This window comes from Brachyspira hyodysenteriae ATCC 27164 (assembly GCF_001676785.2).
GTDB classification, from domain to species: Bacteria; Spirochaetota; Brachyspiria; order Brachyspirales; family Brachyspiraceae; genus Brachyspira; species Brachyspira hyodysenteriae.
In genome coordinates, this window is the sequence record NZ_CP015910.2 from 2,710,563 (window position 1) to 2,768,233 (window position 57,671).

Annotated in this window: 52 protein-coding genes (2 of these 52 cut by a window edge); 25 read left to right on the plus strand and 27 right to left on the minus strand. The window is 27.7% G+C overall.

The features are described 5' to 3' along the window. A protein-coding gene (locus BHYOB78_RS11825) for an NADP-dependent oxidoreductase (RefSeq protein ID WP_020064843.1) crosses the window boundary here: on the minus strand, window positions 1–197 show its 5' end (the start). 805 nt of this gene lie to the left of the window's left edge; 197 of the gene's 1,002 nt are visible here — the first part of the coding sequence; its start codon is at window positions 195–197; its stop codon lies off the left edge, out of view. A gap of 365 nt (window positions 198–562) precedes the next feature. Between BHYOB78_RS11825 and BHYOB78_RS11830 the strand changes: the two genes are divergently transcribed. From BHYOB78_RS11830 to BHYOB78_RS11840, 3 genes are all read left to right on the plus strand, one after another. Beyond that, window positions 563–1,138, plus strand: a complete 576-nt coding sequence (locus tag BHYOB78_RS11830; protein ID WP_020064844.1) for a hypothetical protein — start codon at window positions 563–565, stop codon at window positions 1,136–1,138. 509 nt (window positions 1,139–1,647) lie between these two features. After that, window positions 1,648–2,202, plus strand: coding sequence for a hypothetical protein (locus BHYOB78_RS11835; protein WP_012671017.1), 555 nt, complete (start codon window positions 1,648–1,650; stop codon window positions 2,200–2,202). A gap of 821 nt (window positions 2,203–3,023) precedes the next feature. Beyond that, complete coding sequence (locus BHYOB78_RS11840; RefSeq protein ID WP_012671018.1) at window positions 3,024–3,656, plus strand: hypothetical protein; 633 nt, start codon at window positions 3,024–3,026, stop codon at window positions 3,654–3,656. Between the two features lie 135 nt (window positions 3,657–3,791). Here BHYOB78_RS11840 and BHYOB78_RS11845 read toward each other — a convergent pair whose 3' ends face one another. After that, window positions 3,792–4,376: a hypothetical protein gene (locus BHYOB78_RS11845; protein WP_020064961.1), complete on the minus strand. Its 585-nt coding sequence runs from the start codon at window positions 4,374–4,376 to the stop codon at window positions 3,792–3,794. A gap of 506 nt (window positions 4,377–4,882) precedes the next feature. Then, a complete protein-coding gene (locus BHYOB78_RS11850; protein WP_020064959.1) occupies window positions 4,883–5,362 on the minus strand; it encodes a hypothetical protein in 480 nt (159 codons plus the stop codon). Window positions 5,363–5,709: 347 nt separating this feature from the next. Between BHYOB78_RS11850 and BHYOB78_RS11855 the strand changes: the two genes are divergently transcribed. Further along, window positions 5,710–9,438, plus strand: coding sequence for a DUF2723 domain-containing protein (locus BHYOB78_RS11855; RefSeq protein WP_020665324.1), 3,729 nt, complete (start codon window positions 5,710–5,712; stop codon window positions 9,436–9,438). A 68-nt stretch (window positions 9,439–9,506) separates the two neighbouring features. Here the strand turns inward: BHYOB78_RS11855 and metX are convergent, their stop codons facing one another. From metX to BHYOB78_RS11885, 6 genes are all read right to left on the minus strand, one after another. Then, the gene (metX, locus tag BHYOB78_RS11860; RefSeq protein ID WP_012671022.1) at window positions 9,507–10,607 is read right to left on the minus strand and encodes a homoserine O-acetyltransferase MetX; all 1,101 of its coding nucleotides are present in this window, start codon (window positions 10,605–10,607) and stop codon (window positions 9,507–9,509) included. A 62-nt stretch (window positions 10,608–10,669) separates the two neighbouring features. Next, window positions 10,670–11,965 carry an O-acetylhomoserine aminocarboxypropyltransferase/cysteine synthase family protein gene (locus tag BHYOB78_RS11865; protein WP_012671023.1) on the minus strand — a complete coding sequence of 432 codons (1,296 nt, stop codon included), beginning with the start codon at window positions 11,963–11,965 and terminating at the stop codon, window positions 10,670–10,672. A 725-nt stretch (window positions 11,966–12,690) separates the two neighbouring features. Further along, on the minus strand, window positions 12,691–13,623 hold the full coding sequence (locus BHYOB78_RS11870; RefSeq protein ID WP_020064958.1) for a thermonuclease family protein: 933 nt from the start codon (window positions 13,621–13,623) through the stop codon (window positions 12,691–12,693). After that, window positions 13,587–14,288 carry a thiamine phosphate synthase gene (thiE, locus tag BHYOB78_RS11875; protein WP_020064957.1) on the minus strand — a complete coding sequence of 234 codons (702 nt, stop codon included), beginning with the start codon at window positions 14,286–14,288 and terminating at the stop codon, window positions 13,587–13,589. The genes BHYOB78_RS11870 and thiE overlap by 37 nt, the downstream gene beginning before the upstream one ends. 567 nt (window positions 14,289–14,855) lie before the next feature. After that, window positions 14,856–15,794 (minus strand): prolipoprotein diacylglyceryl transferase, encoded by a 939-nt coding sequence (lgt, locus tag BHYOB78_RS11880; protein ID WP_020064956.1) that lies wholly within the window; start codon window positions 15,792–15,794, stop codon window positions 14,856–14,858. Window positions 15,795–15,921: 127 nt separating this feature from the next. Continuing rightward, window positions 15,922–16,653: a hypothetical protein gene (locus BHYOB78_RS11885; RefSeq protein ID WP_020064955.1), complete on the minus strand. Its 732-nt coding sequence runs from the start codon at window positions 16,651–16,653 to the stop codon at window positions 15,922–15,924. A 125-nt stretch (window positions 16,654–16,778) separates the two neighbouring features. Here BHYOB78_RS11885 and BHYOB78_RS11890 point away from each other — a divergent pair, with 125 nt between their 5' ends. The 3 genes from BHYOB78_RS11890 (at window position 16,779) to BHYOB78_RS11900 (ending at window position 19,997) form a co-directional block, all read left to right on the plus strand. Beyond that, complete coding sequence (locus tag BHYOB78_RS11890) at window positions 16,779–17,354, plus strand: hypothetical protein (protein ID WP_020064954.1); 576 nt, start codon at window positions 16,779–16,781, stop codon at window positions 17,352–17,354. A gap of 339 nt (window positions 17,355–17,693) precedes the next feature. Further along, a complete protein-coding gene (gene cysS, locus BHYOB78_RS11895; RefSeq protein WP_020064952.1) occupies window positions 17,694–19,118 on the plus strand; it encodes a cysteine--tRNA ligase in 1,425 nt (474 codons plus the stop codon). A gap of 15 nt (window positions 19,119–19,133) precedes the next feature. After that, on the plus strand, window positions 19,134–19,997 hold the full coding sequence (locus BHYOB78_RS11900) for a ribonuclease H-like domain-containing protein (protein ID WP_012671030.1): 864 nt from the start codon (window positions 19,134–19,136) through the stop codon (window positions 19,995–19,997). On the opposite strand, the gene BHYOB78_RS11905 is transcribed toward BHYOB78_RS11900, so the two are convergent. Beyond that, complete coding sequence (locus tag BHYOB78_RS11905; protein ID WP_012671031.1) at window positions 19,994–21,145, minus strand: iron-containing alcohol dehydrogenase; 1,152 nt, start codon at window positions 21,143–21,145, stop codon at window positions 19,994–19,996. The genes BHYOB78_RS11900 and BHYOB78_RS11905 overlap by 4 nt on opposite strands. Before the next feature lie 266 nt (window positions 21,146–21,411). Here BHYOB78_RS11905 and BHYOB78_RS11910 point away from each other — a divergent pair, with 266 nt between their 5' ends. Next, window positions 21,412–22,008 carry a hypothetical protein gene (locus BHYOB78_RS11910; RefSeq protein WP_065203231.1) on the plus strand — a complete coding sequence of 199 codons (597 nt, stop codon included), beginning with the start codon at window positions 21,412–21,414 and terminating at the stop codon, window positions 22,006–22,008. A gap of 183 nt (window positions 22,009–22,191) precedes the next feature. Here the strand turns inward: BHYOB78_RS11910 and BHYOB78_RS11915 are convergent, their stop codons facing one another. Next, on the minus strand, window positions 22,192–23,427 hold the full coding sequence (locus BHYOB78_RS11915) for an RsiV family protein (protein ID WP_020064747.1): 1,236 nt from the start codon (window positions 23,425–23,427) through the stop codon (window positions 22,192–22,194). 165 nt (window positions 23,428–23,592) lie between these two features. On the opposite strand from BHYOB78_RS11915, the gene BHYOB78_RS11920 reads away from it, so the two are divergent. The 3 genes from BHYOB78_RS11920 (at window position 23,593) to BHYOB78_RS11930 (ending at window position 28,636) form a co-directional block, all read left to right on the plus strand. Beyond that, entirely contained in the window at window positions 23,593–25,200 is a 1,608-nt protein-coding gene (locus tag BHYOB78_RS11920; protein WP_020064746.1) for a peptide ABC transporter substrate-binding protein, read from the plus strand. Between the two features lie 20 nt (window positions 25,201–25,220). Beyond that, window positions 25,221–26,819 carry a peptide ABC transporter substrate-binding protein gene (locus BHYOB78_RS11925; RefSeq protein WP_020064745.1) on the plus strand — a complete coding sequence of 533 codons (1,599 nt, stop codon included), beginning with the start codon at window positions 25,221–25,223 and terminating at the stop codon, window positions 26,817–26,819. A 227-nt stretch (window positions 26,820–27,046) separates the two neighbouring features. Beyond that, window positions 27,047–28,636, plus strand: coding sequence for a peptide ABC transporter substrate-binding protein (locus tag BHYOB78_RS11930; RefSeq protein WP_020064744.1), 1,590 nt, complete (start codon window positions 27,047–27,049; stop codon window positions 28,634–28,636). A 117-nt stretch (window positions 28,637–28,753) separates the two neighbouring features. On the opposite strand, the gene BHYOB78_RS11935 is transcribed toward BHYOB78_RS11930, so the two are convergent. The 8 genes from BHYOB78_RS11935 to BHYOB78_RS11970 all read right to left on the minus strand — a co-directional run bounded on the left by BHYOB78_RS11935 (window position 28,754) and on the right by BHYOB78_RS11970 (window position 36,533). Next, entirely contained in the window at window positions 28,754–29,071 is a 318-nt protein-coding gene (locus BHYOB78_RS11935; RefSeq protein ID WP_012671037.1) for a rhodanese-like domain-containing protein, read from the minus strand. A gap of 83 nt (window positions 29,072–29,154) precedes the next feature. Then, complete coding sequence (locus BHYOB78_RS11940; protein ID WP_020064743.1) at window positions 29,155–31,035, minus strand: GerMN domain-containing protein; 1,881 nt, start codon at window positions 31,033–31,035, stop codon at window positions 29,155–29,157. 168 nt (window positions 31,036–31,203) lie between these two features. Beyond that, window positions 31,204–32,499: a tetratricopeptide repeat protein gene (locus BHYOB78_RS11945; RefSeq protein ID WP_020064742.1), complete on the minus strand. Its 1,296-nt coding sequence runs from the start codon at window positions 32,497–32,499 to the stop codon at window positions 31,204–31,206. Between the two features lie 24 nt (window positions 32,500–32,523). Beyond that, entirely contained in the window at window positions 32,524–32,808 is a 285-nt protein-coding gene (locus tag BHYOB78_RS11950; RefSeq protein ID WP_012671040.1) for a hypothetical protein, read from the minus strand. 164 nt (window positions 32,809–32,972) lie between these two features. Then, the gene (locus tag BHYOB78_RS11955) at window positions 32,973–33,947 is read right to left on the minus strand and encodes an alpha/beta hydrolase (protein WP_020064741.1); all 975 of its coding nucleotides are present in this window, start codon (window positions 33,945–33,947) and stop codon (window positions 32,973–32,975) included. Between the two features lie 29 nt (window positions 33,948–33,976). Next, window positions 33,977–34,645 (minus strand): DUF6320 domain-containing protein, encoded by a 669-nt coding sequence (locus BHYOB78_RS11960; protein ID WP_020064740.1) that lies wholly within the window; start codon window positions 34,643–34,645, stop codon window positions 33,977–33,979. Between the two features lie 5 nt (window positions 34,646–34,650). Further along, a complete protein-coding gene (locus tag BHYOB78_RS11965) occupies window positions 34,651–35,916 on the minus strand; it encodes an alcohol acetyltransferase (protein ID WP_020064739.1) in 1,266 nt (421 codons plus the stop codon). 164 nt (window positions 35,917–36,080) lie between these two features. Further along, entirely contained in the window at window positions 36,081–36,533 is a 453-nt protein-coding gene (locus tag BHYOB78_RS11970; RefSeq protein ID WP_012671044.1) for a VOC family protein, read from the minus strand. A gap of 300 nt (window positions 36,534–36,833) precedes the next feature. On the opposite strand from BHYOB78_RS11970, the gene BHYOB78_RS11975 reads away from it, so the two are divergent. Both BHYOB78_RS11975 and ruvC read left to right on the plus strand, forming a co-directional pair. Further along, complete coding sequence (locus tag BHYOB78_RS11975) at window positions 36,834–37,577, plus strand: YebC/PmpR family DNA-binding transcriptional regulator (RefSeq protein WP_012671045.1); 744 nt, start codon at window positions 36,834–36,836, stop codon at window positions 37,575–37,577. 42 nt (window positions 37,578–37,619) lie between these two features. Continuing rightward, entirely contained in the window at window positions 37,620–38,102 is a 483-nt protein-coding gene (gene ruvC, locus BHYOB78_RS11980) for a crossover junction endodeoxyribonuclease RuvC (RefSeq protein ID WP_020064738.1), read from the plus strand. Here ruvC and BHYOB78_RS11985 read toward each other — a convergent pair. Next, window positions 38,095–38,823 (minus strand): hypothetical protein, encoded by a 729-nt coding sequence (locus BHYOB78_RS11985; protein ID WP_012671047.1) that lies wholly within the window; start codon window positions 38,821–38,823, stop codon window positions 38,095–38,097. The two genes, ruvC and BHYOB78_RS11985, sit on opposite strands and share 8 nt — an antisense overlap. A gap of 181 nt (window positions 38,824–39,004) precedes the next feature. Next, window positions 39,005–39,931, minus strand: a complete 927-nt coding sequence (gene pfkB, locus BHYOB78_RS11990) for a 1-phosphofructokinase (RefSeq protein ID WP_020064737.1) — start codon at window positions 39,929–39,931, stop codon at window positions 39,005–39,007. A 207-nt stretch (window positions 39,932–40,138) separates the two neighbouring features. Here pfkB and galE point away from each other — a divergent pair, with 207 nt between their 5' ends. Further along, window positions 40,139–41,131 carry a UDP-glucose 4-epimerase GalE gene (galE, locus tag BHYOB78_RS11995; protein WP_012671049.1) on the plus strand — a complete coding sequence of 331 codons (993 nt, stop codon included), beginning with the start codon at window positions 40,139–40,141 and terminating at the stop codon, window positions 41,129–41,131. Window positions 41,132–41,584: 453 nt separating this feature from the next. Here galE and jag read toward each other — a convergent pair whose 3' ends face one another. The 5 genes from jag to rpmH form a co-directional block, all read right to left on the minus strand. Next, entirely contained in the window at window positions 41,585–42,289 is a 705-nt protein-coding gene (gene jag / locus BHYOB78_RS12000) for an RNA-binding cell elongation regulator Jag/EloR (protein WP_012671050.1), read from the minus strand. Window positions 42,290–42,353: 64 nt separating this feature from the next. Next, window positions 42,354–44,234: a membrane protein insertase YidC gene (gene yidC / locus BHYOB78_RS12005; RefSeq protein WP_020064736.1), complete on the minus strand. Its 1,881-nt coding sequence runs from the start codon at window positions 44,232–44,234 to the stop codon at window positions 42,354–42,356. Window positions 44,235–44,323: 89 nt separating this feature from the next. Continuing rightward, window positions 44,324–44,533, minus strand: coding sequence for a membrane protein insertion efficiency factor YidD (gene yidD, locus BHYOB78_RS12010; protein WP_020064735.1), 210 nt, complete (start codon window positions 44,531–44,533; stop codon window positions 44,324–44,326). Beyond that, on the minus strand, window positions 44,530–44,910 hold the full coding sequence (gene rnpA / locus BHYOB78_RS12015; protein WP_020064734.1) for a ribonuclease P protein component: 381 nt from the start codon (window positions 44,908–44,910) through the stop codon (window positions 44,530–44,532). The genes yidD and rnpA overlap by 4 nt, the downstream gene beginning before the upstream one ends. Before the next feature lie 28 nt (window positions 44,911–44,938). After that, a complete protein-coding gene (gene rpmH, locus BHYOB78_RS12020) occupies window positions 44,939–45,082 on the minus strand; it encodes a 50S ribosomal protein L34 (protein ID WP_008723263.1) in 144 nt (47 codons plus the stop codon). A 207-nt stretch (window positions 45,083–45,289) separates the two neighbouring features. On the opposite strand from rpmH, the gene BHYOB78_RS12025 reads away from it, so the two are divergent. Both BHYOB78_RS12025 and BHYOB78_RS12030 read left to right on the plus strand, forming a co-directional pair. After that, window positions 45,290–45,769: an ATP-binding protein gene (locus BHYOB78_RS12025; protein WP_012671054.1), complete on the plus strand. Its 480-nt coding sequence runs from the start codon at window positions 45,290–45,292 to the stop codon at window positions 45,767–45,769. Between the two features lie 106 nt (window positions 45,770–45,875). Beyond that, window positions 45,876–47,426 (plus strand): ATP-binding protein, encoded by a 1,551-nt coding sequence (locus tag BHYOB78_RS12030; RefSeq protein WP_020064733.1) that lies wholly within the window; start codon window positions 45,876–45,878, stop codon window positions 47,424–47,426. Window positions 47,427–47,958: 532 nt separating this feature from the next. Here the strand turns inward: BHYOB78_RS12030 and BHYOB78_RS12035 are convergent. Next, entirely contained in the window at window positions 47,959–48,390 is a 432-nt protein-coding gene (locus BHYOB78_RS12035) for an ATP-binding protein (protein ID WP_020064732.1), read from the minus strand. 177 nt (window positions 48,391–48,567) lie between these two features. Here BHYOB78_RS12035 and BHYOB78_RS12040 point away from each other — a divergent pair, with 177 nt between their 5' ends. From BHYOB78_RS12040 to BHYOB78_RS12080, 9 genes are all read left to right on the plus strand, one after another. Next, complete coding sequence (locus BHYOB78_RS12040) at window positions 48,568–49,683, plus strand: DegT/DnrJ/EryC1/StrS family aminotransferase (protein WP_020064731.1); 1,116 nt, start codon at window positions 48,568–48,570, stop codon at window positions 49,681–49,683. Between the two features lie 213 nt (window positions 49,684–49,896). Next, entirely contained in the window at window positions 49,897–50,550 is a 654-nt protein-coding gene (gene deoC, locus BHYOB78_RS12045; RefSeq protein ID WP_020064730.1) for a deoxyribose-phosphate aldolase, read from the plus strand. Between the two features lie 13 nt (window positions 50,551–50,563). Beyond that, window positions 50,564–51,373 carry a nucleoside phosphorylase gene (locus BHYOB78_RS12050; RefSeq protein WP_028331351.1) on the plus strand — a complete coding sequence of 270 codons (810 nt, stop codon included), beginning with the start codon at window positions 50,564–50,566 and terminating at the stop codon, window positions 51,371–51,373. Between the two features lie 27 nt (window positions 51,374–51,400). After that, window positions 51,401–52,186 carry a nucleoside phosphorylase gene (locus BHYOB78_RS12055; protein WP_020064729.1) on the plus strand — a complete coding sequence of 262 codons (786 nt, stop codon included), beginning with the start codon at window positions 51,401–51,403 and terminating at the stop codon, window positions 52,184–52,186. 30 nt (window positions 52,187–52,216) lie between these two features. Next, complete coding sequence (locus BHYOB78_RS12060; RefSeq protein WP_020064728.1) at window positions 52,217–53,299, plus strand: BMP family lipoprotein; 1,083 nt, start codon at window positions 52,217–52,219, stop codon at window positions 53,297–53,299. A gap of 46 nt (window positions 53,300–53,345) precedes the next feature. Then, a complete protein-coding gene (locus BHYOB78_RS12065; protein WP_012671062.1) occupies window positions 53,346–54,419 on the plus strand; it encodes a BMP family lipoprotein in 1,074 nt (357 codons plus the stop codon). Between the two features lie 13 nt (window positions 54,420–54,432). Continuing rightward, a complete protein-coding gene (locus BHYOB78_RS12070; RefSeq protein ID WP_020064727.1) occupies window positions 54,433–55,506 on the plus strand; it encodes a BMP family lipoprotein in 1,074 nt (357 codons plus the stop codon). Window positions 55,507–55,565: 59 nt separating this feature from the next. Continuing rightward, a complete protein-coding gene (locus BHYOB78_RS12075; RefSeq protein ID WP_020064726.1) occupies window positions 55,566–56,642 on the plus strand; it encodes a BMP family lipoprotein in 1,077 nt (358 codons plus the stop codon). A 160-nt stretch (window positions 56,643–56,802) separates the two neighbouring features. Continuing rightward, window positions 56,803–57,671, plus strand: the 5' portion of a protein-coding gene (locus BHYOB78_RS12080; RefSeq protein ID WP_012671065.1) for an ABC transporter ATP-binding protein. It continues 661 nt past the right edge of the window; only the first 869 of its 1,530 coding nucleotides appear in the window; its start codon is at window positions 56,803–56,805; the stop codon falls past the right edge of the window.

The following is a 57,671-nucleotide window of genomic DNA, read 5'->3' on the forward strand; positions in this document are numbered from 1 at the left end:
TCATTACCTAATGTTAAAGGCATTTTATAATCCTGTATAAGTCTTACGGCACCTGTTAATATTAATATTTCAAGAGGATTTACTGCCGCAGCCTTTACTTTAATTAATACATCGTTATCAAAAATTTCAGGCATCGGAATATCTGCAATATTGGTATCTATTTCTTTTGAATATTTTTTTATTTGTATAGCTTTCATAATATCTCCATTTTTTATTTTTTATAAAAATATATTTATGTGAGATATAAATCAATATAAAAATGTTGCTCATTTGCAATTTTTGTTGTAATAACGATAGTATTTCTATATATAGAAATGTAATGATGATACATACAACACATATATTGCCTATATTAGAGATTAATAAAAAATTAATGAATAAGTTTTATTTTAGAATTAAAGTTATTTTGCTATGTTATTTTAAAGCTATTATATATTTATTAAATTAAAAAAATCTGCACACCATAGTTAATTTAATAAACATATATACCGTATTGACAAAAAAACTATATACATTAGAATTGAAAAACTATATATGATAATTAAAGAGTAGTTAAATAAAAATGAAAATTAAAAAGAAAAAAAATGAAAGCAATCATAATGTAATAGGTTTAATAATATATCTCTTCTTATCTTTAATTATACCGTCTACTGCAATATCATTTTTTGCTATGGCTGATAAAAATATAAAAGAAAAAAAAGAAATAATATATAATGATAAAGAAATAATATATAATAATAAACAAACTAATGCAGCAAATTTTGACAAAGAAGAAATACTTCAAAAAATAATAACATCATTATTATTAAAAGGAAGTTCATCATCTAAATATAGCAGCTCAAAAGTGGATTTGAAAATTCTTGGTATAAGAGTATTAATTGTATATGGACTGACTTATATATTATCGCTTGCAATTACCGCAATAATAGCCCAAAAATATTATCATGAAGATATAAAAATAAAAGAAGATATTAAAGAGACTATAGAAACAATATTAGTAGGGTTAGCTACTCTGGCATTAATGGCATTCGTTTTAATAGTAACAGTAATAAATATGGAAAGTAATAGAGAATATTTAGCTTTCAGCGGAGTGATTTTTGGTTTTATAGCCTGTATTATCATTAGAAAAATAACATAAATTTATTAGTATTCTAAAAATTTTTAAGTTTGTCAATTTTTTATTCAACTTTTTCCCGCCGCAAAAAGTTGCTGCCGCAGGCACGCTTCGCGAAAGTGCAAGTATAAAACTAGTACTAAATCATACTAAAATCATCTTAAATGTAATGTAATTCATAAAATTAAAGCCAAAATGTAGCCTTTTTGCTTCTTTGTGGCAACAAAAGAAGTGGGGGTGTTACGAAGTACGCAGAGCGGTAGGGCTAGTCCCCACAAATAATAAAAATAATAAAATAATTTTGACAAAATATAGTTGTTTAGGTATATACTAAATTTTTTATTTTAACAATTATAGTTTTTTATATATCAAATTAATTCTATTGCTTTTTTATATTTACTGCAATTTTTTGTTTAATACTTTTATTTTAGGCTTACAATAAACTAACTCCAATAAACATCTATACCGTATTGACAAAAAAACTATATACATTAAAATTGAAAAACTTTATATGATAATTAAAGAGTAGTTAAATGAAAATTAAGAAGAAGAAAAAAAATGACAGCAAAGTTAATGTAATAGCTTTAATAATATATGTCTTCTTATCTATGATTATACCGCCTACTTCAATATCATTTTTTGCTAAGGCTGATAAAAATATACAAGAAAAAAAAGAAATAATAGATAATAATAAACAAACTAATGCATCAAATTTTGACAAAGAAGAAGTACTTCAAGGAATAATAACAATATTATTAAAAGGAACTTTATCATCTAAATATAGCAGCTCAAAAGTGGATTTGAAAATTATTGGTGTGAGAGTATTAATTGTATATACACTGACTTATGTATTATCGCTTGCGGCTACCGCAATTATAGCCCAAAAATATTATCATGAAGATATAAAAATAAAAGAAGATATTAAAGAGACTATAGGAACAATATTAGTAGTGTTTATTACTCTGGCATTAATAGCATTCGTTTTAATAGTAATAGCAATATATATGGAAAGTAATAGAGAATATTTAGCTTTCAGCGGAGTGATTTTCGGTTTTATAGCCTGTATTATCATTAGAAAAATAACATAAATTTATTAGTATTCTAAAAATTTTTAAGTTTGTCAATTTTTTTATTCAACTTTTTCCCGCCGCAAAAAGTTGCTGCCGCAGGCACGCTTCGCGAAAGTGCAAGTATAAAATTAATACTAAATCATACTAAAATTATCTTAAATGTAATGTAATTCATAAAATTAAAGCCAAAATGTAGCCTTTTTACTTCTTTGTGGCAACAAAAGAAATGTGGGTGTTACGAAGTACGCAGAGCGGTGGGGCTAGTCCCCACAAATAATAAAAATAATAAAATAATTTTTGACAAAATATAGTTGTTTAGGTATATACTAAATTTTTTATTTTAACAATTATAGTTTTTTATATATCAAATTAATTCTATTGCTTTTTATATTTACTGCAATTTTTTCTTTAATACTTTAATTTTACGCTTACAGTAAACTAATTCCAATAAACATCTATACCGTATTGACAAAAAAAGCATATATAATAAAATATATTTAGGATTATGAAAAATAAAATGCTATTTAATTAGACATTTATTAATTTACACAATACAGTTTTATTTTCTATATAAAAGTCTATATTACAATAAAAAGTATTGTCTTCATATTTTTCTAATCATAATATATATATATTGGTATTTTAGCCATTCATAAAAATAAAAAAAAGGAGTAAATAATTAATTTTCTTCCATTACTATGGATTGCAATTACTATATTTGCTTTCATTATGTTAAAAGATAATATTATAACCGCCAAAGAATATTTTAGTATAGCAGCAGGAATTACCGTAGGTTTACTACTCTCAAAATTTAAGTATTAAGGATATATAAAATATTTATGAAAGATTTTATTTTTAATTTAATATACAAAATCAATATACCAGAAAATGATTTATTTAGAATGTCGGCATTATTTTTATGCTCTTTTATAATAGTGTTTTTAATATTAGTACTGATTAAAGGAGATTTTAGATTTGATGAGTTCATTGGGGATAGTAATGGTATAGGTTTGGGTATAATTATAATATTAGTAATAGCATTTTTTGGAGTATCAGGATTTTTTATAATAAAATACATTGAAAATACTTATGAATATATATTTATAGCCATTGGTATTATAACGGCATTATTCAATATAAATGAAAATAATATAAAAAAGACATTAATTGTTGCTTTGATATTTTTTCTTATACTTTTATATGCAGCATTTTTTAATACCTCATCAACTATAAATGATACAGCTATCAATAATCAAAACATTACAAATAATTATACTAATGATTTGAAATCAACTTTATCTACTCAAAGAAATATTTCTGACTTATTACTAGGATATAACAATCTTTTTCCTTCAGTTTTATTCGGTGATATTACATTAAAAGATTATATCATTATAGGATTAATTTTCATTTTATCTGCAACTGTAATTATTTATATAATTAAAAGAATTGAAAAGAAAAAATCAAAATAAATATCAGTACAAAAAAATATAATTTATTAATTTTGTATAGCTAATCAATTTTATTAACTTCTATATTTTTATAATTTTTATGCACACACAAAAATAAATCTCATAAAAGTTTATGATTTAGTAATACAAGCATAATTATTCATTATTTTTTTTATTATCCTTATCCCTAAGATATTTACTAATTAACAATCCTATAAATGATATTATACCACCGCAAAAGAAAGCTGATAATTCTAATATGCTTTCTGTACTTCCAGGCATATTAAAAATAGCTAAGTTTTCATGTATTTTATAAATAATAACTGCACTTATTACAAGAATTATTGCAAGTAGAATAATATAAAATTTATAAGAGGTGTTTTTAAAAAATAGTATCTCCATCAAAATGCCTATAATAGCACATCCCATCATAAATATTATTATTAATCTCACACATAAATCTTTTGAATCCTCTTCAAAATCTACGTTAGGATGCTCTTTATCTCTCCATCTGAGGTAGTTACGGCGAATTTCTTTAATTTCTATATTATTATTAAAATCATAACTATTTTCTAAAATAATATTATTATCACTTACTATATAGTTACCATTATAAATGTTGTTTTCTTCAATTTCTTCTATTATATTTACATTATATACATTATAATTATGTTTTGTCATTTCAGTATAAAATATAAAAGAAACAATAATCACTACAACCGCTAATATACTAATCTTCATATAAACCTCTTTTAAAAATGCTTACTGCAAATTAATAAATATTTATCATAAATTGATTTTTATTTCAAGTTATTTGTTAGTACCTAGACAATGTATTAATAAAAAAATAATTAACGCACGGTAAATAAAGCCTTAAAATAAGTTTTAAATTTAATTACATTTGCCCACCCTTTAGGCTTTCTAAACTCACAGTCATTTTTATATTATCTTTCTTTTTAATATTACCTGTTATTTTAGCTGCCCACCCAAGATTTTTTTTAATTTGTAGAGTATTTTTACGCACACAGAATAAAACTAAAAATATAAATTTAATTATAATTCAAATCTTATTAACTATAAAATTTTATTCACCGTGCGGTTAGTAAATCTATAATTTTAAATAAACCTTGGGCGGGTGCTAAAAAGATAATCTGAACTTTTAAATCTAAATAAAGTTTGATAGAAAAAGAGATTAACAATTCTAAAGGGCGGGGAATTAGAATAAAATTTAAACAAATATATTATTTTTATTTAAATAATAATCTTCCCAATACAAAGCCTATTATAAAGCCTATAGGTAAAGATAAATACTCCAATATGTTTTTTATATTCTCATAATTTATAAAAATAATTAGCCCTGTAATTATAACAGATACAATGAGTATTATTTTTGCAGCGATTAATTCTTTTTTAGGTAAGCTATTTTTTAATAATAATATAAAACTAAGTAAAAGACCTATAATAAGAGAGCCTGTGAACATAATAAACACTCTGTCTTCTTCAAGGTCAAGATCAACATCTCTGTATCTTCTTATGTTTTGATATTCAATATCAGAGTCTGTATTATAATTATCTTCTATTATGTAGTTATCTTCTACTATATAATTTAAATTATAAATGTTAATTTCTTTATTGGTATTATTTTTTATCAAATCATTATAAAATATGTAAGAAATTATAATGAATATTAATATAATGGTTAATCTATTTGTTTTTAAGAATTTCATTTTATTTCCTGAATATAACAGCTAAATATAATTTTACTATAATTTGAAACAATTATTATTTCAATACTAAAATATAATTGACATAAAAATATATATTTTACATCCTTGAATAATAAGCGATTTTATTATATAATATTTGATTATACTTGTAATATTGAAGAATTTCAAATATTATGTAAAGTTGTTCAATGTGGTATAAGTATTTACACTTTTTGGTACTTGACAAAGTCCGCCTCGTAAGGCGTGCAGCGGAAAAAAGTACAATTTTAAATAAATTCTATGCCGCATATAATCCAAAATATAATAAATAATGTAAAACTATTTATAATAAAAGAGGAAATAACTAAATGGCAAAACTTTCGCATCTGGAAAAAGAGTACATCAAAGCTAATTATAAAAATAAAAGCATTGATGAGCTTACGAAAAAATTAGAAAAAGACAGAGAGTTAATAGAAGAATATATTAATAATCTGCAAAATAGTCAAAAAAATAATACAAAAACTAATAAGAAAGAAAAAGTAAATAAAGAAAACGGCGGAAATATAATTTCTAAATTATTCTCTAAGAAAGAAAATCAGGAACCTATTTATAAAAGATATGAAATAAAGCCTTATCATCTTTCAAAAATAGATGCTATATTTGCTGCTGTAGCTTTTCTTTTCACATTCTTTTTGTATTTATTTACTCTAACTCCTTCACTTTCAGCAGGTGATAATGGAGAGCTTACAACAGCTGCTTACTTCTTGGGTGTAGGGCATGCTCCGGGATATCCTTTCTATACTTTGATGTCCAAATTATTTACTTATATACCTTTTGGAAATATTGCTTGGAGAACAAATTTATTCTCAGGAACTTGTGCAGCAATAGCAATGATTTTCTTCTATCTTATTATGGTAAAAGTATTAGGACAAAATAGAGTTGAAAGAGGATTCTCTCCTATAGTACAGATACCTGCACTTTTTGCAAGCATTGCTTTTGCTATATCTGATAATATGTGGGCACAGGCTACAATGGCTGAGGTTTACAGCTTGAATATACTTCAAATAGCTTCTATGCTTTTAATACTTGTTTACTGGTTTGAAAATGTATGGAAGCATGCCAATGATGAAGTACCTTATTATGGAAATAAATATTTAATGGCTTTCGGATTTTTGTATGGTGTGGCACTTGCAAATCACCATGTAACTTTGCCTTTCGCTTTTGCTCCTCTTTTGTTTATAGCCGTTGTATTATTCTTAGTTCATAAAGATAGATATATCAATCATATAGAAACTTCATTTATATCAATATTTGTATTTTTAGTGTTATTATTTATAGGCGGTTTCGGATACTATAGATTTATTATGAATTATGAGGCTTATTTATATTTTCCTCCGGGAGTAGCTTCAAATGATTCTATATTCTCTATAATATTCAAGCCTTTCGCTGATATGAATATAATGAGCGATATATTTACAGCATTAGCTAACGGTTCTTATTTAAGACCTGATATGATACAGAATCTAAAATCGCCATTCTACCCTACTTTATATAAAGGTATGTTCTTAGTATTTTGGCCTTTATTTTTAGTATTAGTTTGGTGCTTAGTATATAGATATTTCTTATGTAAAATAGATAAATTCAATAATGATAATGACTTTATCACAGGAATATCAATATCATATTATAAAATGCTTTTAATGCTTGCAGTAGGCGTTATGATATATGCTTACATGCCTATAAGAGCTAGAGCTTTACCTCCTCTAAACTGGGGACAATTAAATGAACCTTCAGGCTGGGAAAATTTAAGCTATTTATTTAGTATGATACATAGAAAACAGTATGGAGCTTCAGGAAATGATATTGCTGCAGCCTTCATACTTCACCCAGAACAGGTATCTGCTTTGATAAATATATTCAAAACTCAATTAACAGTATTAGGTTTATTATTCTTAATACCTGGATTATTCCAAATATTCAAGAAAAATAAGTTTATAGGTATATTCTCAGTATTCGGACTTTTGAGTTTTGCCGTATCTTTAATGGCATATACTAATCCGCCTCCAAGTGTAAGAACTCTATCATTTGTAGAAGTATTCTTCTTGCCAGCAACTTTATATATGATTGTAATAATAGGATTCGGTATTCAATGGTATATGGAATATTTCAATACTAATATAAAAAATGTATTAAAGCCGGCATCAGAAGAAACAGCAGATACAGTATTAAAGCCTTATCATGCTATATCACTTGCTGCAATACTTTTGATAATGATACCTATATTCGCTATGAATTTAAGCCGTAACAATAACTCAAAAGATTACAGCAACCATGACTATTCATACAATATGATGAACTCACTTCCTGACAATGCTATATTTGCCACAGAGGGAGGAGATAACCAAGTATTCGGACTTGTATATTATACTATGGTAGAGAGAAGAAGACCGGATTTGAAAATATATGACCAGAAAGGTAATGTATTTGAAAGAATATACGGTAACCTTATGAAAACAGACGGCAGATGGCTTGGAGATATTAGTGATGCTGTAGATAAAGACTTCATAGAATCAGGCAGACCTTATTATATGGCTTGGAGACGTGACGGACTTTACAGACTTGGAGATTATTATTTCAAGGCTTATGGTTTGGTGTTCAAAGTTCAGCCTATAAAATATGCTTTAGTAGATGAATTAGAGTTCTTTAAAATACTTACAGTTAATGACTATAAAGATATTGCTAAAGAGCATTTAAAAAGAGATTATGAGAATGACAAATTAGCAGCTGACTTAAATGCATTATTAGATGAGGGTTTAATTTCGGTTGCAAGAAAAAATATATATGACGGAAATGAAGAGATAACTTTCGTAAAAATGTATGAACTTCCTTTCCCTCAATTCAAAACAGAAGAAGATTATTGGAACAGCTATACTATGCAGGGAACTGCTGAAGAAATATCACATTATGACTTCCTAACAAGAGAGATATTCGTTAGTTCTTATTCTTTAGCTAAAATAGATTTATATAATAGAAGAATAAAAACTTATCAGAAATTACTCGGCTTTATGGGTAATGGCGATGTTGCTAAAAATGGTATAACAAGAGCAGAAGCTAATCAAAAAATAGCAGAGTTTCAGGATTTAAAGAAACAAGAAGAAGACAGAATGCTTACTATAGGCTTTGATATGTCTAATGTATATTTTGCAGTAGGAAATCAGGCTATTATGGACGGCAATTATGAAAGAGCTGCTATGATGTTTGAAGAGCTTATAAAGTTAGAAAAACTTATTTATCCTGCTTATTTCAATTTGACCGCTTCTTATGAATATTTAGCACGTTCAAAAGATACTCCTTATGATAAAGAGGCTCAATATTTAAATAAAGCTAAAGAAACTCTTGAAAGAGCAGAAAAAACTTTCCATAGAGGAAAAGATATGGGGGATGCTGCAAGAGAGCAGAATCAAACTTATCAGCAAATAAAACAATTTATGGCTAGAATAGATGCTCAGCTTAAAACTACAAGACAGCAGGCTGATAATCTTAAAGCTCAGGCTATGAAAGAAGATACTTTTGAAAGCTATTCTTCTTATGCTAATTATATATATCAAAACAGACAAGATATAGAAGAAACTTTATGGGCTAAATTGGAAGCTAAGAAGAGAGCAAGAAGCAAAGATCATATAATAGGTGTTAATAAAGATATATCAATACTTTATGCTAATTTAGGCGACACAGCAAGTTCTATAAGCATATTGAACGATACTTTAAAAATGCCTGATTTGACTAGAGATGAAAGAAGAGGACTAGAGTTCGATTTAGCTAATATTTATCTAAACAATAAAATGTATGATCAAGCTATAAGCACATATTCAAAATATACTAATGAGCTTACTCAAGACGGTGCATTTGCTTTATATGCTATAGGACATATATACATAGAGCAAAATAAAATTGTAGAGGCGTTAAATATTTATAATGACTTCAGAAGAATAATGTCGCCTTTAGCTGCAAGTAATGATGTTATAGCTAATTTAGATAAAGATGTTGAAAGCAGAAGACTTCAGATAATGCAGTATTTAGGTACTATGGGACAATAATTTATTATTAATAATAATTAAAAAATTAAAAGGCTTGCTTATAATAGCGAGCCTTTTAATTTTATATATTAATTATTTAAAAAATTTTTTATATATTTAGTTTGTTCAGTATTTTTAAGTAAAAAAGCATCATGTCCGTAATTAGATTCTATTTCATGAAATGTTGTATCTATATTAGAATGCTGATAAGCGGCAACTATCTCTGCGGATTGTGTACTTGGATAAAGCCAATCTGATATAAAAGATATTATAAGTGTTTTTTTCAAATTAATATTCTTTTTATGTTTTATTTTTTTTATTTCATCTTTAACATCAAAAAAATCCATAGCTTTAGTAAGATATAAAAAACTATTTGCATCGAATCTTGCTGTAAATTTTTCTCCGTTATAATGAAGATAATTTTCTACTTCAAAAGAAGGAGTAAAATATTTAACAGCTGTTTTTCTCTTTCTTCCGAATTTCTTTCTCATATATTCTTCACTCATGTATGTGATATGTCCAAGCATTCTAGCTAAAGCAAGTCCTCTGTCAGGAGATGACATACCATAATATTTCCCACCATACCATTCAGTATCTTCTGTTATTGCCTGTCTGGCTATTTCATTCAAAGCTATCTGCATAGGAGAATGGCTCATAGAACTAGCTATTACTATTGCTTTTTCCATCATTTGAGGATAAGAAGCAGTCCATTGTAATACCTGCATGCCTCCCATAGAACCGCCTGCTACACAATAAAGTTTGTTTATTCCTAAACTGTCAATTAATATCTTCTGAACTTTTACTATATCTTTAATAGTGAAAGTTGGGAAATCTGTACCATAATATGAATTGCTATTTGGCTTTTTAGAGGAAGGTCCTGTAGTTCCGCTGCATCCTCCTAACACATTCGAGCATATTACAAAATATTTATCTGTATCTATTGCCTTTTTCTTTCCTACAAAATTATCCCACCAAGCAATAACATCAGCATCTCCTGTAAAAGCATGACATACTAAAATGGCATTATCTTTATTTACATTCAAATGTCCATTTACAGTATATGCTATAGTTAACTCATTTATTGAAGCTCCATTTTCAAATTTGAAAGGTTTTTCATAATTAAAATACTTCAATTCTGTTTTTTCTTGTTCATTATTCTTTTGTTCTTTTTTATTTTTTATATTCTTCATAAAATAAACCTCTTATTAAAACAGGAGTGATTATTTAATACCTCCTGTTTTTTATATTTAAATTATTTATTTGCTATAGTTAAAGCCTCGTCTAAATAATAAAGTATATCATCAATATGTTCTATACCTATTGAAAGCCTTATAAAGTTTTTACTTATTCCTCCCTTTTTCAACTCTTCTTCAGATAATTGAGAATGAGTAGTAGAAGCAGGATGTGCAACTAAACTCTTAACATCTCCTACATTAACCAAATGAGAGAATAATTTTATATTGTCTATAAATTTAACTGCAGCTTCATACCCGCCTTTTATACCGAATACAACCATACCTCCGAATTTATCTTTCAAATATTTACTTGCTGTAGCATAAGACGGATCATTTTTAAGTCCCGGATATCTTACCCATTCAACTCTATCATCTTTTTCTAAGAACTCAGCAACTTTTAAAGCATTAGAGCAATGTCTGTCCATTCTCACTGCCAAAGATTCTGTTCCCTGAATGAATATCCAAGAGTTATCAGGAGAAAGACAAGCACCCAAATTTCTAAGAGGTACAGTTCTTACTCTCAAAGCAAATGCTATATTTTTAAGTTCATCAGGCAAATCATAAGCCCATCTTAATCCATGATAATTTGCATCTGGTTTTGAAAATAGTGGGAATTTATCGCTTTGCCAATTAAAGTTACCGCCGTCAGTGATTATTCCTCCAACAGCACTTCCATGTCCGCCTATCCATTTTGTAAGAGAGTTTATTACAATATCGGCACCATGTTTAATAGTTTGCAAAAGATAAGGAGTTGTAAAAGTTCCGTCTATAACTAATGGTATTCCGGCATTATGTGCTATTTTAGCAACTGCTTCAATATCTGTAAAATCTAATGAAGGGTTTGAAATTGTTTCTATAAATATTAATTTAGTTTTATCTGTTATAGCCTTAGCAAAATTCTCTGGGTCTTTAGCATCTACAAATTTTGTGTTAATTCCTAGTTTAGGAAGTATTGCTCCAAATTGTGAATATGTTCCTCCATATACATTGAATGCAGAAACTATTTCATCTCCAGCCTCACATATAGTGATTATAGTATAAAAAATAGCATTTGTTCCTGAAGATACTGCAATAGATGCCTTACCGCATTCCATAGCTGTAATTCTTTTTTCTAATATATCTGCTGTAGGATCTCCTAGTCTTGTATAAATATAACCTAGTTCTTTTAAATCAAATAAGTCAGCAGCATGTTTTGAATCTCTAAATAAATATGAAGTAGTTTTATATACCGGAACTCCTCTGCTTCCGAATGTATCATTATAATCTTGTCCCGCATGTGCAGCTAATGTTTCAAATTTCAATTCTCTTGACATCTTTAATACTCCTTTTATATTAATAGATTAAAATAAAAAAAGCCGCCAAATAACTTTGACGGCTTTAAAGTACAAAATAAAAAATAAATTATTATTTACAGCCATCATTATTAAACATACACATTTGCATGAGGCAAAACATTTTGTTCATAACGATGATTGTTTTCATTTACAATATTTCCTAATATATTTATTTAATAATTAACTATAGATTATATATTAATATAAAATTATTGTCAATAGTAATTAATTTTATTTTTATTAGATAGTATTGTTACATTTTGAAGTATTTAATATTCTAATTTGCTTAAAAATAATTTAATAAGTATAAATGCTTGGTATGTGATTAAATTTTTTTTATAATAAAAAAGTTTAGTTTTAAGAAGTTAAACTATTTTTATTTATATAATATTTTTTGAAATTTCTTCAACTTTTTCCAGCACTTCGTCAAAGAATCTATATACTTTATAAACTCGTATACGTTTCAAGAAGACAGCATTTTTATTAAAAAATAGAGCCATTATTTTTACATTTTATAAAATCCATAAAATATAAAGTTAAAACATTTGCACTTTTTGGTTCTTTGATGCTGTCCGCCTTTGGCGTGCGGCGGGAAAAAGAACAACATAAAAATTAACAAAGTTAAAAATTCTTAGTATATAAAAGGAGCTTAGCTTTTAATTTAAGTTAAACTACTTTTTTTTAATATATAATTATTATATATTTTATCTGTTCTCGCTTCTAAATTTGGTAGGATCTGTGAATGGGCGTCTGCCTTGAAATTTTGACAAATAAACTATATTGCTTGCTATAGTTACAAAGCCACTATCTCCGTATTTCATTATGGTTTCTTTGGCTTGCTTGTCTTTCATCATAGGATATGCTAATGGTATACCATCTATAAATAAATGACATAGTATACGTCCGAAAGCATCATAAGAGCCTACAAGAATGCTGACATTTGAAGCATTTTTAATTTTGTTTTCAACATAGGCTTTAACATTAGTTCCATAGTTCTGCTTTAGTTCTGGGGCATCAAGTCCTATGAATCTGTAGTAATTGTCTTTATATTTTATAGTGTCGCCGTCTACCACTCTTATATGATCTTTGTCTAAATCTGATAAATATTTTGATAGCTCTTTATTATAGTTGGAATCTATATTATAAAAATCTTTATTTGTAAATGAGAGAAAAAGTTTTGTATTGTAAGAATCTTTTAAAGTTAAATATTCATCTCTGTTTATATCGTTAATATCCAAAACTACGCGGCTATAATGAATTTTAAAAAATCTAAGTTTATCAATCAGTTTATCATCGCTAGCATAAAACATAATTTTGTCTTTAAAAAATAAAGTATAAAAAATTAGTTTGAACCTGCCTATAAATTTTATGCTTGGAAAATGAGTTTTTATATATTTTTTGTCATCATCATTTTCAGCATACAATACATAAACTTTATCTCTGTTTTTTATACAATCATATATAATACTTGCTTTATTATTTTCTATCATGCTTATTATTGATTTTGAGTCAATAATTAAATCTTTGCTTTCTTTAAGATTATAAGTTTTAATTGCAAAAATAAAAACAAATATTATTATGATAGTATAAATACAAGTCTTTATAATTTTTTCATTTTTTTTATTAGAAGTTCGCATTTAGATTTTATATCCTCAGAAGATACTATCTCTGTAAGCATGCATAAACTCATAGCTTTATGTTCTATAAGCAAATCCATATTATTTAATTTTATTCCGCCTATACAAACGAAAGGAACATCCAAATTTTTAACTACATAATCAAGATAATCAATTCCTGTAGCTTCATTAGCATCAGGTTTAGTATTAGTTGAAAATATAGGTCCTATTCCAATATAATCTGCACTAGTTTTTACAGCTTCCATTGCTTGTTTTTCATTAGTAGTAGAAAGCCCAACAATTTTATCATAGCCAACTATTTTTCTCACTGCTTCAATAGGCATATCTTTTTGCCCTATATGAACTCCGTCAGCTTCAACTGCAATAGCCAAATCAGCATAATCATCTATTATAAATAAAGCATCATACTCTTTTGTAAGCTCTCTGATTTTTAAGCATTCCTCATACTTTTCACGCATATATTTATTAGGATTGTCTTTTTCTCTGTACTGTATTATTTTAATGCCCGCTTCAAGCATTGATTTTACAACTTCTATATTATTTCTTCCGTTAGAAAAATCTTCTGCTGTTACACAGTATATTGAATCTTTAAAATATTTCTCTTTTAAAATCTCTCTTCTTTTATTAATATCTTTTGTATTTATTATATCTTCTATACCTTTCATAAATAATTCCTAAAATTTATTTATTACATTTTATATTTTTTCAAATATTAAGTAAAGTATAAAGTTATTCGCATGCAGATAAAAATAATAAATATTAGTAGATTAACATTCATATTTTTATCCATAAATAAAATTCAATTAAACATGCGTTAAATAAATTTTCAATCTAATTAAAATTTGGGCGGGTGCTTTAAATTCTAATTTAAATAATAAAATAAATAAAAGTTAAAACATCAAAATAAAGCAATTAATAATAAAGGGCGGGGTATGTAATTTAAGTTTTAAAATTTATCTTCACTTGCCCACCCTCTAGGCTTTTTAATTTTTTCTGATATTTTTGTATTACTTTTCTTTTTAATCTTATATGTTATTTTAGCTGCCCACCCAAGATTTTTTTAAATTTATTGTATATTCACCACACGCAGAATAAAGCTTATTAATATAAATAAATTAATAATGGCATAATAATTATATAAATGATTTCGTTTACCGTGCGTTATAAAAAATAAAAGCCTAATATGTTTTACCATACTAAGCTTTATTATTAATTAATTTTTATTAAATTATTTATTTTTTATTCTTTTTAACTTCTTTTGTATTTGCTTCAAGTGCAGGATTATAATCTTTTCTCGTATAAATATAAACAAGCATAACAATACCGATTAACATCATAGGCATAGAATAAATAGCACCAGCTGTGATTGGACCTACTGTCCATTCTGTAATGTCCCTTGCGAACTGTTCTATTAAAGTTCTGAAAAGTCCGTAAAGGAAAATCCAGACCCAAAGCCTTGTACCTGGTCTTATATTTTTATTTTTCTCGCTTAAATATCCTATTAAAAAAGATACAAAAGCAAGAACAATACCTTCAAGAAATGCTTCGTATAATTGTGAAGGGTGTCTTAATTCTGTATAAGGCCTTATTGCCGGAAACATTGCTGCCCATCTGTCATAACCGCCTACTGCATCATATAAAGGAAATTTCATTCCTAAAAAAGAATCTGTAACTCTTCCATAAAGTTCAGCATTCATGAAATTTCCAATCCTTCCAAAGAATAAACATAAACTAGCAGGAAGCGTGCCGTTATCTGTGATATTATAAAAATCATATTTATACTTTTTGCTGAATATAAATAATGCTATAAACATTCCTATAAATCCGCCATGAAATGACATTCCAGCGAAACCTGTGAAACTAAATCCATTATCAAGATTAATACCTATTATTTCCCAAGGTGTCAAAAAACTTTGCGGTGAGTAAAAAAGAAAATAACCAATTCTAGCTCCAGCTATAGCACCAACAGCAGCATAAAAAACCATATCATATATACCGCCGTTTTTTTCATTAAGATTGAATTTTATCCAACCTCTTTTTTGAACAAAATATAATATTATGCAAGATACTAAAATACCTACAATATACATAAGCCCATACCATCTTATAGCACCTAGTATTGGTATGTTAGGCGGAAACACATAAGGAGTAAAAAATTCTGGATATATCATATATTTTCCTTCAAAAATTTATTAATTATTTTTATATACTAATTATTTTTTATAAAAGCAGATTTTTAATATAAGATAATACATTGAAATTATTAATCTATCAAGTGTTTATATGTTGGATAATTTTCTATTTAGTTTTTTTGTTTAGTATAGACAAAGACCTTTGAGCTTCTAAAGATAAAATATCTTCATTGTCTTTATTGATAAAAGTATTTAATATTTCTCTGCTTTTTTCAAGATTAAAAGCTGATAAACAAGTAAGACATTTCCATATAAGAAATTTATCATCTTTATATTTATTCATTAATTTTATTATGTATTCAAGATTTTTTTTGTTTTGTAAATCTTTATTATAAAAACACATATATCCGAAAGCATCTAAAGCTTCATAAATTTTTATTAAATTACTGCTTTTTAAGATTTTTATTAATGCCGGTAAAATACTTATATCCATTTTAGATAAAGTTCTTGCTATTATGTCTCTTGGCAAAGGATATGATTTTTTTGACGATATTTTTTTAGGTAATTTTTTGTACTGATTATTTCCTATGATACCAAGATATTCAGTCATTTTTTCAGCAGTATTAATATTTCCGCTTTGTAAAGTTTCGCAAATTGCAATCTTAGTATACAGACTTTTTTCTTTAGATAATTGCACCAATAATTCATCTTGTACATTATCATCATCTATATAATACTTCAAATTGATAGAAGCAGATGTTCTTATTACGGCATTATCATCATTCAAACAATAAATAAGCTCTTCTAAAGACTTATTTTTCATTGTATTGATATCATCTTCTAATGCCATTCCTCTATTTTCCAATTTATATAAATCGGATTTTAAATTATGTTTCATACATTAATAATATTATTTTTTTATATTATGCAACAATTATATTTTATTATAAAAAATAAATGTATTGACAAATTAATTGATGACGATAATAAATAAAACGAATTTATAATAATGGAATATATTTTATGAAAAAAATTTATTTATTATTAGTTTTATTTAGTTTCATATCCATTAATGCCTATAGTCAGGATAATGCTGCATCTATGATAAAATCTATGGAAATAGAAGATGTTGCAGATATATCTATATCAGATGAAAACTCCACTATGACATTCCAACAATTGGCAGAAAATTATGCTGCTATCATTATGAATAAAAATGCTACACCAGAACAATTGGAAGCTTTAGGCAGTATAATTAAATTATGGATGGATACTTTATCAGCTAATTATACAAGAGATGAAATGTTCAATGAATACAGCAGAATTACATCTACTTTATCATGTATGTCTATACATCTCATATTAAGAATAGCAATAAAAGATAATAATATTCCTACAGAATCAGCACAGAATAATATATACAATTCTATTAATAATAAATTTATACCATCATTTGCCGAATTTAAAAATGACGGTTGGAAGACAGAATTTAATTTTTACGTTATTAATATGTCAGCAGCTGTATGCAAATGGTATGAAGATAAATCCAAAAAATTGGACTATCCAGACTTTAAAGTTTGGAGAGACGGCAGCTTCTAAAAAATCATTATTCAAGGAGGAATTAAATAATGACACAAACAGAAGATAAGGTAAAAAAAGACCTTAAAAGCCTAATATCTAAATATAAGGAGCAGGCTACTGTAGTAATAAGAAAAAGCAAGGCTGTTTGATTTTATTATTTTAGTATTATATTTAGAAAATTATTTTATTTATTTTAATAAATAAAATTTGAGAATCCCTCCTAAAAGTTTTAGGAGGGATTTTTTATATTATTAATACTGTATAAAAAATCATTTTGTAAAAAATGAATAATAGCACCTTGACAAATAAAGTCTTTTAAGTAAAATGTTAATTATATTTTAAGGAAGAAAATTTAATATGAAAGATATAGTATTTTATAATTCACTCACTAGAGAAAAAGAAGTATTCAAACCTATTAATGCTAATGAAGTTGGTATGTATTCATGCGGACCTACTGTATATAATTATGCTCATATAGGTAATTTCAGGGCATATATATTCAGCGACTTACTTAGAAGGGTATTAGAGGATTATGGATATAATGTTAAGCTTGTAATGAATTTGACAGATGTCGATGATAAAACTATAAAAAATTCTAAAGAAAATCATATATCTTTGAATGATTATACAAAGAAATATAAAGAAGCATTTTTTGAAGATATAAAAACATTGGGAATAAAAAAAGCTACTGTAAACCCAGCAGCCACTGATCATATAAAAGAGATGATTAATATTATAGAACTTCTTAAAAAGAATGGTCATACTTATGAATCAGACGGTTCAGTTTATTTTAAAATAAGTACATTCCCTCAATACGGAGAATTGGCTAATTTGGATAAGCAGGAACTATTAGACGGTGCTTCCGGACGAGTTCTTAATGATGAATATGATAAAGAAAATGCAAGCGACTTTGTACTTTGGAAAGCATATACAGAAGATGACGGAGATGTTTATTGGGATTCTCCTTTCGGAAAAGGCAGACCTGGATGGCATATAGAATGTTCTGCTATGAGCTGCAAATATTTAGGAAAGCATTTCGATATACATACTGGAGGAGTTGATAATAAATTCCCTCATCATGAAAATGAAATAGCACAGAATGAAGCTGCTTTTAATGAAAAGTTCGTTAATTATTGGCTTCACTGCGAGCATTTGATAGTTGATGGCGAGAAAATGTCTAAATCTAAAGGTAATTTCTACACTTTAAGAGATTTACTTGATAAAGGACTTTCTCCTGAGGCTATAAGATACTCACTTATTAATTCTCATTATAGAAAACAATTAAATTTCACTATTGAAGGAATTAAACAGTCTCAAAGTGCTATTGACAGAGTTAATGATTTGATATTTAGATTAAAAGATATAAATAATACTGAATCTAATGAAATTAATGAAAATTTATTAAAAGAGTTAGAAGTTTCTAATGAAAAGTTTTCTGACTCTATTTACAATGATTTAAATATTTCCGAAGCACTTGGAATATTATTTACTTTGGTAAAAACTGTAAATACATCTTTTGATTCTATTAATGTAAATACAAGAGATGCTATATTAAAATTTATAGGGAGAGTAAATAATATTATAAACTGCTTTAATATGGGCGATACTGATAAAAAATCAAATAATGAAGACGAAGATAAAATAAATAAATTAATAGAAGAAAGAACTATTGCCAAAAAAGAGAAAAATTATCAAAAGGCAGATGAGATAAGAAATCAGTTATTGTCTATGGGAATAGAGATAATGGATACACCTCAAGGTGTTAAGTGGAAAAGAAAATAAATATAAAGGAATTGTGTGGATTTAATAAAAAAAACATTTCAGCATATAGAAGGTATAGGACCTAAAAAAGAAACACTTCTATGGGAAGAAGGTGCTGTTGATTGGGAAGATACTTTAAAGAATATAAATTATTATGCTATGCCAAGCAGCATGAGAGAAGCGTTAAAAAATGAACTTCCTAAATCTATATATAATTATAATTCAAAAAATTACAGCTATTTTTTGAAAAGGTTTCCGGATTCCATAATATATAGACTTTATCCTGTTCTTATGGATAAAACCGTTTTTCTAGATATAGAAACTACAGGCATAAAACCGTCTAAGGCACATGTTACAGTTATAGGCTGTTATGACGGAAAAGAGATGAAAGTTTTTGTGCATGGCAGAAATGAGCATGAATTTTTAGACTATATAAAAAATTATTCTATAATTGTAACTTTCAATGGTTCTTGTTTTGATATACCATTTTTAGAAAGATATTTTGCTACAACTATAAAATGTGCTCAGATAGATTTGCGTTTTGTACTTAAAGATTTGGGATATACAGGCGGACTTAAAAAAATAGAACAAGATGTAGGTATTTCCAGAGGCGATGACATGGAAGGTGTTAATGGATATACTGCAGTTTTATTATGGAATTATTATCAAGATACTAAAGATGAAACAGCAATAGATTCATTAATACATTATAATTTACTTGATACTATTAATTTAGAGCATTTGCTTTGTTTAGCATATAATAAATATGCAGAAAGCTATAATTGCCAGCTTTTAGAGTATAAAACTTTACCTTCTGTAGATCATTATAAACCTAACAAAAAATTAATTGATGCTTTACACAAAAAGCCTTATAAATATGCTCCTAAAAGCGAAGATTAATAAGCCTGATCCAATATTGTCATTATTGAATCAAAATTCATAGTTCTAGGAAGCTGATCCATTCCAGGATATTTTAATGCTAACTCCGCAACTTTATCAAATTTACTTCTATCTATATTTATCTCATTAAGTCTTGTAGGTAAATTTATATTATGAAGGAATTGCTTTATATGCTGTGCAGATTGGTTAGCAATTTCAAAAGGTGTCATTTCAGGATCTATTCCATCTATTACATTTGAAAGCACAACATATTTATTAGGTGCAACAGTAATATAATACTCCATAATATGAGGAAGCAATATAGAACATACCATAGATTTATTAACTGCATATACGCTATTTATAGCAATAGATAAAGCTCTTATAGCACCCAAACTGCTATGACATGCTGAAGTAGCACATAACATATTTGCAGTTGCCAAAGTTGTTATATTATCTATATTATTGCTGTCAGATATAAGTTTTTTTAATCCCTGCATACTTATTTTCATAGCATGTACTATCAAAGGTTCTGTTATGCTTGTAAGAGTATTACTCATATATATATCAAATGATAAAGCAAATACTGATAAAGCACTGCTTATAGTATATTTTACAGGTACAGTTGCATATAAAGTAGGGTCTATAATACAATTTGAAGCATATACATTAGATTCATTATTCTGCTTATTTACTTCTTCATATTTATCATATAAGCACATACCTGTAGCTATTTCAGATAAAGAACCTAATATTGTAGGCACAGCTATAATAGGCAAAGGTTTATGATATACAGGCTGACCATTTATATAATCTGAAGCTTCTCCGCTATTTGTTACTACAATTGCAGCACCTTTAGCTGTATTTTGTATTTTGAAGCCTCCTACAGCAACTATAGATTCTGCCTTACTATATCTCACCAAATTGGCAATAATATCTGCAGCATCGCTTGTGCTTGTAGAATTTACATCTGAATAAACCATTACATTTATAAAATTATCATTAAGTTTATTCACTATTTGATCTATTAATCCGGTTTGATTGAATGATGCTCCATCTGTAACCAATACAGTTCTTCCGCCGTATTTCTTTATTGCATCTGGTAAGCAGTCAAGAGAATCAACTCCGAATGTTATTTTTGTTGGTATGTTAAATTCTATTATAGCCATAGTCTTCTTCTATTATATATATTTTTATATTTCTTATTATATATCTTCGGAAATGTTAACCTTAATTTTTAATGTTAATAGTCAATTAATTTTATACATTTTAGAATATTTACATTTGCCAGCCACTTTTCTTTACTATTTTTTTATATAAATTTATTGTTATGCTCGTCGACGAAGTCCGCCTAGGCAGGTGTCGCCTACAATAACCTACTTGTGGCTACGACTCTCTTTTATATTTTTTATTATAGTTGATATTAATATAAAAATTGAATATTAGTAATGTTATAAGTTTTAAAACGATAAAGGAGCAGCTGATAACTGACGAAGGAAGTTGTCAGCTATTTGCCAGCGACTTTATCGCTAGCAATAATAAAAAATTAAATATTAGTAATGTTATAAGTTTTAAAGCGATAAAGGAGCAGCTGATAACTGACGAAGGAAGTTGTCAGCTATTTGCCAGCGACTTTATCGCTAGCAATAATAAAAAATTAAATATTAGTAATGTTATAAGTTTTAAAGCGATAAAGGAGCAGCTGATAACTGACGAAGGAAGTTGTCAGCTATTTGCCAGCGACTTTATCGCTAGCAATAATAAAAAATTAAATATTAGTAATGTTATAAGTTTTAAAGCGATAAAGGAGCAGCTGATAACTGACGAAGGAAGTTGTCAGCTATTTGCCAGCGACTTTATCGCTAGCAATAATAAAAAATTAAATATTAGTAATGTTATAAGTTTTAAAGCGATAAAGGAGCAGCTGATAACTGACGAAAGAAGTTGTCAGCTATTTGCCAGCGACTTTATCGCTAGCAATAATAAAAAATTAAATATTAGTAATGTTATAAGTTTTAAAGCGATAAAGTAGCAGCTGATAACTGACGAAAGAAGTTGTCAGCTATTTGCCAGCGACTTTATCGCTAGCAATAATAAAAAATTAAATATTAGTAATGTTATAAGTTTTAAAGCGATAAAGGAGCAGCTGATAACTGACGAAGGAAGTTGTCAGCTATTTGCCAGCGACTTTATCGCTAGCAATAATAAGAAAAAATTATTCTATTATGTATAAATATTCATCTTTTATGAATGGTCTAATTTCATCAAAGTCAAAAACTATTTCTGTTTCACCATAAACATAAGCTGTTATAGTATATATAGGCCATACAAAATGCACACCGTCAGCATAAATGTAAAAAGATGTATCAGCTAAAGTTATTTCATCTAAAGGGACTAAGTAACTTTCTTCATCTCTATCTTCTATTGATAAAAGTTTATCTCTCATAATACTTTTTAATTCAATATCATCAAAATCTTTTATAAAATTAGTAGCTTCTATTTTTTCACCTGTTTCTAATGAATATACTAAATTATAATTATTGTACACTCCATGTGCTCCGCCTAAATATAATGTTGAAGTTCTTGTTATAGATATAGTTTTATCATTAAAATAAGTTATGTTGATAGATTTACTTGATTCATAGCTGTCAGCTGAATTTGTTAACCATTCATCATAAGGATCACTCATATCATTTTCAAATAATTTTGATATGCTTTCCTTTTTATCTTCAAATTCTAAATTTTCATTTCTTTTTAGATTATTTAGATTGAAACCTTCATTTATATCAAAAGAAATTTTATCATATACTTCTAATTTGTTAGTGTCATCAGGTATAAGCAAAAATATAGAATCTTTATATGAGAATGTTGATGCACTTCCATATTCATTAGTTTCAGAAACATCTGAATATGCATAGTTATATACAGCTGCTTTTAATGATGAAGTTGTATTTATTTCTTTTGATGAACTATTTAATGATTTGGAAGTCATTTTAAATGATGTAATATTTGAATATGTACTTTCTATACTGTCGCCGTTTTCAGCTTCTGCATATATTCTATTATTTGTTATATCAAGAATGCTGTTTTTATCATAAAATTGATTTATATCATTTAAATTTTTATAATTAAAAGCTGCCTTTATTTTTTCATAATTAGGCATTAATTCAGAGTTATTTTCAGGCCATCTGTCATTTAAATATACAGAAAAGAAATCTCCTTCATCATTTTTTAAGTAATTGTGATGAGATATCCATTCTATATTTTTTGGTGTATTAAAACTATCATTTTTTGTATTATTATTGTTTGATTCTTCAGCTTGTTTTAATTCATTAGTTTGAGTTTCTATTGTATTAGTATTGGTTTGATTATTATTAATGTTATTATTTTTATTATTTGAACATGATATTATTAAAAGTATAAAAGATAATGTAATAATATTTCTAATCATAATTGTTTTCCTGAATTAAAAAGTTAGTAAACATAATATTTTATATTGTTCATTTTGTCAATATAAAATATTACTGTATAGAGAAATTTTTTATTGACATTATAAAGTTTATAGTTTAATATGTATAAAATTTATATATTTAAATTTATACATAGAGGCTGTATTATGAAAAAGATATCAATTGTTTTTTTAATGATGTTTTTGATTATAATATCATGCGGTAAAAAATCAGAAACAAATACTGAGTCAATTTCATCTATATCAATTAATTTAGGTCCTGAACCTAAGACTATGGATCCTACATTGAATTCTATTAACGTTGTATCATCTTATATACTTCATGCTTTTGAAGGATTAACAAAGATAGATTCAAATAATAATGTAAGACCTGGTATGGCAGAAACTTGGGATATATCAGATGATGGTTTAGTATATACATTCCATATAAGAAAGAATGCAAAATGGTCTGATGGTAAACCTGTAACTGCACATGATTTTGAATATTCTTGGAAAAGGGCTGTTGATCCAAAGACTGCAGCTGAATACTCATATATGATGGAAATAGTAAAAAATGCCAAAGAGATTAATGCAGGCAATATGGATTATAATAGTTTAGGAGTAAGAGCTATTGATGATTATACACTTGAAGTGCAGCTTGAAAATCCTGCTATTTATTTTATAGACTTCATAGCTTCTACAGTAGTGTTTATGCCTGTTAGAAAAGATATTATAGAACAATATGGAGATCAATGGACTTTAACTCCTGAAACATATATAGGAAACGGTCCATATAAAATGAAAGAAAGAGTAATAGATGAGAAAATAGTTTTTGACATTAATACTAACTATTACGATGCTGATAAACAAGTAGCTAAACAAATTAATTTTGTACTTATGAGCGATCCTAATACTGCTATTGCCGGTATAAGAGGCGGTACAATAGATTTTTCTGCATTAGAGCCTCCTTCTGCTGAAATAGAAAAATTAAATAATGAGGGTTATATAGTAGCAAATAATGCTATAGGGACTTATTACATAGAATTAAATATCACTAATAAAGCTTTTGAAGATAAAAGAGTAAGACAGGCTTTATCTCTTGCAATAGACAGAAACTATTTAGTAAAGAATGTTACTAAAGGCGGACAGGTTCCTGCGGGAGCTTTCGTACCTACTGAAGTAAGAGGATTAAACTCTACATTTAGAAAAGAAAATAAAGAATATATAGATGTTAATGATTATGAGAATAATGTAAAAAAAGCAAAAGAATTAATGGCTGAGGCTGGTTATCCTGATGGTGCAAATTACCCTGTTATAGAATTAAAAGTTTCTCCTGGTATTTATGTATTAGTTGGAGAGGCTTTGCAGCAGATGTGGAAAGAGAATTTAAATGTTAATGTATCTTTAGTACAGGAAGAATTCCCTATCACGCTTCAGACTTTAGTAGAAAAAGATTATCAAATGGCTAGAATGGGTTGGACAGGTGATTATAATGATCCTATGACTATGCTTGATGTTATGACTAGCGGCGGCGGAGTAAATCATACAGGATTTGCTAATAAAGAATATGATGATAATCTATTAACAGCAAAACAAACTGAAGATAATAATATAAGAATGTCTGCTATGGCTAAAGCTGAAAATATACTTATGGAAGAAATGCCTATTATACCTTTATATTATAGAGCAGATTCTTTTATGAAAAATCCTAAATTAGATGGTGTGGTATTAAATCCTTTAGGAAGACATAAATTTAATTATTCATATATTAAATAATAAAATGTTAGGAGAAAAATATGAAAAAAATAATAACTGTATTTTTAATGGCGGCTTCATTATTTGTTCTGTCATGCGGAGGAAGCGGAGGAAATAATAATGATGCTATAGTAATTAATATGGGGGCAGAACCTAGAACTATAGACCCTAGCCTAAATAGTTTGAATGTTGTTTCTGCTATGTTATATCATCCATTTGAAAGCTTAACAAAAATAGGTGCTGATGGAAAACTTACAGGCGGTATGGCAGAAAGCTGGGATATATCAGAGGACGGAAAGACATATACTTTTCATTTAAGAACTAATGCTTTATGGTCTGATGGTAAACCTGTAACAGCATACGATTTTGAATACAGCTGGAAAAGAGTTGTTAATCCTGATGTTGCAGCACAGTATGCTTCTTTATTAGAAATAATAAAAAATGCTAAAGAGATTAATGCCGGTAATATGGATTATAATGAGCTTGGTGTAAAAGCTATAGATGATCATACTTTTCAAGTAGAGCTTGTTGATCCTGCTGCTTACTTCTTGGAGTTTATGACTACAGTTTCAGTTTTTGCACCTGTAAGAAAGGATATTATAGAACAGTATGGAGATGATTGGACTTTATCACCTGAAACTTATATATGTAATGGTCCTTATCAAATGACTGAAAGAGTAATGGACGAGTACATCACTTTTGAAGCTAGAACTAATTATTATAATGATGAAACAGTTGCTAAGAAATTAAAATTCATTTCTATGGCTGATCCTAATACAGCTATTGCTGGAATTAGAGGAGGTACTATACATTTTTCAGCATTAGAACCGCCTTCTAGTGAAATAGAAAAATTAAAAGCAGAAAATTATATTGCTCTTAAAGACGGAGTAGGTACTTTCTATTTATCTCTTAATATCACAAATAATGCTTTGAAAGATAAAAGAGTGAGACAGGCTTTATCTTTGTCTATTGACAGAAATTATTTAGTATCAAATGTAACTATGGGCGGACAGGCAGCAGCTCAAGGTTTTGTTCCTCCTTCTATGGATGGTATCAATGGTCCGTACAGAGAAGAAGCAGGAATACTTATAGATACTGACAACTATACAGCAAATGTAGAAAAAGCTAAAGCTTTGATGGCTGAAGCTGGATATGCTAACGGAGAAGGTTTCCCTGTATTAGAGATAAGAGTTTCTCCTGGACTTCATATAATAGTTGCTGAAGCTATACAGCAGATGTGGAAATCTAATTTAAATATAGATGTAACATTAAAGAATGATGAATATCCTTTAGTTCTTCAGTATTTATTAGAAAGAAACTTTGATATTGGTTCTATGGCTTGGAATGCAGATTACAGAGATCCTATGACTATGCTTGAGATTATGGTTAAAGGCAATACATTCAACTATGGTTTATATGATAATGACGCTTATAACACTTTAGTTAACAATGCTAGAAAAACTGCTGATCCTGCTGTTAGAATGAAATATATGATGGATGCAGAAAAACTATTGATTGATGATATGCCTTTTATACCTCTTTATCATAGATCATATACTTTAATGGTTAGTCCTAAATTAAAAAATGTTGTATATAATGCTTTAGGAAAACATAAATTCAATTACTGTTACATAGAATAATTAATAAAATAATAATAAATAATTATTTATTAAAAAGGGGCTTTATTATAAGCCTCTTTTTTTATTTTCATAAGTCAACATTCTTTAAATAAAATTTTCTATTTTTTTATCAATTTATAATTTACATAGCAGCTAATTAAATTTTAATTAATTAGTTATTGACAAATATTTATATTAGGATATAAATAATATGTTAACATAATAATTTATTATATTGGATGAGTTCTATGAAAAAAATAATTTGTTTATTAATCACACTTTGTTTATTATTGATATCATGCGGTAATGATCAGGATGGCGTTGAAACTATAAGAGTAAGTATTGGGGCAGAACCTCAAAGTATAGATCCTTCATTTTTGTCAGCAATAGACAGTATGATCTATGCAGTACATGTATTTGAAGGACTTACATCAAAAGATGAAAATGGAAACATAATAGGAGGAGTTGCTGAAAGTTGGGATATATCTGAAGACGGACTTACTATTACATTTCATTTAAGAGATAATGCTAAATGGTCTGATGGAAAAAATGTTGTTGCAGATGAATTTGTATATTCTTTCAGAAGATTAGCAGATCCTAAAACAGCATCAGCATACAGCTTTTTAATAACTCCTGTAAAAAATGCTGATAAAATACTTAAAGGAGAACTTCCTGTAGAAGAGCTCGGAATAAAAGCATTAGATGAAAAAACTTTAGAAATATATTTTGAAAGCCCTACAGCATATTTTTTGGAATTAGCAGCTATTCCTATATTCTCACCTCTTAGAGAAGAATTTATAAGTGATGATTGGACTTTCTCTACTAATACATACATAGGTAATGGTCCATATAGAATGATAAAAAGAAAACCTGATGAGATAATATCATTAGAATTGAATACTAATTATTGGAATAAAGATGCTATGATAGCTAAAAGAATAGATTTTATAATGTTCTCTGATGTATCCACTGCTTATGCTGCTTTGAAAGAAGGCTCTATTTTATATTCATATAAAATACCTACTACAGATATAGATTTGCTAAGAGAGGAAGGATATTTAGTTACAACAGATTCTTTAGGAACAGCTTATTATGCTTTGAATAATACAAATGAAGTTTTAAAAGATAAAAGAGTAAGAAGAGCATTAGCTTTAGCTATAGATAGAAACTATATAGTAGAAAATATCACAAAAGGCGGAGAGAAACCTGCGGCTGCTTTTATACCTTATGGCTTGAAAGATGTAAAAGGTGATTTCAGAGAAAATGGAGGCGGATATTACAGCGTTAAAAAAGAAGATTATCAAGCGAATATCGAAGAAGCAAAAAAACTTTTAGAAGAAGCAGGATATACTAATGGAGAAAATTTCCCTGTATTGGAATTTAAAACAAATCCAGGAACAGGCATTACAATAGCAGAAGCTATTCAGCAAATGTGGAAAGAGAATCTAAATATAGATATGACTATCACTCAGGAAGAATGGTCAGTATTTCAAAAGAACAGACAGACAAGAAATTATGTGGTATGCAGAGCTGATTGGATAGGAGATTATCTTGATCCTATGACTTTTGCTGATCTATTCGTTAGTACAAGTGCAGGAAACAGAGTAGGATACAATAATCCTGAATATGACAGACTTATATTAGAGGCTAAAAACACTATTGATAACAATATAAGAATGGCTAATATGCATAAGGCTGAAGATAAACTAATAGGTGAAGATATGGCTTTTATACCTATTTATCATTATACATCTTGTTCAATGCAAAATACTAAATTGAAAAATGTTTTAGTTGATACTTTAGAAATAAGAAGATTTTTTTATTCGTATATAGAATAAAAATTATATTTTAAATATATTTTTTCGATTATTAAATTAAAGCATAATAATAAAAAAAGTTAGTATTTGATTTTTGAATACTAACTTTCTTTATTATTTTCTAATCATTTTTATTAATTATTTTGCTAAGGCCATTGCTAATTGACTGTGTCCGGCATAAATTAGATTATATATTTCTTTAAATCCGTTTCTATCCATATAATGAGCCAAAGCCTCTGATCTAGCACCTGTAGCACAATATAAAAGATATTTTCCTGACTTATCTAAATCATTAACTAATTTTTCGGATATCGGATCATTCAAATCTATTAATATGCTTCCTTCTATTGCTCCTGTCATATTAACTTCCATTTTGCTTCTTACATCTAATAACTTTATATCATTACCTGACTTTATTAAATCAGCAGCCTCTTGAACATTTAAAGATTTTAACATTATAAACACCTATTTTTTAATATACATACTATAGGTATATTATAACATAAATATATATAAAATCAATATATACTTTATTAAATTTACTCAAATCTAGTGAAAGGCATATTCTCTATAGCACCTTCAGCCCCTATAGTTTCATTTAGCTGACCATTTATAAGAAATATAACATTATCTATACCCTCAAATTGAGTAGCTGTATATACTAACTGATAAATCTGCACCATAGTTCCTTCATTTCCTAAAGGATTAAATTCAAAATTCTCATTGAAATTTAAATATACTGTATTATTCTCAATGAATATATCGAGCAATTCGGTATCTTTAGGTATGCAGCTTATTATATTTCTATTATTTTCTTCGTCAGTAGCACCAATCAATAATTCTTTTATGGCTTCCTCTACAGAAGATTTATTATTAAATTTTCTTTCTCTAAATATCAATGTTATAGAGCCTGTAGATTCGCTGTATTCAACTAAATATATTCCTTCATTACTATTTTCTTTGAGTTTTCTTTCTTTTATATCTCTAGTAATATTATTATTAGCTTTTTTTATATTATAATTATTTATATCATTCTGAGCTTTTTTAATAATTTCTTTTTTATATTCAGCATTATTATTTTTTATTATATTATCATTTTTCAATACTGAGGTTTCTTTTATATTATCTTTTAATTCATTATTTTTTGCTATAGTGCTTTCTATACTTTCTATTGTATTATTTTCTTCATCTGCAGGCTTATTTATTATTGAATTGTTATTATTTTCCCTGCTGTTATTTACTATAGTATTATTTTCTCTTACAGGATTATTATTATTTGGATTAACCATATCTTTTATTACTCTATTATAATCAATATTGGGTTTATCCAAAGAATTAGTCATTGTATAAACAGATGTCTGCATTATATCTTTTCTATTTGGCTTTGTATTATTATTTACTATAGTATTGTTTGCAGATTTTTTAGTATTATCATTTATTGTATTTTCTTTTATATCATTATTTAGCGTATTATTATTAACTTGATTGTTATTTACTACTCTTTCTTTATCATTATTATTCAAATATTTATCAATATCAAAATTATAACTTTCATTTGTATTTATATTATCTTTCTTAGTATTTTCTACATAGCTAGCCGGAGGCTTTGTACTGAAAGTAGTAGTTGATGCCGGCTTCATAGTTGTTGTTTCTCTTTTTGTAATATTATCTTTTGGCTTTAAAATATCATCGAATATACCTTTTTTAGTTTCTGTATTATTTTGTATATTGGTATTTTGAACATTATTATTCTGTCTATTTTCTAATATCATCTGCTCAAGATAATTATATGTTTTCTCTTCTTGAGTATGAGTATTTTCTATATCTGCAACAATGATATTTTCTTCACTATTATTTGCAGCATCATTTTCAGGTATTCTATTTAATGTATTCATATTATTTGAATGTATAACAGATTCATGATTATTTCCATAATCTACATATCCGCTGTCATAAAGTATAGAATTATTACTTCCGCTGTTATTAAAGAAAGGAAGCAAAGATTCTTTAGTTATTATACCCGAGTTTGTAATATTTTCAGACATCATATCCAAAGAAGTTTCTATTTTGGAATTTGTTTCATATGCCATTACAGATAGAGTTTCATTTGTATCTGCTTTTATAAAGAAGTTAAATAATGGTATATTATTTAAAAAGCTCATTTTATTTTGATCTTCTGTAACACCATCACTTTCTAACAGCATTGCTTCTTTATGATTAATAGAAAAGAAATCTTTTATAGCTATATCTACCATAGGAGAATATTTTTTCACAACTGTAAATATCAAAGCTGCTGCGATGATAAAAGTTACAGAAATAATTATAGGTTTTTTCAAATTTATTTCTTTACTTTCGTTTCTAATTTGTCTCGTATATGATATACTTTTAGATTTTGATTTAAGCTGCTCGTATCTTGGCACTTGTTTACTCCAGAGTATTATATATCATTTAAATTATCGATAAAAAACTGAATGCTATTAGAATTTATTTTACTGGGAGACAAATTGAATATATTGACATTTTAATAAAAAAACCCTTTTAGAAAACTAAATTTCTAAAAGGGTAATTTATTCTTATTTAATTATTTTTTATTGTAAATGAACAGCATTGCGTGATAAGAAATTTTTTCTGTCATTAGCATATTTAGCTTTAGAAGAAGTAGGATATTCAGCTAAATATTGATTATAAGTTTTGTAAGCTTTTTCAAAATCTCTTATATTGTTATTGCCTTTTTCATATATTTCAGCTAAAAGAAGTATAGAATCTCCGCGTTTAGAAAATTTTACATTTTTTTCTAAAGATTTCTCTAATATATTAGCACCGTCAGAAATTCTTCCAAGCTGTTTCAAACTATCAGCCATTTCATAAACAGCATTTCCGTATAATGGAGTTTGAGAATAATTGTTCATTACATCATTAAAATATACTATAGCTTCATCATGTTTATTTTCAGATTTTTTCATAACGCCCATAGAATATATAGCTGCTGCTTTTTCATTATTGCCGCTATTTTTTAATTTTGAAGCTTCATTATACATATTAAAAGCATTGTTATAATCTTTCTTTTGATTATAAATATCTCCTATTCTAAAATGACTGTATACAGAATATTTAGAATTTGGATATGAAGTTATAATATTGCTGTAAGCATTGATTGCATTTTCATAATCTTTAACATTTTTTAATTCTTCTGCTGAATTGAATAATGCTATGATTTCAGGATTAGTTTCAACTGCTTTAGCAGGCTTATCAGTTTCTTTTTTTATTATTGAAGTTTGAGCATTATTTGCTGCCTGATTAGTCTGATTTGCATCATTAGGAACTACATCATTTGTATTAACCATATTAGTATCTGTATTGTTAGTATCCATCATATCATCAGTCATAACATCATTAGTCATCATCATATCATTAGTAGACATAGTGTTAGTGTCATTATCAGGATCTAATATAGCATTAGTTTCCATAGAAGCTATGCCCTGACTATTAGTTACGTTTATAGTATAGAAATATTTTCTTATGATACTTTCTTCATTATCAACTTGGAAATCAAGTTTTCCTATACCTGCAGTCAAAGTTCTGAAAGTAAGGAAAGCATTAGTTTTATCTCTTGTAAATCTTACGAAGTCAAGATTAGTAGAATAGCTTGTTATACGAATATATCTGTCAAAGTTAGTAGCATTCAATTTTATTGAGAAAAGTGTATTTTCAGATAAATCTACAGACTTAACCAAATCAGCTTCTATAGGACCATTTTTCATACGAACGGAAGAAGCATTAGTTACAACCTGATCATCCGGCTGTACAGTAATTGTTTCCTGAGCAAATGCTGCATTGATCACAACAAACATTGCAACAATAGAAGAACATAAAAAAACACGCATAATTTTCTCTCCTAAAAGTTAGTATTATTTTTTTCGGCTTTCTACAAAGTTTCTTGAGTACTCTAAATCTTCAAAATTCAGATTTTCTTTTGTAGATAACATTTCGCCTTTTAAAATTTTTTCCTCATCCTCTTTAAGAAGATTGATGGCTTTTGAGTTTTCCTCTTCCGGACTTAATGGTATTACTTTAGGTTTAGAGCAAGAACCTATTAATATTCCAGAGAGTATTACTAATAATAACCAAACAAATAAAATTATGAAAAATAAAATCTTTTTCGTCCTGTAAAAATCTTTTACTTTTTCAACCATTAAGTTATACCTCTAATCAAATTATAAAATATAGTAAAAAAATTGCAATGAATTTATACTCATATATTAAAATTTACAATAAATTTACTAATAAAATTCAGATGCAGCTGTTAAAATATATCGTATGATTGAAATTAATGTTTAGCATTTAAATTTTTATACATTTAATTTAACTTTTCAATCCATTTAAATACTTTATCCAATATATGTTCACTGTCCATAGCCTCAAAGAATATACCATTAACTAAATTATTATGATAAATATTTTTATTATCAAATATAATACACTCAGCCAAGCCGTCATGAAAGCTATTAACCTTATTAGAAAAATTAATTGAATTATCAGCATCACAAATAGGATCCAATTCTGAATGAACGCATAATACCTTTGTTTTCTCGCTTCCGTCTATATGATTATAAGGATTAGCATCTTCTCTATTATATTCCTCTTCAAATAGCTGATCAAGCATAGGAGTTATTATATCATTAGTACATACATTTAAATCAGTTGGTCCTCCAAGCGATACATATCCTTTAAAAATATTAGAATCTATATTGTATTTCTTATGCATTTCCTTATGGTATACAAGCAAAGCTCCCAAATGTGCACCTGCTGATGAACCTATTACTATAATATCAGAATAATCAATATTCTTATTTTTCAAAACTTCTAGTGCCTTATTAAATCCTGCAAATACATCTTCTATTTGAGCGGGGTATTTATATTTTTTACTTAATCTGTATCCTAATAAAATAGTATGGAATTTCTCTTTTGCAAATCTTCTTCCAACGAATCTGTATAAATTAGCATTACCCTCTCTCCAGCCTCCGCCATATAAATAAACTATAACCTGTTTCTTTGGACTTTCATTTTCTTTTAACTGAGGTGCAAAATATAATATATATTGGGCCTTATTTTTATCAAATATATACTTTTCAGGCTTTATTTTCTTATCAGCTTTTATAAAATTAACAGCCATACTTGGATAAGTGAGATACTCGCCAAGTAAATTTTTTCTTCTTATCTTTTCCTCTATTTTTTTCTGTTTTCTTTCCAATTTGGATTTTTTTTCTTCAAGTTTCTTTTGTTCTTTTTCTTTTTTTATTTGCTCTTTTTCTTCTTTTTTATTATCTTCCATAAGAATACTCCTTAACTTAAAATTATAAATTATATATGAAAAATCTTTATTATAGATGAAATAAAATCAATTCTAAATAATATAAGCATAGCTAAAATAACTATTATTCCTCCTCCCAAAGCTGATAAACTGCTCCAAAATACAAAATTAAATAAAGGTAGAATTATCATTAATATTGATATAAATGAAGCAGACATTATATAAGAAACATATTCATTAAAATATTTTCTATCTATAACTGCAATAAAAAACATAGCAATATTTAAACCAAGCGATAAAAAAGGAATGACATAATTAAATGACCATTTATAAAATCCGGTACACATATCCACTACAATAACAATAGGCATAAGTATAAAAAACTCTATAAGTAATTTTTGTCTTAAATATAAAGTATCCGCTGTAAAACATACATATGTAAAATATGCAGATAATATTGATATAACAGATATTACAGCCCAATTATATTTTGAATTAGTTGAAATATTTACTATTATCAAAGCTATTATTGCTGCTAATGATGAAATCAAAACTATTTTCTGAGCATTGATTTTTTTCTGCATTTTATAAAACCATTCATAAGAATGATATTCTTCATTTATTATAGTATTATCATTATTATTTAATTCTTTCAAACATAAAGGACATATATTTTTATTAGTTTTTACTTTTAATCTGCAGTTATTACAATAAGCCATTTTATTTATACTCCGTAATCATTAGAATAAATTTCCACTTCTGTAATATTAGATATATATCTAAAAAAATATTTTATTATATCAGTTTCTATTACTGTTCTATTAAATGTAATAGATAATTTATCATCGAAACTGCATAAGCCGCAATTTAAAGGACTGTTTATTGTAGGATATACAACAGCTTCAAAATGACTTATATAATCTTTCATATCATCAGGCAAGGATATACTTCCAAAATTCGATACGGTCATAGTTTTCATTTTATCTTCAAAAAGTTCAAATGCCAAATTAACTATAAAATTTTTAATAACTAAAGGTATAAACTTTGCAAATATATTATTTTCTAATTTCGTATTCTCATATATAAAGTTCTGAAGTCTTTCCTTACTGATTTTATCTTTCATCTCTCTATTTGTAATCATTATAATATCATCAAAAGTTAATTCCTTGTCTGTGGCAATCAATATATTAGCAACACCAAAGAAATTTTTTAAAGATATTGAAGGAAATATGCTTCTTAAATTAACAGGCACGCACATAACTATATTTTTTCCGTCAAGTCTGTTTTTTATTCTAGTTTCATAAATAGAATAAACCAAAACTGATAATATATAAGATGTTATTGTAGTATTATGCTTTTTACTTTCTTCTTTTATACTTTTCAAACTCAATATTCCATGAACTACATTATCGCCATAAAATTTTAAAGGCTTTCCTTTAATCAAATAAATATTTTTTATCTTTTTTTCTTTCTTAGTTTCTATTTTATTTTTAGTATGCACATAAAAACTGTCATCATAGTCTGCCATTATAGGAACAGTATCTTTAAATATATCATCATTTTTATCATCAATATTTTTTCCTAGCAAAACAAAATAATGATATAGTAAAGATTTTAAAAAACTTATTAAAGCTGTAGCATCAGCAAGAGAATGATAAACTTCTGTAAAGATTCTATATTTATAATACCCTACTCTCAAAAGATATCCGTTATTTAATTTGCTGTTTATATTATAGCAAGGGTAATATTTATCTTCTTCTACGATCAATCTTCTATGATTTTCTTCAAAATAATTCCAAAAAAGTCCTTTCTTTATCATAAGCGAAAGTGTCGGAAATCTTTTTATTGTGATATCTAATGCATTCTGAAGTATTTGAGGATTAACCTCTTCGCTAAGAACAACGGATACTCTGAATATTGGTATATTTTTTTTATTTTTTATAGAAACGAAAAGTTTAGCAGCATTATCCAATTTATAAAGATGTTTCATAATAATCGCCCATAATTTAATATTAATATTTTAAATCATTTGCTTTATTTTTCAATAATTAAATTAGGCATAAAAAATATATTTAGTATATTATAGTTCATATTTACCTTATTTTTTTGGTATATCTTATCATACAAAACAAATGGCATTATATATATTAAAATTTAAAATGTTTGCATCAACTCTAATATTATACCATCAGGATCTTTGAAATATAAAGCCTTACTCTTTGAAAATCCGTAAGAAGTAAAATCGAATTCCTGAGGCGATGATAAGCATTCTACATTATTATCAATTAAATGTTTATATACTTTTTCTATATTATCTACTCTGAAGCATATTTCAGACGTAGAAATTTTATTTAATTTAGATTCATCTTTTATAGTTTCAGGACTTATAAATTGCAATAATTCTATAGGAGGAGCTATTATATTATCGCTGCCGTTAAGATAAGCAATTTTTACTTTGCAGTCATTCATTGCAAAAAGAGCATCTGTTTCTTCGCCTTCCATTAAAGCCTCTCCTATTAATGTTAAGCCTAAAACATCTCTGTAAAAATTAATAGATCTTTCCATATCGCTTACTGTAAGACCTATATGCATTACTTCCTTTAACATAAAATTCACTCCTAATAAAATTTTATCAATATAATTCTAACAAAAAATAAAATAATATGAAATATATTTAATAAAATTAAATTTTATTAACGCACGGTGAATGAATTATCATATATAAATTTAAATCATATTTTTAAATTAATCTATATTTAAAGTTCTGCTATGCGTGCGGTGTATAAGAATATAAATATGATAATCAATCAAAATATACATTATAAGTTGACAATAGTTGTATTTTGATATATAATTATGGCGAATAAATAATCTATAAATAAAAAATCTAATAAACAGAGGTGTAATATGTCAGGACACTCCAAGTGGGCTAGTATTAAACATAAAAAAGCCGCAAATGACTCAAAAAAAGGTAAAATTTGGTCAAAAATAGCAAAAGAAATAACAATCGCAGTAAAAGAAGGCGGAAGCCCAGACCCAGACCAGAATGCAAGATTAAGAATGGTTATAGTAAAAGCTAAAGGTACTAACATGCCTAATGATAATATAGACAGAGCTATAAAAAGAGGTGCTGGAGCAGGCGAAGGTGCTAATATCGAAGAAATGTCTTATGAAGGTTATGCTCCAGGCGGAGTTGCTATCATTGTAGACGTTGCTACAGATAATAAAAATAGAACTGCTGCTGAAATAAGATCTATATTCAGTAAAAACGGCGGAAACTTGGCAGAAAACGGTGCAGTTTCTTGGCAGTTTAAGAAAAAAGCTGTTGTAATGATACCTGCTGCTGGAAATACTGAAGAAAGTTTAATGGATATAGTACTTGATGCCGGCGCTGAAGATATAGAACAAGATGAAGAAGTATTTACTATCACTGGACCTATGGAAACTTTATCATCTATAGTTGATGCTTTAAAAGCTAAAGGTATAGAACCTGAAAGTGCTGAAATTGTACGCGTTGCTGATAATACTATGACTATAGCTGAAAATGATGCTAAAAAAGTTATGAAAATCATAGGTTTATTTGAAGACCATGATGATGTTTCTGCTGTAGCTACTAACTTAGAAATCACTGATAACTTAATAGAAGAATAATAATTATCATAAAATAAACAATCAAAAGCAATTAATATCTTTATGATAACTTTAGGAATAGACCCGGGATTTGCTAGATGCGGATATGCTTTTATAGAAGCAAAAAACTCTGCATATAAAATAGTGGATTCCGGGCTTATTGAAACCTTTCAAAATCAAGAATATAATCAAAGACTTTCTTTTATATATACTCAATTAGATGAACTTATAAAAAAATATAAGCCTTCTAATGCCGCAATAGAAGAATTATTTTTCTCTAAAAATACTAAAACCGCAATAAAAGTTGCCGAAGCTAGAGGCGTTATAATATTAGCTTTAACACTTAATAACATTGAGTTTCAGGAATACAAACCGAAAGAGGTAAAGTCTCAAATAACAGGCAATGGAAATGCAAATAAAGATGCCATGATGAAAATGGTAAACCTATTCACAGGCTCTAATATTATTCAAGATGATACAGCCGATGCTGTAGCTATTGCCTTGGCTCATGCCTCAAGAAACAGAATATTCAATGATATCAAATGATAGGTTTTTCATAATTAATATCATCTATCAAATATATATTATCTTTATGATTAGTCTTAGGTGTTTCAGTGTCTTCTGATGTTTCCGATGTTTCTGAATTTTCTGATGTTTCTGAGTCTTGAGAACTTTCATCTGTTGATCTTTGATTTTCTAGTATAGATTCAAATTCTGCTTTATAATTCTCTAATATAGTGCCGCTAAAATCAGCATATAATAAAATATCTTTTAATTCTTCTAAATCATAAACATAAGTATATGTATACTTTGCACTGCCTATAGTTTCTAAAGCTCTTACGGCTAAAGTACTATTATACAATAACTCCTTAAGTAGAGTTAAACTTTTCTGACTTGCAATTTGCGAATTTGTTAATGAATAAAATTCGCTTTCACCATATTTATTTAAAGATGTATTTCTAGGTTCATTTTTACCTAATCTATATATGAGATCTATTTTATCATTATCATTAATACGCTGTTTAAAAAGCAAAGAAGGAGTATATAAATTAATATTAATAGAATTACTGTTTACTTTTATCATTAAAGTATTGAAGTTTAAACTATTTTGTTCCTGCTTTTTTATAAAAATAGAAATTTCTTTTTCATCTGTTATAGGATCTATTTTTTCAACCAAATGCCATTTACCAATTGAATAATACTGCGAATATAATATAGAAGAACTGATAAAAATCATAGCAATAATAATTCTATTTATTATGTACATAAACAACTCCATTTACTTCTCTATAGTTATATTATGATAGTTTTCTCAATTAAAATCAATAATAAATATGAAATTAAAAAAAAATTTTGTGTATTTTAGTTTACATATCAAAATAAAAACAGCAGAAAACTAATAATTTAGCTCTCTGCTGCAATAAAAAATAATAAAATAAATGTTATTTTTATTTTAAATTAATTTCTTTAATTTCTACTTTATCAAGTAAATTATTCATATCTTCAAATGTTGTAAGCCCCTCATTAAAAGCTGTAGCAGTACCTGAAGCTATAGCATATTTATATGAATCTAGTATACTTAAATTTTTACTTATACCATATACAATACCAGCTACCATAGCATCTCCGGCACCAACAGAACTTATAAGCTTTCCATCAGGAGCATTACCTATATAAGAGCCGTCCTTATTAACTAAAGCAGAACCATCTTTTCCCAATGATACTATAACATTCTCACTGCCGTCTTCTACTAATTGCTTAGCATAAGTTATAATATCATATACTGTTCTTATATCCCTTCCAAAATATTCAGATAATTCTTTTCTATTTGGTTTAGTAAGAAAAACATTTTCTTTCACTGCTATTTTAAAAGCATTCTCTCTTGAATCTAATATTATTTTTACATTATTTTTTGATTTTGTTTTTTGTATAATATCTTTATAAATATCTTCTTTAACAGAACTAGGCACACTTCCTGAAAGAACTAATATATCATTATCTTGAATATTGTCTATAATAGAAAGTAATTCATCTATATTTTCAGGCAATATTTTAGGAGATTTACCCATTATTTCTGTTTCTTTCTTTTCTGTTTTTATTTTCACATTGATTCTAGTATTTTGTGCAAGAGAAATAAAGTTATCTTTAATTCCATATTTATTTAAATCTGTTTTTATATATTCCCCTGTAAAACCTCCGCAAAATCCTAGAGCAATGGATTCAATTCCAAAATTTTTCAATACTTTAGAAACATTTATTCCTTTACCTCCGGCTAAAGTATAAGAGTTATTTACTTTATTTAATTCTCCCTCTTCAAATTTATTCATGTCTATGTAATAGTCTACTGCTGGATTTAATGTTAAAGTATAAATCATGAAAACTCCTCTTTTTTAGTAAATAATATTAATTACATAGAAGTATATACGAAAAAATAAAAAAATAAAATATCAATTACAATAAAAAACTATTATCATATTTTACTTAATCAAAGTAAAAATATATAAAAAATAATTCTTTGACTTTTTTTGTAATTTAATTATACTTTATTTATATAATAAAACTTTTTAATTTGGAGTATTAATATGGCTGTTTTAGTATGCGGAGGAGCCGGATATATAGGCTCACATGTAGTTAATGAACTTTTAAAACAGAATATAGAAACTGTTATAATAGATTCATTAGAATATGGGCATAAAGATGCTATTAAAGACTGCAAGAATTTTTATCAGGGAAATATAGGAGACAGTGATTTACTTGATAAAATTTTTAAAAGTCATGATATTGATTCTGTAATGCATTTATGTGCTTATATAGAAGTAGGAGAAAGTGTACAAAATCCTGCTAAATATTATCATAACAATGTATCTAATTCTATTAATCTTCTTAATGCAATGCTTAAAGCAAAAGTAAAGAATTTTATATTTTCTTCTACAGCTGCAGTTTATGGAGAACCAGAAGCTATACCATTAAAAGAGGATTGCAGAAAAGAACCTACTAATCCTTATGGAGATAGTAAATTAGCATTAGAAAAAATACTTTCTTGGTATACTAAAGCTTATGATTTTAATTATGTGGCTTTAAGATATTTTAATGCTTCAGGTGCTCACCCAGACGGACATATTGGTGAAGATCATAAACCTGAATCACATTTGATACCATTAATACTTCAAGTACCGCTTGGAAAAAGAGAATCCATAAAAATATTCGGTGATGACTACCCTACTCCTGATGGAACTTGTTTAAGAGATTATATACATGTTTGCGATTTGGCTTTAGCACATATTGCAGCTATGAATTACTTAAAGAAAGGCGGAAAAAGTGTTGCTTGTAATTTGGGTAATGGAAACGGATTTAGTGTAAAAGAAGTTATTGAAGTAGCTAGAAAAGTAACAGGACATCCTATACCTGCAGAAGTTTGTCCTAGAAGAGCCGGAGATTCATCAGAGCTTATTGCAAGCAGTGAGAGAGCGAAAGAAGTTTTAGGCTGGACTCCTACTATAGACTCATTAGAAACTATAGTACAAACTGCTTGGAATTGGCATAAAAATCATCCTAACGGATATAATGACAGATAATATTTATTTATAACAATAAAAAATTAAAGGGGCTTAAATTAAGTCCCTTTTTTATAGCTTTATTCTAATTTCCCACCCTCTATGCTTTTCAATTAATTTATAAAATTTTTGTTTTTATTTCTTTAAGGCTATAATTAAAAAAACATGCCCGCCCTAGATTATTTAAAAATACAGATTTACAAATACGCACGTTTAGCAATTCTAAATATATAAATTAATTAATCATTCAAATTTAAATTATATAATAAAATCTACTCACCGTGCGTTTAGATAGCCAAAAATCTAATCAAAAGCTTGGGTGGGTTGTGCTTTTTTGTGTTAGTTAACAAAATAAAGAATATAAATATGTGAAATAAAGGCAATAAATATATAGGGCGGGGAATTAGAATAAAATTTTAATATATAAAAAAAGGAGGCTTAAAAAGCCCCCTTATTAATTAAATCATATAATGATTATCTGTTTCTATAATATGATTTATTATAACCGCCTCTGTCATTATATCTTTTATTGTTGTAACCGCCTTTTCTTTTTGAATATACTTTTACACTTCTGTATGGCGGTTCACCATCACTCTTAGTTTCAACATCATTATCATTTTGAAGTTCTAAGTGTATTATTCTTCTTTCATATGGCGACATAGGATCTAGAGCTACAACTCTTCTAGTCTTTTTAGCTTGCTGAGCAGCCTGACGAGCAATATGCTTTAAAGTTTCTTCGCGTCTTTCTCTGTATCCATCAACATCTAATATAATATGCCTTTCAGTATCATCATTGAATTTTTTAGAAGCTATCAATGAAATAATAAACTGTAAAGCTTCCAAAGTAGCACCTTTTTTACCTATTAAAACACCAGAGTCCTCTGTAGAAATATTAATATAAATTCTTTTTTCACTTTCTTCTTTAGCAGTAACCTCAGCATCAACGCCCATATATTTTAAAATATTAGATACTATAGATTGAAATTCACCTAAATTTGTAGAAATTTCCTCATAATAAACTCTTATAATAGTAGGAGATTCTTCTCCAAAACCTAACAATGTTCGTTTACCCTTATCTATTACCTCAATTCTAACCTGATCTTCCGTAAGATTAAGTTCCTCCAGTGCCTTACTAACGGCTTCCTTTTCTGATTTACCACTAAACTCTTTTACTAACATAGTATCCTCCTTTCTATATGATAAAGCAACATTTTTTATATCGCTTTTAATTTGTTAATAACCATTATCTCTTTTTTCTTTTTTTCTTTTTACCTATCTGTTTTGTTTCTTCTTCCTCAACTATTTCATTAGTATTAGATTTATCTATCTTTGAAGTTATAAACTGCTGAGCAACCCCAAATATATTCTGTGCTGTCCAATATAAAGCAAGTCCGCTTGCAAAGTTATAGAACATAAGAAGCATCATAAGCGGGAAAATAGTAGTCATCATCTTCATCTGTGCAGCTGCACTAGAATTTCCTGCTGAAGACGAAGGCTGCAATTTCATACTTAAATAACTAGTCAATGCCATCACTATAGGGAATAAGTTAAAATTAAAACCTCCTAATATAGGTATGCCTGCCGGAAATACAAATAATTTATCAGGAGAAGAAAGGTCTGTTATCCATAAGAATGGAGTATTCCTTAATTCTACCATAGACTGCATAAGATAGAAAAATGCTATTAACAATGGAAATGGCAATAACATAGGAAGACATCCGCCTAAAGGATTAATCTTCTCTTTTTTATAAATAGCCATTATCTCAGCATTTAATTTATCAGGATTATCTTTATATTGTTCTCTTATGCGCTCTATTTTAGGATTAACCAATTGCATCTTTTTCATAGATTTATAAGAAGCATGATTGAGCGGAAAAGTTACAAGCTTAAATAAGAATGTAAACAACAATATAGCCCATGCATAATTCTTTGTAATATTATACAGAGCATTAAGAATAACATCTAATATATAAGTTAAAGGTCTTAAATTAAGTCCTAAGAAAGATTCTTGGAATATAGATTCATAAGATTCTTCTAAATAATACTTAGAAAAAGTTCTTCTTACTTTAGGTCCCATAAATACTGAATAATTATCAGTAATAGAAGAACCGCTTTTAATAGTATGTTTAGACATTAAATTTGCTACATGAAAATCATTTCTATATTCATTAGTTGAAGGCTTAGAAAAAGTCATAGTTTCAAAAACAGTATTATTAGATTGTGCAGGAGAAGAAATAATAGCAAAATATCTATTATTCAAAGCTACCCATTTATCCTCACCTTCATATATAGCATATCTCATCTGATTAGTTTTGATTCCCTTTGAAGAATTACCAAATCCAAATAATCTTGAGAAAATATTATCTTTTACTATATCTCCTGTTAATAATATTTTAGATTTACCATTTCCTTTTATCAAATATTGTGCTTTAGTAGCATCTTCTCTTATGGCATTTTTATCTGTTCTGTATGGACCTATACCTGTAGCGAGAAAATATGAATAAAATAGAGAAAGATCTTTTTCACCTACATTTTCTATATTAACAGAATTTTTTAACTGATATGGATCTTCACCAAAAGTAAAAGTTTTAGTTATTTTAACTTCTGTATTATCAATAATAGCATTAGCAGAATATGAAACTTTATCGCCGCTTTCTTCTATTAATTGATAATCCAAATTTTCAGGTATTGCTATAGAATTTGATAGGTTTTGAAAAGTTACAGTAAAAGGATAAATACCTTCATAAACCTGCTCCACCATATCAATAATTTCATTAGTAGCATCTGCCCCTAAATCCTGCGGATAATAATTTTTTAATTTATATGAATACAAAGAACCATTTTTAAAAGTTGCTATAACATACTCATTTTCAAGTATTTTTTCATTATCATTTATTACAGCATTTGTATTTTCTATCTTTTCTATTTTTTGCATTTGAGCAGTATTCAATAGAATGTTTTCAGAAGTTATATTATTATTATTATTATTACTGACAGCATTTGAATTTGTACTTACATTAGAATTATAAACAGGCTTCATTGTTTTTGCCTGATAGAACATGTATAGAAACATTATTATAGCGGAAAGTCCAATAGCTATAACCATTCTTTTATTATTGCTCATAAAATGTTAAAGCTCCTTAAATCAATAATATACAAACAAGAATTCTTTAAGCAATTAAAAAAGGAAGATGGTCTAACATATAAAAAATACTATGGCACAGGATCATATATTTTTTTTGCTAGGGGGTTACATCTCAGTACTCTGGCAATTGCAAGAAAACTACCCTTTATAGCTCCGTATTTAATGACAGCCTGTTTAGCATATTCAGAACATGAAGGTATATATCTGCAGGAAGGTCTTAAATAAGGTGAAATAGCTTTCTGATACAAAAAAATCAAAAACAAAAGAATATTTTTCATATATACAAAACCTTCTGAAATAATTTTAATAAGTCTCTTTTATAATCATCAAATGAAGGCAGCTTATAACTATCAAACCTATTAACTATAATAAAATAATCATATCCAGTAGGAATTTTATCTTTTTGAGTTCTATATATTTCTCTAACTATCCTCTTAGCTCTATTTCTGCCCACAGAATTAGTTTTGTTTCTTTTTATAGTTACAGCAAACCTAGAATATGAGCGATTATTTTTTAATAAGAGCACAGTGTATCTAGAATTATAAATTCTTTTAACACTGCTGCTATTATTAAAGAATGCTGATATATCGCTTCTGTGCTTTAACCGCTCTTTACTATATAATTTCAATGAGTATTCCCTGTAACAGTTTTCCATAAGTACTGCTTAATAATTGCTTAATATTTTACTCATCTGCTGCAGTTAAACGATATCTACCCTTTCTTCTTCTGCGTTTTAAAACATCACGTCCATGTTTAGTTGCCATACGTTTAAAAAATCCGAATTTTCTAGCACGACGCAACTTACTTGGCTGATAAGTTCGTTTCATATATGTCTCCTTAAAGATTATATTTCTTTATTAATTTCATAGTAAAAAAATTTATACAAATATACTCGTGTATTATACTATACAACTTTAGTCTTGTCAAGTACATAAAAACGGTTCAAAAAAACAGCTATATATTAATATATCACAATTTATAATATATTTTATTTATAAATTTGATATTATATCATTTAATGATATAATGATCTGATGAAGAAATACTTACTTGAGAATAAATTAGAAGATATTACTCCATTAATAGAAAATTTATCTACCGAGGTAAAGAAATATATACCAAGTAATGAAATGGATTTATTTGCAGCTGCATTATATGAAGTAATTATGAATGCAATTGAGCATGGAAATCTTAATATTTTATATGAAACCAAAAAAAACTGGCTTAAAAAAAATATTTACCATAAAAAATTAAAAGAACTCTTAAAAACCGAAAAAGCTAAAAGCACAAATGTAGAAATAACATTGCAGATAGAAGAAGATAATATTACTATTGCAGTTAAAGATCAAGGACTTGGATTTAAGCCTAAACAGGAAGCAAAAAAAATAAATAATGACGGATTTGCACGTGAAAGCGGAAGAGGAATTATGATGATTAAATCATACTTTGATGAAGTGAAATTCAATAAAAAAGGCAATGTTATAACATTAACAAAATTAATAAAAAAAGAATAATTTTTTGAAATATAAACTTTTCTTTAAATTAAGAAAAAGTTATCGGATAATTTTATAAAAATTTATTAATAGCAGCAATAAAATAATTTTTAAAGAGATTCAATTTATGTCTAATGATAAAAAAACAAAAAAAGTGAAAAATACTAAATATTTCCGTAAATCACCTCCTATACAATTAGATACAGGATTTGTAAGTTTAGAAAGATTTATGGCTATTAATGAATATGATGACGGATCTTTTTCCAGAGAATATAACTGTGATATAATAAATAGAAAAGGAAGAGATGCTGTTATTATAGTACCATATACATATATAGATAATCAAATACATGTTCTTATGATAAGCACTTTCAGACCTGTTGTTTATTATAGAGAAAAAGTAATGACAGGAAAAAGCCCGGAAGAAATTGATGAACATACTATGAATTTCTTAGAATTCCCTGCTGGTATGCTCGAAGAAGATGAAATCAATGAAAAGAATCCTAATCAGGGAATAAAAAAATGTGCTAAAAGAGAGCTTGAAGAAGAGACAGGATATAGTGTAGATTTAAAAAAGATAAATGTACTAGGGCATAGATATTATAGTTCTTCAGGCATTATAACAGAAAGAATTAACATTGCCACATGCGATATAACAGGATTAACTCCAAAAAAAGAGATTCAAACTGACGGATCTGTAATGGAAGAAACTATAGAATCTTTTTTTGTACCATTTGATAAGGCTATGAGATGGTGTAAAGAAGGTGTTATAAAAAATGCAGGTACTGAAATAGGACTTCATAGGCTTTATTTTTCAATATTATACGAACATCAAAAAAACCATAATTTAATACTTCAAAAAAGGCTTCACACTCTTTTAAATGAAATAAATTCTCTTAAAAAAAGTGCTGAACATTATAATAAATTAATAAGAGAATTTAAAGCTACTGTATCACATGAATTAAGACATCCTTTCACAGAAATAATGGGATATATTAATCTGCTTAAAAAGAATAATATGCCTGAGGAAAAAAGAGAAGAGTTCTTTAATATAGTTTCAAGAAGTATTAAAAAACTTTATGATACTAACAACAATCTAATACAGATCGCATTAAAAGATGATGAAAGTTCAAAATATGTATCTGAATTTAATATAAAAGAAGAACTTGATATAATCATAGATGGTTATAAATTCATTTATCCTAAAAATATAAATATAGAAATGAATATAGAAAAAAACTGTACTACATTAATAGGATATCATGAAAGATTCAGACTTATTATGGAAGGCATAATATCAAATGCTTTCAAATTCACTAAATCAGGAACCATATCTATAAATGTAAGACCTTTAGATACGATAGAAAAAAAAGAACTTGATTTCTCACCTGATCTATTTAATTACCATACTATGAAAAATATAATACCTAATGAAATTGAAATAATAGTAAAAGATACAGGAAAGGGAATAAAACCAAGTAAATTAAAAAAAGTATTTATACCATTTTATCAAGCTGATTCTAGATTTGAAAGAGAGTATGGCGGAATGGGTATTGGTTTATCTGTTGTAAAAGATTTGCTTGATACTATGCAAGGCACAATAAATATAGACAGCTCAGAAGGTGCCGGAACTATAGTAAAATTAAGAATGCCTTTTGGTATTCCAAGCAAGAATTAATAATATTATTAAATTAGACTAATAATTCAAAACGAATTCATATTATTAATATGCAATAATTTAAACAAATATTAGGTAAGCTGTGAAATTTAAGTTTTAAAACTTATTTTCACTCCCCGCCCCTTTTATTTTTCAATCAATTTATAAATATACAATTTCATATTTCATCATTATCTACTTAGAAAATATAACACCCACCCAAAATTTTTTTTAATTAAGCATATTAATCAACGCACGCTAAGCAAAATTATAAATATTAATAACATTGGAATTCAAATTTAAATATATTAAAAAAATGCCGTCCACCGTGCGTTAATTAAATTATAAATTTTATATTCTCTAGGGCGGGCATGCTTTTTCTTAAACAAAATACTAAATATAATGAAATAATAAATACTATAAAAATAAAAAAACAAAAGGGCGGGAAATGAAAATAAAATAACAAAAAATATAGTTTTAAATACTAAAAATATAAATATATAACCATATAATAAATAATTGAATGCAAACAATTTTTATTAGAAATAATAAATTAATTTCTATTTTTTTTTATTATTATTTTTCTTCCATTATCTTCAAAATAAAAATCATCTGTATATAAAGAAATAAGAAATATCCCTCTTCCGCTGTCTTTATAAATATTATCCTGAGACTCTGTTAAACATATCATAGCTGAGAAATAATCAAAACCATCTCCCTCATCTTCTATAACGACCTTAATCATTTCATCATTTATATAAAAATCTATACTTACATTTTTATTATAATCATTTTTATTTCCATGAACTATTGCATTAGTTAAAGCCTCCTCAAAAGCTACTCTAAATGCATCACATCCTTCTATTTGATTAGAATGTAAAAAATCGAAAAAATCATTGGAAACTTTAGGTACCAATAACTTATTACTAGGAATTTTTACTGACAATATTTTTTCCACTTTATTTCCGCAATATTCTATACTCATAGTTCAACTCTATAGCAATAATAAATTATAGTACTATAACTACTTACATTATATTTAACTATAAAGTATAGTAAAATAAGCTTCATTGTCAAGTTTTTTAAAATATAAAAATATTGACATTAATTCTATTTTGAATACAATTTAATTGTTATTTTATTTTTTTATAAAGGATTTTTTATGAAATACATGAACCTTTACAGAGGATATGAAAAGAGAAAAGAAGCTATTGATAAAAAAATATCTTCTATTATAGAGAGAAGTCAGTTTATATTCGGCGAAGAATTAGAATCATTAGAAAAAGAATTATCAAACTATACTGGTGCTAAATATGCTGTAGGAGTTTCATCAGGGCATGTTGGTTTAGTACTTGCTCTTTTAGCATTAGGATTCAATGCTGGTGAAGATCATTCTCAAAAAGAAGTAATAGTACCTGCTATGACATTCTTTTCTACCGCTGAGGCTCCTGCTTTCTTAGGAATGAAAGTAAGAGTTTGCGATATTGATGAATACTTTAATATGGATGTAAAAAAGCTCGAAAGTTTGATCAATAAAAATACTGTTGCTATTATACCTGTTAATTTATTCGGACAATGTGCTAATTATGATGTTATATTAGATATTGCTAAGAAGCATAATATATTTGTTATAGAAGATGCTTGTCAGTCATTTGGAGCTAGCTATAAAAATATCAAATCATGTTCCGGAAAATTGGGAGATATAGCTGTAACATCATTTTTCCCAGCTAAACCTTTAGGCTGTTTCGGTGACGGCGGAATGGTGTTTACTAATAACGAAGAATTATATAAAAATCTTAAACAGCTTCGTCATCATGGAGATGAAGGCGGAATGATTCATGTTAAATTAGGAACTACAGGAAGACTTGATAATTTACAGGCTGGTATTTTGCTTGAGAAATTCAAAGGCTTTGATGCAGATATGGATCATAGAAGAAGTGCTGCTGAATACTATAATGAAAAATTAAAAGATGTAGTAAAAGTCCCTCAAGTTGCTGAGTATACTCAAAGCGTACATGCTCAGTATGTTATACAGGTAGAAAATAATAGAGATGAAGTAAGAACTAAATTAAATGAATTAGGAATACCTACTGCACTTTATTATCCTCATCCTATACACTTAGCTCCTATACTTGTAAAAAAACTAGGATATAAAGAAGGAGATATGCCTGTGTCTGAATATGCTTCAAAACATAATCTTGCTTTGCCTATAGATAATGATATTCTTAAAGAAGAACAAGATATGGTTATAGATGCAGTAAAAAAAGTTGTAAAATAATAATAAATATATAATTATAATGAAAAAAGCAGGTGTTTAGGCACTTGCTTTTTTATTTTATTTATATGAATTAGCTTTTAAATAGGAAATTATATTTCACTTTTTTTTGTAATTTCATGATTTAAAGAAATTAATTTATTATACTAGTAATATAACTTAATAAATTTGACAAATAGAACAATGTTTTATATCATATTTAAATGAGGAGAAAATATGGATAATCTTAATAAATTAATAGACCATACTATTTTAAGACCTGATGCCACAATAGATGAGATAAGAAAGCTATGTATAGAAGCAAAAGAATATGGATTTTATTCTGTATGTGTAAATTCAGCTTATGTCAATGTAGCTTATAATTTTTTATTGCATTCAGATGTAAAAGTATGTTCTGTAGTAGGCTTTCCTTTGGGTGCTATGATGAAAGAGGCAAAAGCTTATGAAACAAAAGTTGCTGTTGATAGCGGAGCTGATGAAATAGATATGGTAGTAAATGTTGGTTTCTTAAAAAGTAAAAAAATAGATCTTTTTGAAAGAGATATAAAAAAAGTAAGAGATGCATGCCATGCTAGTGTATTAAAAGTAATTATAGAAACTTGTCTTTTAACAGATGAAGAAAAAGTATTAGCATGTAAAATAGCCAAAGAATGCGGAGCAAATTTTGTTAAAACTTCTACAGGATTTTCTACAGGCGGAGCAACAGAACATGATGTAAAACTTATGCGTGAGGCTGTAGGCAAAGAAATGGGAGTTAAAGCTTCAGGCGGTATAAAAACTTATGAAGATGCTATAAAAATGGTAGAGGCAGGTGCTAACAGACTTGGAACAAGCAGCGGAATAGCAATAATGAAATCTGCATTAAAGTAGGAGACAGCTATTTATGGAATATAAAGAACCTAAAGCATTCTATGATGAAAAGGCATTCAAAAATGATCTCCTTCAATACCATATAAAATTAAAAAAAGGCGATGTTGCAAGATATGTACTTCTTCCGGGAGATCCTAAAAGAGTGGGATATATTGCAAAATTTTTGGATAATCCTGAATTAAAAGCAGATTATAGAGAATATGTAACAGTAACAGGTAAATATAAAGGAGTAGATGTTTCTGTAACTTCTACAGGTATAGGAGGTCCTTCTGCTTCAATAGCTATGGAAGAGCTTATTAAAGTAGGTGCTGATACATTTATAAGAGTTGGTACTGCAGGCGGACTTAGCCTTAAAGTAAAGCCTAATGATTTAGCAATAGCTCAGGCTGCAATAAAAGATGAAGGCACTACAAAAGAATATATACCTCTTGAATATCCTGCTATTGCAAATACTGATGTTATGCTTGCTTTAAGAGATGCTGCTAAAAAAATAAATGCCAATTATCATATAGGTGTTGTTCATAGTAAAGACTGTTTCTATGGAGAATTAGAACCTCAAAATTCTTTTTTCAGAGAAAAGTTTGAAAATAATCTTAGATATTATACATTATGCGGTGCTATAGCTTCAGAAATGGAATGTGCTGCTCTTTTTGCATGCGCATCTTTAAGAAAAGTAAGAGCTGGAGGAATAATGCATATAGTGGAAAATACTATGGTTGAGAGAATGGGTACTCATTTAGAATACAGCGATAATATAGAAAATATGATATTAACAGCATTAGAAGCTATTATTTTATTAAATGAGAAAGACAAAAAAAGCTGAAAGAAGTAATTAAAGAGGTAATTAAATATGTTTCCAAAAGCTTATTATCAAGAAAATGAAAATTTAGTTCATCATTTAAAATTAAAAAAAGGCGATGTCGGAAGATATGTTATTATGCCTGGAGATCCTAAAAGATGCGTCAAAATAGCTAAAAGATTTGATGATGCCAAATTAATAGCAGATTACAGAGAATATGCAACTTATACAGGATATATAAACGGAGTTAAAGTTTCAACTACTTCTCATGGTATAGGCGGACCTTCTACCGCAATAGCTTTGGAAGAACTTATTAAAGTTGGTGCAGATACTTTTATTCGCGTTGGCACTTGCGGCGGAATGAATATGGAAGTATTGCCTGGTGATGTTGTTATAGTTAATGGAGCTATAAAAGGTGGCGGTACAATGGACAACTATATACCTAAAGAGTTTCCATGCGTGCCTAATATAGATGTACTTGAAGCAATGATTGAAGGTGCTGATAAAATAAAAACAAGAACTCATGTAGGTGTCGTACAGTGCAAAGATGCTTTCTATGCTCAGCATGCTCCTGAAAGTATGGCTGTGGATAAGGAATTATTATATAAATGGGATAGTTATATTAAAGCGGGCTGTTTAGCTTCTGAAATGGAATCTGCTACATTATTTGCAGTTGGGGCTGCTAAAAATGTAAGAACAGGAGCTGCTATGCTTGTTTTGCATAATCAGGAGAGAGTAAAAAATAATATTAATGATCCAAAAAACTATACAGGAGAAGAAGCAATAGATTTAATAATAGAATCAATTAAAATTTTGATAGACAAAGATAAAAAATAATAACAATAAAAAATATTTTAGGATGGAATTATGATTAAAAAAATTATGTTATGTGTGTTATTTATCACATCTTTATTTGCATTGTCATGCAGCAAAAGCCCAAATACTAATACAAGTACTTTTGAAATAGCTGTACTTATAGACTTAGGTCCTATTGATGATAAATCTTTTAATCAGGGATCATGGGAAGGTGTAAAGGATTATGCCGAAAATTATGGTATAAGTTATAAATATTATAGAGTTCCTGATAAGGACATAGATTCTTATTTAAACACTATAGATCTTGCAGTTAAATGCGGTGCTAAATTAATAGTAACCCCTGGATATATGTTTGAACCTGCAATATATAAAGCTCAAGATATTTACACAAACGTAAATTTCATACTGATAGATGGAGAACCTCAAGACGGAACTTATACAGATTATAAAACATCACCTAATACAGTAGCAATTCTTTATTCTGAAGAGGAAGCAGGATTTTTAGCAGGATACGCTATAGTAAAAGAAGGTTATACTAATTTAGGATTTATGGGAGGTGTTGCTCACCCTGCTGTAGTTAGATTCGGATACGGATTTGTACAGGGTGCTGATTATGCTGCTGTTGAATCAAAATTACCTAAAGATTCTGTTAATATAAAATATACTTATATAGGCAATTATGATCCTACACCTGAAAATCAAACTTTAGCTACTTCTTGGTATAAAAGCGGAGTACAAGTAATATTTGCTGCTGCTGGTGCTGCTGGAAATTCAGTTATGAGTGCTGCTGAAAATAATAACGGATTGGTAATAGGAGTTGATGTTGATCAGAGTTTTGAATCTCCTACTGTTATTACTTCTGCTATGAAATTGATAAGAGAATCTGTTTATAATGCTGTTGCATCTTATTATAACGGAAATTTCAGCGGAGGAAAAACTACTATATTAGGAGCTCAAGTTAAAGGTATAGGACTTCCTATGTCTACTTCTAAATTTAAAGTTTTTACAGAATCTGACTATAATATTATATATGACTCTCTTGTAACAAAAACAATTAAAGTATTAAAAGATACTGATATAGAAAATGTAAATAATTTACATTTAAATTCAGCAAAGGTTAATTATATAAAATGATTTGTTCTCTATATAAAAGATTAGCAGTAAGAGGTGATTTTTAAATATGAAAAAACTTCTTACTCTTCTTATTGTGTTTGTTTTTTTATACACTGTTTCCTGCAGTAATACAAACAGTGGAAAATCACTTGGTTATGAAATAGCAGTTATCATGAGAAATATAGATGACAAATCATTTAATCAAAGTACTTGGAGAGGAGTAAAGGATTATGCTGAACATTATGGCATAAGCTATAAATATTATAAAGTTCCTGATAAAAATGTACAATCAACATTAAATGCTATAGATATTGCTGTTCGTATGGGAGCAAAATTGATAGTAACACCAGGAAGTATATTTGAACCTGCTATTTATAAAGCACAGGATATATATACTAATGTACATTTTATATTGATAGACGGAAAGCCTCAGGATGGAACTTACACAGATTATAAGACAGCAAAAAATACTATTGCTATTCTTTATGCTGAAGAGGAAGCAGGATTTTTAGCAGGATACGCTATAGTAAAAGAAGGTTATACTAATTTAGGAGTTATAGGAGGTATGGCTCTTCCTCCTGTTATAAAATTCGGATACGGATTTGTACAAGGGGCAGAATTTGCAGCAGATGAATTAAAAATTCCTAAAGATAGTATAAATATAAAATACACTTATGTTGGAAATTATGATGATTCTCAGGAAAATCAAAATTTAGCTGCATCTTGGTATAAAAGCGGTACACAGGTAATATTCGCTCCGGCAGGAGGCGCTTCTTATTCTGTTATAAATGCTGCTGAGAATAATGGAGGTTTAGTTGTAGGAATTGATGTTGATCAAAGTTTTGAATCTCCTACTGTTATTACTTCTTCTATGAAATTGATAAGAGAATCTGTTTATAATGCTGTTGCTGCTTATTATAATGGTAATTTTAATGGAGGAAAAACTTTCATATTAGATACAAGAGTTAATGGAGTAGGACTTCCAATGTCTACTTCTAAATTTAAAGTTTTTAAAGAATATGATTATAATATCATATATAACTCTCTTATGAGAAAAAAAATTAGGGTATTAAAAGATACTGATGCGGAAAGTGTTGATAAATTACCTTTGAATTTAGTAAAAATTAATTATATAAATTAATTAGGAGATTAGTATGAAAAAAAATTTCGGCTTAATGATAATTATTACAGCTTTTATATTAATGATTTCATGCTCCAAAACTGAACAAGTTGGAGAATTCGATATAGCTTTGATAACAGAAGGTAAAATAGATGATAAATCATATAATCAGGGAGCTTGGGAAGGATTAATTAGATATGCTGAAAGTACAGGAAAAAAATACAAATATTATCAGGCTGCTGAAAATAATACAGAAGCATATATTGATGCTATAGATTCAGCAGTTTCTGAAGGCGTAAAATTAATAATAACTCCGAATTATTTATTTGAAACAGCTGTATACAAATCTCAGGATAAACATCCGGATGTTAATTTTATAATTATAGATGGTGTTCCTCAAGATGGTACTTATACTGATTTCAGAATAGAAAAAAATGTTCATGCTATGATTTATGCTGAAGAAGAGGCTGGTTTTTTAGCGGGATATGCTATAGTAAAAGAAGGATATACTAACTTAGGAGTTATAGGCGGAATGCCTGTACCTCCTGTTATAAGATTTGGATACGGATTTGTTCAGGGTGCAAATTATGCAGCTAAAGAATTAAATATGCCTACTAGAAGCATAAAAATAAATTATACATATATTGGCAATTTCAGTGATACCGGTGAAAATAAAGAACTTGCTTCTTCTTGGTATCAAAATGGGGTGCAGGTAATATTTGCTCCTGCAGGAGGTGCTGGAAAATCTGTTATAAGTTCTGCCGAAGAAAATAATGGATTAGTTATAGGTGTTGATGTTGATCAAAGTTTTGAATCCCCTGTTATTATTACTTCTGCTATAAAAAGAATAAGAAATTCAGTTTATAATGCAGTTGATTCTTTTTATAATGGTACTTTTAAAGGCGGACAAACTACTATATTAGATGCAAAAGTAAATGGTATAGGGCTTCCTATAAAAACTTCCCAATTTAAAAACTTCACTGAGAATGATTATAATGCCATATATAATCAGCTTTCAGAAGGTAATATTAACATTTTAAAAGAAAGAAATGCGAGAACTGTAGAAGAATTACCTTTGGATATAGTAGAAATTAATTATATAAAATAAATTTTGGCTTTAATAATTTTTAGCAAATAAATATATTATAAAATAGGAGACATCATATTATGAAAAAAATTCTTGTTTTAATCATCACCTTAATGAGCTTCATTTTAATGATTTCATGCGGCGGCGGAAAAAAATCTGGAGGATATGAACTAGCATTAATAACAGATGTTGGTACTATAGATGACAGATCATTCAATCAGGGATCATGGGAAGGATTAACAAAATATGCTCAGGAAAAAGGCATATCTCATAAATACTACCAGCCTTCTCAAAAAACTACTGATGCTTATGTTGATGCTATAGATTTAGCAGTATCTGCAGGTGCTAAATTGGTAGTAACTCCTGGTTTCTTATTTGAACCTGCTGTATACAGAGCTCAAGACACACATCCGAATGTAAGTTTTGTACTTTTAGATGGTACTCCTCAAGACGGAACTTATACTGACTTTAGAATTGAAAAAAATGTTTATTCTGTACTTTATGCTGAAGAACAAGCTGGATTTTTAGCCGGATATGCTATAGTAAAAGAAGGATACACTAATTTAGGCGTTATGGCTGGTATGGCTGTTCCTGCTGTTATAAGATTCGGATACGGATTTATTCAGGGTGCTAATTATGCAGCTAAAGAAATGAATATGCCTGTAGGAAGCATAAAAATTAACTATACTTATATAGGTAACTTCAATGCTACCCCTGAAAATCAGACTTTAGCTACTTCTTGGTATCAAAGCGGTGTACAAGTTATATTTGCTCCTGCAGGCGGTGCCGGAAACTCTGTTATGAGTGCTGCTGAACAAAATAACGGATTGGTTATAGGTGTTGATATAGATCAAAGTGCTGAATCTCCTACTGTTATTACTTCTGCTATGAAAATGCTTGGAGAATCTGTATACAATGCCATAGATGATTTCTATAAAAATCAATTCCCAGGAGGAAAATCTGTTATACTTGATGCTAAAGTTAATGGTATAGGACTCCCTATGTCTACTTCCAAATTCCAAAAATTCACTCAGAATGATTATGATGCTATATATCAAAAACTTAATAATAGTGAAGTAAAAGTTCTTACTGATAAAGATGCTAAAGATGTTAATCAATTACCTTTAGATATAGTTACAGTTAATTTAATACAATAAAGAATATTAATACTAAAATATTTTAAGAGAGATGCCGGATATAATCTGGTATCTCTATTTTTTTTTTATAAATATTTGACAATTCAAAATCATTTAACTATATTTTATATATAATTATTTTATTAAAATAATTATATATAAAAGTTATATAGGAAATATAATGGAAAATTCAGAGTATGTAGTTGAAATGCTTAATATAACTAAACGTTTTAAAGGTATAATAGCAAATGATAATATCACTATACAATTAAAACGAGGTGAAATCCATGCTTTGCTTGGAGAAAATGGAGCAGGAAAATCTACTTTAATGAGCGTGCTTTTCGGACTTTATAAACAAGAAGAAGGTATAATTAAAGTTAATGGTAAAGAAGTAAATATTGATAATCCTAATACTGCTAATGCCTTAGGTATTGGTATGGTGCATCAGCATTTTAAATTAGTTCATAATTTTACCGCTTTAGAAAATATTATGCTTGGTGTAGAAACTGTTAAAAATGGAATACTTCAAGTTGATGATGCAAGAAAAAAAGTTATGGAATTAAGCAAAACCTACGGACTTGAAATTTATCCTGATTCTTTAATAAGTGATTTAACAGTAGGTATGCAGCAGAGAGTAGAAATTTTAAAAATGCTTTATAAAGATAATAACATACTTATTTTTGATGAGCCTACTGCCGTACTTACTCCTAGCGAAATAGAAGAGCTTATGAAAATTATGAAATCTTTAACTAAAGAAGGAAAATCTATTCTTTTCATAACTCATAAATTAAATGAAATTAAAGAAGTTGCTGACAGATGTTCTGTACTTCGTAAAGGTAAATATATAGGTACTATTGATGTAAAAAGTACTACAAAAGAAGAGATGTCTGAAATGATGGTTGGAAGAAAAGTATCTTTAGTTGTAGATAAGACAGAGGCTAAACCTAAAGATATAATATTATCAGTAAAAGATCTAAATGTTAAATCTCCTCATAGTGAAAAAAATATTGTTAAAAATGTTTCTTTCGATGTTCGTGCCGGAGAGATAGT

Excerpts from the sequence above, each read along its gene's own strand:
- BHYOB78_RS11830 (WP_020064844.1), top strand. The coding sequence starts at position 563 with ATGAAAATTAAAAAGAAAAAAAATGAAAGCAATCATAATGTAATAGGT.
- BHYOB78_RS11835 (WP_012671017.1), top strand. The coding sequence starts at position 1,648 with ATGAAAATTAAGAAGAAGAAAAAAAATGACAGCAAAGTTAATGTAATA.
- BHYOB78_RS11840 (WP_012671018.1), top strand. The coding sequence starts at position 3,024 with ATGAAAGATTTTATTTTTAATTTAATATACAAAATCAATATACCAGAA.
- BHYOB78_RS11845 (WP_020064961.1), bottom strand. The coding sequence starts at position 4,376 with ATGAAGATTAGTATATTAGCGGTTGTAGTGATTATTGTTTCTTTTATA.
- BHYOB78_RS11850 (WP_020064959.1), bottom strand. The coding sequence starts at position 5,362 with ATGAAATTCTTAAAAACAAATAGATTAACCATTATATTAATATTCATT.
- BHYOB78_RS11855 (WP_020665324.1), top strand. The coding sequence starts at position 5,710 with ATGGCAAAACTTTCGCATCTGGAAAAAGAGTACATCAAAGCTAATTAT.
- metX (WP_012671022.1), bottom strand. The coding sequence starts at position 10,607 with ATGAAGAATATAAAAAATAAAAAAGAACAAAAGAATAATGAACAAGAA.
- BHYOB78_RS11865 (WP_012671023.1), bottom strand. The coding sequence starts at position 11,965 with ATGTCAAGAGAATTGAAATTTGAAACATTAGCTGCACATGCGGGACAA.
- BHYOB78_RS11870 (WP_020064958.1), bottom strand. The coding sequence starts at position 13,623 with ATGCGAACTTCTAATAAAAAAAATGAAAAAATTATAAAGACTTGTATT.
- thiE (WP_020064957.1), bottom strand. The coding sequence starts at position 14,288 with ATGAAAGGTATAGAAGATATAATAAATACAAAAGATATTAATAAAAGA.
- lgt (WP_020064956.1), bottom strand. The coding sequence starts at position 15,794 with ATGATATATCCAGAATTTTTTACTCCTTATGTGTTTCCGCCTAACATA.
- BHYOB78_RS11885 (WP_020064955.1), bottom strand. The coding sequence starts at position 16,653 with ATGAAACATAATTTAAAATCCGATTTATATAAATTGGAAAATAGAGGA.
- BHYOB78_RS11890 (WP_020064954.1), top strand. The coding sequence starts at position 16,779 with ATGAAAAAAATTTATTTATTATTAGTTTTATTTAGTTTCATATCCATT.
- cysS (WP_020064952.1), top strand. The coding sequence starts at position 17,694 with ATGAAAGATATAGTATTTTATAATTCACTCACTAGAGAAAAAGAAGTA.
- BHYOB78_RS11905 (WP_012671031.1), bottom strand. The coding sequence starts at position 21,145 with ATGGCTATAATAGAATTTAACATACCAACAAAAATAACATTCGGAGTT.
- BHYOB78_RS11915 (WP_020064747.1), bottom strand. The coding sequence starts at position 23,427 with ATGATTAGAAATATTATTACATTATCTTTTATACTTTTAATAATATCA.
- BHYOB78_RS11920 (WP_020064746.1), top strand. The coding sequence starts at position 23,593 with ATGAAAAAGATATCAATTGTTTTTTTAATGATGTTTTTGATTATAATA.
- BHYOB78_RS11925 (WP_020064745.1), top strand. The coding sequence starts at position 25,221 with ATGAAAAAAATAATAACTGTATTTTTAATGGCGGCTTCATTATTTGTT.
- BHYOB78_RS11930 (WP_020064744.1), top strand. The coding sequence starts at position 27,047 with ATGAAAAAAATAATTTGTTTATTAATCACACTTTGTTTATTATTGATA.
- BHYOB78_RS11935 (WP_012671037.1), bottom strand. The coding sequence starts at position 29,071 with ATGTTAAAATCTTTAAATGTTCAAGAGGCTGCTGATTTAATAAAGTCA.
- BHYOB78_RS11945 (WP_020064742.1), bottom strand. The coding sequence starts at position 32,499 with ATGCGTGTTTTTTTATGTTCTTCTATTGTTGCAATGTTTGTTGTGATC.
- BHYOB78_RS11950 (WP_012671040.1), bottom strand. The coding sequence starts at position 32,808 with ATGGTTGAAAAAGTAAAAGATTTTTACAGGACGAAAAAGATTTTATTT.
- BHYOB78_RS11955 (WP_020064741.1), bottom strand. The coding sequence starts at position 33,947 with ATGGAAGATAATAAAAAAGAAGAAAAAGAGCAAATAAAAAAAGAAAAA.
- BHYOB78_RS11960 (WP_020064740.1), bottom strand. The coding sequence starts at position 34,645 with ATGGCTTATTGTAATAACTGCAGATTAAAAGTAAAAACTAATAAAAAT.
- BHYOB78_RS11965 (WP_020064739.1), bottom strand. The coding sequence starts at position 35,916 with ATGAAACATCTTTATAAATTGGATAATGCTGCTAAACTTTTCGTTTCT.
- BHYOB78_RS11970 (WP_012671044.1), bottom strand. The coding sequence starts at position 36,533 with ATGTTAAAGGAAGTAATGCATATAGGTCTTACAGTAAGCGATATGGAA.
- BHYOB78_RS11975 (WP_012671045.1), top strand. The coding sequence starts at position 36,834 with ATGTCAGGACACTCCAAGTGGGCTAGTATTAAACATAAAAAAGCCGCA.
- ruvC (WP_020064738.1), top strand. The coding sequence starts at position 37,620 with ATGATAACTTTAGGAATAGACCCGGGATTTGCTAGATGCGGATATGCT.
- BHYOB78_RS11985 (WP_012671047.1), bottom strand. The coding sequence starts at position 38,823 with ATGTACATAATAAATAGAATTATTATTGCTATGATTTTTATCAGTTCT.
- pfkB (WP_020064737.1), bottom strand. The coding sequence starts at position 39,931 with ATGATTTATACTTTAACATTAAATCCAGCAGTAGACTATTACATAGAC.
- galE (WP_012671049.1), top strand. The coding sequence starts at position 40,139 with ATGGCTGTTTTAGTATGCGGAGGAGCCGGATATATAGGCTCACATGTA.
- jag (WP_012671050.1), bottom strand. The coding sequence starts at position 42,289 with ATGTTAGTAAAAGAGTTTAGTGGTAAATCAGAAAAGGAAGCCGTTAGT.
- yidC (WP_020064736.1), bottom strand. The coding sequence starts at position 44,234 with ATGAGCAATAATAAAAGAATGGTTATAGCTATTGGACTTTCCGCTATA.
- yidD (WP_020064735.1), bottom strand. The coding sequence starts at position 44,533 with ATGAAAAATATTCTTTTGTTTTTGATTTTTTTGTATCAGAAAGCTATT.
- rnpA (WP_020064734.1), bottom strand. The coding sequence starts at position 44,910 with ATGGAAAACTGTTACAGGGAATACTCATTGAAATTATATAGTAAAGAG.
- rpmH (WP_008723263.1), bottom strand. The coding sequence starts at position 45,082 with ATGAAACGAACTTATCAGCCAAGTAAGTTGCGTCGTGCTAGAAAATTC.
- BHYOB78_RS12025 (WP_012671054.1), top strand. The coding sequence starts at position 45,290 with ATGAAGAAATACTTACTTGAGAATAAATTAGAAGATATTACTCCATTA.
- BHYOB78_RS12030 (WP_020064733.1), top strand. The coding sequence starts at position 45,876 with ATGTCTAATGATAAAAAAACAAAAAAAGTGAAAAATACTAAATATTTC.
- BHYOB78_RS12035 (WP_020064732.1), bottom strand. The coding sequence starts at position 48,390 with ATGAGTATAGAATATTGCGGAAATAAAGTGGAAAAAATATTGTCAGTA.
- BHYOB78_RS12040 (WP_020064731.1), top strand. The coding sequence starts at position 48,568 with ATGAAATACATGAACCTTTACAGAGGATATGAAAAGAGAAAAGAAGCT.
- deoC (WP_020064730.1), top strand. The coding sequence starts at position 49,897 with ATGGATAATCTTAATAAATTAATAGACCATACTATTTTAAGACCTGAT.
- BHYOB78_RS12050 (WP_028331351.1), top strand. The coding sequence starts at position 50,564 with ATGGAATATAAAGAACCTAAAGCATTCTATGATGAAAAGGCATTCAAA.
- BHYOB78_RS12055 (WP_020064729.1), top strand. The coding sequence starts at position 51,401 with ATGTTTCCAAAAGCTTATTATCAAGAAAATGAAAATTTAGTTCATCAT.
- BHYOB78_RS12060 (WP_020064728.1), top strand. The coding sequence starts at position 52,217 with ATGATTAAAAAAATTATGTTATGTGTGTTATTTATCACATCTTTATTT.
- BHYOB78_RS12065 (WP_012671062.1), top strand. The coding sequence starts at position 53,346 with ATGAAAAAACTTCTTACTCTTCTTATTGTGTTTGTTTTTTTATACACT.
- BHYOB78_RS12070 (WP_020064727.1), top strand. The coding sequence starts at position 54,433 with ATGAAAAAAAATTTCGGCTTAATGATAATTATTACAGCTTTTATATTA.
- BHYOB78_RS12075 (WP_020064726.1), top strand. The coding sequence starts at position 55,566 with ATGAAAAAAATTCTTGTTTTAATCATCACCTTAATGAGCTTCATTTTA.